The sequence below is a fragment of the Novosphingobium sp. HNCC26DJ243 genome (assembly GCF_057180545.1).
Map to the genome: position 1 here is coordinate 1,074,086 of NZ_JBXUGN010000001.1, position 48,415 is coordinate 1,122,500.

General features: G+C 64.2%; 48 protein-coding genes and 1 tRNA gene (1 of these 49 only partly in view). 27 read left to right on the forward strand and 22 right to left on the reverse strand.

Annotated elements, in window-relative coordinates:
- The first annotated feature begins 254 nt into the window (after positions 1–254).
- Genes AC2A04_RS05165 through AC2A04_RS05175 form a run of 3 tightly spaced genes read left to right on the forward strand, consistent with a single transcriptional unit; the run spans position 255 to position 3,390 of the window.
- Positions 255–2,168, forward strand: a complete 1,914-nt coding sequence (locus AC2A04_RS05165) for a Tad domain-containing protein (RefSeq protein WP_484211235.1) — start codon at positions 255–257, stop codon at positions 2,166–2,168.
- Entirely contained in the window at positions 2,165–2,749 is a 585-nt protein-coding gene (locus tag AC2A04_RS05170; protein ID WP_484211236.1) for a TadE/TadG family type IV pilus assembly protein, read from the forward strand. The genes AC2A04_RS05165 and AC2A04_RS05170 overlap by 4 nt, the downstream gene beginning before the upstream one ends.
- Positions 2,746–3,390 carry a TadE/TadG family type IV pilus assembly protein gene (locus AC2A04_RS05175; RefSeq protein ID WP_484211237.1) on the forward strand — a complete coding sequence of 215 codons (645 nt, stop codon included), beginning with the start codon at positions 2,746–2,748 and terminating at the stop codon, positions 3,388–3,390. The genes AC2A04_RS05170 and AC2A04_RS05175 overlap by 4 nt, the downstream gene beginning before the upstream one ends.
- Before the next feature lie 7 nt (positions 3,391–3,397).
- Here AC2A04_RS05175 and AC2A04_RS05180 read toward each other — a convergent pair whose 3' ends face one another.
- Positions 3,398–6,268, reverse strand: a complete 2,871-nt coding sequence (locus tag AC2A04_RS05180) for a M16 family metallopeptidase (protein WP_484211238.1) — start codon at positions 6,266–6,268, stop codon at positions 3,398–3,400.
- Between the two features lie 48 nt (positions 6,269–6,316).
- Positions 6,317–6,877, reverse strand: a complete 561-nt coding sequence (locus tag AC2A04_RS05185) for an FKBP-type peptidyl-prolyl cis-trans isomerase (protein ID WP_484211239.1) — start codon at positions 6,875–6,877, stop codon at positions 6,317–6,319.
- Positions 6,878–7,013: 136 nt separating this feature from the next.
- Here AC2A04_RS05185 and AC2A04_RS05190 point away from each other — a divergent pair, with 136 nt between their 5' ends.
- The 12 genes from AC2A04_RS05190 (at position 7,014) to AC2A04_RS05245 (ending at position 15,909) form a co-directional block, all read left to right on the forward strand.
- Positions 7,014–7,592, forward strand: a complete 579-nt coding sequence (locus AC2A04_RS05190; protein WP_484211240.1) for a NifU family protein — start codon at positions 7,014–7,016, stop codon at positions 7,590–7,592.
- Positions 7,593–7,610: 18 nt separating this feature from the next.
- Positions 7,611–8,228 (forward strand): tRNA (adenosine(37)-N6)-threonylcarbamoyltransferase complex dimerization subunit type 1 TsaB, encoded by a 618-nt coding sequence (tsaB, locus tag AC2A04_RS05195; protein WP_484211241.1) that lies wholly within the window; start codon positions 7,611–7,613, stop codon positions 8,226–8,228.
- 18 nt (positions 8,229–8,246) lie between these two features.
- Positions 8,247–8,720, forward strand: coding sequence for a GNAT family N-acetyltransferase (locus AC2A04_RS05200; protein WP_484211242.1), 474 nt, complete (start codon positions 8,247–8,249; stop codon positions 8,718–8,720).
- 165 nt (positions 8,721–8,885) lie between these two features.
- Positions 8,886–9,326 carry a Ros/MucR family transcriptional regulator gene (locus AC2A04_RS05205; RefSeq protein ID WP_484211243.1) on the forward strand — a complete coding sequence of 147 codons (441 nt, stop codon included), beginning with the start codon at positions 8,886–8,888 and terminating at the stop codon, positions 9,324–9,326.
- Between the two features lie 114 nt (positions 9,327–9,440).
- A complete protein-coding gene (locus AC2A04_RS05210) occupies positions 9,441–9,863 on the forward strand; it encodes a Fur family transcriptional regulator (protein WP_484211244.1) in 423 nt (140 codons plus the stop codon).
- A complete protein-coding gene (locus tag AC2A04_RS05215; protein WP_484211245.1) occupies positions 9,847–10,620 on the forward strand; it encodes a lysophospholipid acyltransferase family protein in 774 nt (257 codons plus the stop codon). The genes AC2A04_RS05210 and AC2A04_RS05215 overlap by 17 nt, the downstream gene beginning before the upstream one ends.
- Before the next feature lie 33 nt (positions 10,621–10,653).
- The gene (gene miaB / locus AC2A04_RS05220; protein ID WP_484211246.1) at positions 10,654–12,003 is read left to right on the forward strand and encodes a tRNA (N6-isopentenyl adenosine(37)-C2)-methylthiotransferase MiaB; all 1,350 of its coding nucleotides are present in this window, start codon (positions 10,654–10,656) and stop codon (positions 12,001–12,003) included.
- A 92-nt stretch (positions 12,004–12,095) separates the two neighbouring features.
- Positions 12,096–13,133, forward strand: coding sequence for a PhoH family protein (locus tag AC2A04_RS05225; RefSeq protein WP_484211247.1), 1,038 nt, complete (start codon positions 12,096–12,098; stop codon positions 13,131–13,133).
- A complete protein-coding gene (gene ybeY, locus AC2A04_RS05230; RefSeq protein ID WP_484211248.1) occupies positions 13,130–13,633 on the forward strand; it encodes an rRNA maturation RNase YbeY in 504 nt (167 codons plus the stop codon). The genes AC2A04_RS05225 and ybeY overlap by 4 nt, the downstream gene beginning before the upstream one ends.
- Positions 13,634–13,666: 33 nt before the next feature.
- Positions 13,667–14,620: a hemolysin family protein gene (locus AC2A04_RS05235; RefSeq protein ID WP_484211249.1), complete on the forward strand. Its 954-nt coding sequence runs from the start codon at positions 13,667–13,669 to the stop codon at positions 14,618–14,620.
- A gap of 9 nt (positions 14,621–14,629) precedes the next feature.
- A complete protein-coding gene (locus AC2A04_RS05240) occupies positions 14,630–15,511 on the forward strand; it encodes a LysR substrate-binding domain-containing protein (RefSeq protein WP_484211250.1) in 882 nt (293 codons plus the stop codon).
- Positions 15,508–15,909, forward strand: coding sequence for a hypothetical protein (locus AC2A04_RS05245; RefSeq protein WP_484211251.1), 402 nt, complete (start codon positions 15,508–15,510; stop codon positions 15,907–15,909). Before AC2A04_RS05240 ends, AC2A04_RS05245 begins: the two co-directional genes overlap by 4 nt.
- Here the strand turns inward: AC2A04_RS05245 and AC2A04_RS05250 are convergent.
- Both AC2A04_RS05250 and AC2A04_RS05255 read right to left on the reverse strand, forming a co-directional pair.
- Positions 15,906–16,358 (reverse strand): gamma-glutamylcyclotransferase family protein, encoded by a 453-nt coding sequence (locus AC2A04_RS05250; protein WP_484211252.1) that lies wholly within the window; start codon positions 16,356–16,358, stop codon positions 15,906–15,908. The genes AC2A04_RS05245 and AC2A04_RS05250 overlap by 4 nt on opposite strands.
- Before the next feature lie 3 nt (positions 16,359–16,361).
- A complete protein-coding gene (locus AC2A04_RS05255) occupies positions 16,362–17,141 on the reverse strand; it encodes an inositol monophosphatase family protein (RefSeq protein WP_484211253.1) in 780 nt (259 codons plus the stop codon).
- Positions 17,142–17,308: 167 nt separating this feature from the next.
- Between AC2A04_RS05255 and AC2A04_RS05260 the strand changes: the two genes are divergently transcribed.
- Together AC2A04_RS05260 and AC2A04_RS05265 are read left to right on the forward strand one after the other, a co-directional pair.
- Positions 17,309–18,253 (forward strand): helix-turn-helix domain-containing protein, encoded by a 945-nt coding sequence (locus AC2A04_RS05260; protein WP_484211254.1) that lies wholly within the window; start codon positions 17,309–17,311, stop codon positions 18,251–18,253.
- Positions 18,254–18,300: 47 nt separating this feature from the next.
- Positions 18,301–18,666: a hypothetical protein gene (locus AC2A04_RS05265; protein ID WP_484211255.1), complete on the forward strand. Its 366-nt coding sequence runs from the start codon at positions 18,301–18,303 to the stop codon at positions 18,664–18,666.
- A gap of 77 nt (positions 18,667–18,743) precedes the next feature.
- On the opposite strand, the gene AC2A04_RS05270 is transcribed toward AC2A04_RS05265, so the two are convergent.
- Positions 18,744–19,679 (reverse strand): ribose-phosphate pyrophosphokinase, encoded by a 936-nt coding sequence (locus AC2A04_RS05270; protein ID WP_484211256.1) that lies wholly within the window; start codon positions 19,677–19,679, stop codon positions 18,744–18,746.
- 101 nt (positions 19,680–19,780) lie between these two features.
- Here AC2A04_RS05270 and AC2A04_RS05275 point away from each other — a divergent pair, with 101 nt between their 5' ends.
- The 3 genes from AC2A04_RS05275 to gltX all read left to right on the forward strand — a co-directional run bounded on the left by AC2A04_RS05275 (position 19,781) and on the right by gltX (position 23,341).
- Positions 19,781–21,448: an NAD+ synthase gene (locus AC2A04_RS05275; protein WP_484211257.1), complete on the forward strand. Its 1,668-nt coding sequence runs from the start codon at positions 19,781–19,783 to the stop codon at positions 21,446–21,448.
- Positions 21,449–21,525: 77 nt separating this feature from the next.
- Positions 21,526–21,966: a hypothetical protein gene (locus tag AC2A04_RS05280; RefSeq protein ID WP_484211258.1), complete on the forward strand. Its 441-nt coding sequence runs from the start codon at positions 21,526–21,528 to the stop codon at positions 21,964–21,966.
- 46 nt (positions 21,967–22,012) lie between these two features.
- The gene (gene gltX / locus AC2A04_RS05285) at positions 22,013–23,341 is read left to right on the forward strand and encodes a glutamate--tRNA ligase (protein WP_484211259.1); all 1,329 of its coding nucleotides are present in this window, start codon (positions 22,013–22,015) and stop codon (positions 23,339–23,341) included.
- Between the two features lies 1 nt (position 23,342).
- Here gltX and glmS read toward each other — a convergent pair whose 3' ends face one another.
- Entirely contained in the window at positions 23,343–25,166 is a 1,824-nt protein-coding gene (gene glmS, locus AC2A04_RS05290) for a glutamine--fructose-6-phosphate transaminase (isomerizing) (RefSeq protein ID WP_484211260.1), read from the reverse strand.
- 401 nt (positions 25,167–25,567) lie between these two features.
- Between glmS and AC2A04_RS05295 the strand changes: the two genes are divergently transcribed.
- On the forward strand, positions 25,568–25,978 hold the full coding sequence (locus tag AC2A04_RS05295; RefSeq protein WP_484211261.1) for a DUF3597 domain-containing protein: 411 nt from the start codon (positions 25,568–25,570) through the stop codon (positions 25,976–25,978).
- Positions 25,979–26,235: 257 nt separating this feature from the next.
- On the opposite strand, the gene AC2A04_RS05300 is transcribed toward AC2A04_RS05295, so the two are convergent.
- Positions 26,236–26,409, reverse strand: coding sequence for a helix-turn-helix domain-containing protein (locus tag AC2A04_RS05300; RefSeq protein ID WP_484211262.1), 174 nt, complete (start codon positions 26,407–26,409; stop codon positions 26,236–26,238).
- 253 nt (positions 26,410–26,662) lie between these two features.
- Here AC2A04_RS05300 and AC2A04_RS05305 point away from each other — a divergent pair, with 253 nt between their 5' ends.
- On the forward strand, positions 26,663–27,022 hold the full coding sequence (locus tag AC2A04_RS05305) for a YgdI/YgdR family lipoprotein (protein WP_484211263.1): 360 nt from the start codon (positions 26,663–26,665) through the stop codon (positions 27,020–27,022).
- A 146-nt stretch (positions 27,023–27,168) separates the two neighbouring features.
- Here the strand turns inward: AC2A04_RS05305 and glmU are convergent, their stop codons facing one another.
- On the reverse strand, positions 27,169–28,530 hold the full coding sequence (gene glmU / locus AC2A04_RS05310) for a bifunctional UDP-N-acetylglucosamine diphosphorylase/glucosamine-1-phosphate N-acetyltransferase GlmU (protein ID WP_484211264.1): 1,362 nt from the start codon (positions 28,528–28,530) through the stop codon (positions 27,169–27,171).
- Positions 28,531–28,591: 61 nt separating this feature from the next.
- On the opposite strand from glmU, the gene AC2A04_RS05315 reads away from it, so the two are divergent.
- The gene (locus AC2A04_RS05315; RefSeq protein WP_484211265.1) at positions 28,592–29,281 is read left to right on the forward strand and encodes an HAD-IA family hydrolase; all 690 of its coding nucleotides are present in this window, start codon (positions 28,592–28,594) and stop codon (positions 29,279–29,281) included.
- Positions 29,282–29,308: 27 nt separating this feature from the next.
- Here AC2A04_RS05315 and AC2A04_RS05320 read toward each other — a convergent pair whose 3' ends face one another.
- On the reverse strand, positions 29,309–30,352 hold the full coding sequence (locus AC2A04_RS05320; RefSeq protein WP_484211266.1) for a DNA topoisomerase IB: 1,044 nt from the start codon (positions 30,350–30,352) through the stop codon (positions 29,309–29,311).
- A gap of 111 nt (positions 30,353–30,463) precedes the next feature.
- Between AC2A04_RS05320 and yghU the strand changes: the two genes are divergently transcribed.
- Positions 30,464–31,330 carry a glutathione-dependent disulfide-bond oxidoreductase gene (yghU, locus tag AC2A04_RS05325; protein WP_484211267.1) on the forward strand — a complete coding sequence of 289 codons (867 nt, stop codon included), beginning with the start codon at positions 30,464–30,466 and terminating at the stop codon, positions 31,328–31,330.
- An 89-nt stretch (positions 31,331–31,419) separates the two neighbouring features.
- Positions 31,420–31,494: transfer RNA gene (locus tag AC2A04_RS05330), tRNA-Gln, on the forward strand.
- A gap of 7 nt (positions 31,495–31,501) precedes the next feature.
- On the opposite strand, the gene AC2A04_RS05335 is transcribed toward AC2A04_RS05330, so the two are convergent.
- The 12 genes from AC2A04_RS05335 to AC2A04_RS05390 all read right to left on the reverse strand — a co-directional run bounded on the left by AC2A04_RS05335 (position 31,502) and on the right by AC2A04_RS05390 (position 43,874).
- Positions 31,502–31,828, reverse strand: coding sequence for a hypothetical protein (locus AC2A04_RS05335; RefSeq protein ID WP_484211268.1), 327 nt, complete (start codon positions 31,826–31,828; stop codon positions 31,502–31,504).
- A 118-nt stretch (positions 31,829–31,946) separates the two neighbouring features.
- On the reverse strand, positions 31,947–32,792 hold the full coding sequence (locus tag AC2A04_RS05340) for a TorF family putative porin (RefSeq protein ID WP_484211269.1): 846 nt from the start codon (positions 32,790–32,792) through the stop codon (positions 31,947–31,949).
- Between the two features lie 232 nt (positions 32,793–33,024).
- On the reverse strand, positions 33,025–34,566 hold the full coding sequence (locus AC2A04_RS05345; protein ID WP_484211270.1) for a SulP family inorganic anion transporter: 1,542 nt from the start codon (positions 34,564–34,566) through the stop codon (positions 33,025–33,027).
- Positions 34,563–35,258, reverse strand: coding sequence for a carbonic anhydrase (locus AC2A04_RS05350; RefSeq protein ID WP_484211271.1), 696 nt, complete (start codon positions 35,256–35,258; stop codon positions 34,563–34,565). Before AC2A04_RS05350 ends, AC2A04_RS05345 begins: the two co-directional genes overlap by 4 nt.
- Positions 35,259–35,380: 122 nt before the next feature.
- Positions 35,381–36,691 carry an ATP-binding protein gene (locus tag AC2A04_RS05355; RefSeq protein ID WP_484211272.1) on the reverse strand — a complete coding sequence of 437 codons (1,311 nt, stop codon included), beginning with the start codon at positions 36,689–36,691 and terminating at the stop codon, positions 35,381–35,383.
- Positions 36,688–37,410 carry a response regulator transcription factor gene (locus tag AC2A04_RS05360; protein WP_484211273.1) on the reverse strand — a complete coding sequence of 241 codons (723 nt, stop codon included), beginning with the start codon at positions 37,408–37,410 and terminating at the stop codon, positions 36,688–36,690. The genes AC2A04_RS05355 and AC2A04_RS05360 overlap by 4 nt, the downstream gene beginning before the upstream one ends.
- A 72-nt stretch (positions 37,411–37,482) precedes the next feature.
- On the reverse strand, positions 37,483–37,941 hold the full coding sequence (locus AC2A04_RS05365; protein WP_484211274.1) for a hypothetical protein: 459 nt from the start codon (positions 37,939–37,941) through the stop codon (positions 37,483–37,485).
- The gene (locus tag AC2A04_RS05370) at positions 37,941–38,216 is read right to left on the reverse strand and encodes a hypothetical protein (RefSeq protein WP_484211275.1); all 276 of its coding nucleotides are present in this window, start codon (positions 38,214–38,216) and stop codon (positions 37,941–37,943) included. The genes AC2A04_RS05365 and AC2A04_RS05370 overlap by 1 nt, the downstream gene beginning before the upstream one ends.
- A gap of 104 nt (positions 38,217–38,320) precedes the next feature.
- On the reverse strand, positions 38,321–38,656 hold the full coding sequence (locus AC2A04_RS05375; protein ID WP_484211276.1) for a DOPA 4,5-dioxygenase family protein: 336 nt from the start codon (positions 38,654–38,656) through the stop codon (positions 38,321–38,323).
- 32 nt (positions 38,657–38,688) lie between these two features.
- Complete coding sequence (locus tag AC2A04_RS05380; protein WP_484211277.1) at positions 38,689–40,572, reverse strand: AMP-binding protein; 1,884 nt, start codon at positions 40,570–40,572, stop codon at positions 38,689–38,691.
- A gap of 70 nt (positions 40,573–40,642) precedes the next feature.
- Positions 40,643–42,406 carry an MFS transporter gene (locus AC2A04_RS05385; protein ID WP_484211278.1) on the reverse strand — a complete coding sequence of 588 codons (1,764 nt, stop codon included), beginning with the start codon at positions 42,404–42,406 and terminating at the stop codon, positions 40,643–40,645.
- A gap of 31 nt (positions 42,407–42,437) precedes the next feature.
- Entirely contained in the window at positions 42,438–43,874 is a 1,437-nt protein-coding gene (locus tag AC2A04_RS05390; protein WP_484211279.1) for a DcaP family trimeric outer membrane transporter, read from the reverse strand.
- Positions 43,875–44,047: 173 nt separating this feature from the next.
- Here AC2A04_RS05390 and acs point away from each other — a divergent pair, with 173 nt between their 5' ends.
- Together acs and AC2A04_RS05400 are read left to right on the forward strand one after the other, a co-directional pair.
- A complete protein-coding gene (gene acs, locus AC2A04_RS05395) occupies positions 44,048–45,997 on the forward strand; it encodes an acetate--CoA ligase (RefSeq protein ID WP_484211280.1) in 1,950 nt (649 codons plus the stop codon).
- Between the two features lie 143 nt (positions 45,998–46,140).
- Positions 46,141–46,764 (forward strand): response regulator transcription factor, encoded by a 624-nt coding sequence (locus tag AC2A04_RS05400; RefSeq protein WP_484211689.1) that lies wholly within the window; start codon positions 46,141–46,143, stop codon positions 46,762–46,764.
- Here AC2A04_RS05400 and AC2A04_RS05405 read toward each other — a convergent pair.
- Positions 46,747–48,415, reverse strand: partial view of a PAS-domain containing protein gene (locus AC2A04_RS05405; RefSeq protein ID WP_484211281.1) — the 3' portion only. It continues 1,676 nt past the right edge of the window; only the last 1,669 of its 3,345 coding nucleotides appear in the window; the start codon falls outside the window, past its right edge; it ends in the stop codon at positions 46,747–46,749. The genes AC2A04_RS05400 and AC2A04_RS05405 overlap by 18 nt on opposite strands.

A 48,415-nucleotide genomic window follows, 5' to 3' on the forward strand; every position in this document is an offset into this window, starting at 1 on the left:
TAAAGCCCGCGCGCAAGAAATGCAAAGGAAGCCTTGCGATCACCGCAAGCCAGCGAAGCGGTTACCAGCCCGGGCTTGCCATACGTGGTTTCCATTAGCTCCGATAAGCGGTTGCTTGGGTAGCGTCGGCCTAGGTTAACCTCGGCTATCGGCAGTCCAGTGCCCTGCAGGGCGCGGTCCGGCGGTGGCCCCATTAGCCATCTCGGAACGCCTGCCCACTTACGATGCCACACCTTCGTCGCCACTTCAGGTCCATGCTGCGTAGCCGGTCAGGAAACATCCTGCCCCTCGCCGCTCTGGCGATATTTGCCGTTGCGGCGCTCATGGGCGGAGCGATCGACATCAGCCGCGCCTGGCGCGCGCAGACCCGGCTGCAGGCAGCCTGTGATGCAGGCGTGCTCGCCGGCCGCAAGGCGGTTACGACCAAGGGCTTCGATGCCACTGCGAACGCACAGGCCCAGAACTATTTTGCCGCCAACTTCGATGAAGCGCAATTCGGTTCGACCGACACATCGTTCGTAGCGTCCTCCGCTGACAAGGGCAGCACAGTCGATGGACTGGCGACGACCCTGTTGCCGCCGATCATGATGCAAATCTTCGGTTACGGCGCCATGGATCTGACCACGAAGTGCACGGCCTCGATGGGCGTGGGCAACTCCGATGTGATGATGGTCCTCGACACCACCGGCTCGATGAATTCGGCGCTGTCCGGCAGCACGCAGACCCGCATCCAGGCGTTACGCGTGTCGATGAAGAACTTCTACGATACCGTCGAAACCGCCCTTTCCGGAACAAATGGCCGTGTCCGCTACGGTTTCGTGCCTTACAGTTCGTCGGTCAATGTCGGGCACCTGCTCGTCAACCTCGATCCCGACTATCTCGTCGACAGCTGGACCATCCAGTCGCGCAAGGCGGTCTACAAATCGGTCCAGACCCTGACGGGTTATGGCACGCCCACCAGAACCTCCAGCACCGGCACGAGCACGACGTCCTACGGCAGTTACAGCAGCTACGGCTCCTCCCGCTATGGCAACTTGACCGCGTGTAATAGCAACAAGCCAGCCGACACAGCTTGGGCAAACAATGGCACGGCAACGACCACCACCGCCACCACGACCAACAGTTCGGGCCAGAAGGTGACAACGACCACTGTCAGCCAGCCCCAGCGCATGACGGTCTATTCGTGCACCTCATCGGGCGGTTCAGGATACGGCATAGAATGGCGCTACGCTGCGCGGACCTATTATACCTACACGTACGACACTGCCGACCCGGTCTACTCGACCACGACGACTTTCGACAAATGGGAATACCGTCCGGTCACTTACGACACGAGCCGCTTCAAGCTGTTCGAAAGCGTATCGACCAACACCGGCACCAACGGCGCTGCGCAATCATCGACCTGGAAGGGCTGCATCGAGGAACGCGCGACCGTTTCCGAGGACGCCTTCACCTGGTCCTCGATCAACGGTTTTACTCCCACGGGAGCGGAAGACCTGGAAATTGACGCCGCACCCGACGGTTCCGTGGCCTCGAAATGGGCTCCGATGTGGCCCGATGTCGCCTACATCCGCACGGTGACTTATGGCGGCGTAGTCTACATGAACAGCGCGATGCCTTCTGCCACGGGTCAGCTTGCCGGTTCCTATTGCCCGACCGCGGCACGCCTGCTCGCGACGATGGACAAGTCGGCCTACTATGCCTTTGCGGACTCGCTCGTGCCGGAAGGCGCAACTTATCACGACATCGGCATGGTGTGGGGAGCGCGCCTTGCGTCGCCAGATGGAATGTGGTCGAGCAATGTGCGCGAAGCCCCTGACAATGGCGGCGAAGTCTCGCGCCACCTGATCTTCATGACCGACGGCGAGATGGCGCCCAGCTACTCCATCCAGTCGTCCTGGGGCATCGAGTACCATGACCGGCGCGTGACCGACGATGGCTTTACGCACGACACCGAGCGCCACAATTCGCGCTTTCTTGCCTTGTGCGATGCGGTCAAGGCCAAGGGCATACGCATCTGGGTGATCGCCTTTGCCCAGGCGATGACCACGCAGCTCCAGACTTGCGCATCGGATTCCAGTGCTTTCACCGCATCCAACGCCAGCCAGCTCGACGCCGCCTTCCAGTCGATCGCCAAGCAGGTGGGTGAACTGCGGGTGGTGCAATGAAGCGCCGCGCGCTCCTGCCCGATAACGAGGGCGCGACCATCATCGAGTTTGCAATCGTCGTGCCGCTTTTTCTCGTCCTGCTGCTCGGAATCATGGACGTGGGACAGATGGTCTATGGCAAGTCCGTCCTTGCCGGTGCCGTTCGCAAGGCGGCGCGCGAATCCTCACTTGAGACCCGTAACACCTCGGAGGCCGATGCCATGGTCCTCGAGATGATCCGCCCGGTTCTGCCGGGTGTCACCATCTCGACCTCGCGCAAGAGCTACTACGACTTCTCTGACATCGGACGCGCCGAAAAATGGAACGATTCCAACAAGAATGGCCTGTGCGACAGCAACGAAACCTACACCGACGAGAACCGCAACGGCCAATGGGACGAAGACGTCGGCAAGGCGGGCAGCGATGGTGGAGCAAGCGACGTCGTCGTCTACACGGTGAACGCCTCTTTCGAACCGGTGTTCAAGGTCCCTTTTCTGCCCGCGCTATGGTCGGACCGCACGCTCACTTCGACCGCCGTCACCCGTAACCAGCCCTTTGCCACTCAGGCCGGCTATGGCTCCAGCGCCGGGAGTTGCGTATGAACGCGCGCTTTTGCTTCAGTGTCCTGCGCGCCAAGGACGCCGTCTCGACCATCGAGTTTGCGCTGGTGCTGCCAGTGTTCATCATCCTGGGAATGTACGGTGCCGAGATCGCTTGGATGAACGCCTCCGCGCTCGAGGCAAGCCAGGTCGCCATCGCGCTCGCCGACAATGCCTCGCGCCTCGGCCAGACGGACAACAGCGGCGTCACGCCCACCATTACCGGCCCGGATATCGATTCCGTTCTTTCTGGCGCCATTGCGGAGGGCCAGAACATCGGCCTGGGCGGTGACGGGCGGGTCGTCCTGTCCAGCCTCGAGGTTCATCCGGTCACCGGCAAGCAGTACCTTCATTGGCAACAATGCAAGGGTTCGCTTCAGAAGAACTCGTCGCACGGCAAGCCGGACCTGACCGGTAGCGCCTTGTCCGCCATCGCTTCGGGTATGCAGATCGGAGGAGGCAAAATCACCGCACCGGCAAACTCGGCGGTGATGGTTGCCGAAGTCTGGTATCGTCACAAGGGCCTGTTCGGCACCATGTTCATCCAGCCGATCACCATTCACGAGGAGGCAGCGGTCATCGTGCGCGACAACCGCAACCTGACGCCGGGCATCAGTAATGCCAAGTCGGAAACCAGTTGCTGAGAGCCGGTCAACGCTTCTCGGGAACCACCTCGAGCCGCCAACTCTTGTCGGGTCTGAGATAACGCTGTGCCAGTGCCTGCATGCGTTCTGGCGTAGTCTGGCTGTAATCACTCAGGATCGTGCGGATGCCTGCGATCTTGCGCGGATCATTTGCCGCGCCTTCCAGTTGGAACATGTAGAACCCGTTGCCCGTGCTCGCCCGCGTAATCAGCTGTTTGAGCGGCTCGGTTACCCGGCCGATTTCGTCCGCGCTCGGCGGATTGGCAGCAAGGTCGGCGGCGATCGTGTCGGCGGCGGCGAAAAACGTGGCGAAGTCGGTCGGTCGCAACTGCACTGTTGCCGCGATATACCCGCCAGACGGCAGGTCGAGCGGCCAGCTTGATCCCACCTGCGGGGCGTAGCTTGCGCCCACCTTCTCGCGCATCGCGTCGAACAGGCGATTGTTGAAGATCTGGGCAAGGATCTCGAGCTGTCGGCTCTCGCGCACGCCGGCCTGCCCGCCACCCGTGGGCCAGGCGACCACGGCGGCCGCCTGCCCCGGATCGCCACGATGGGTCAGGACCAGCGGCTCGGCATTGTGCGCCGGGATGTTCGGCGAAAGGACCGGGGCCCCACTCGCCGGGCGGGCCGGCAGGGCACCGAAGGTCTTCTCCAGCGAGGCCAGCGCCTGCTCGCGATTGAAATCGCCGAAAAGATCGATCTCGATCGGCCCTTGCGCCAGCAGTGGCTCCCACGCCTTGCGGAAGCCCTCAGGCGTAACCTTGTCGAGTTCGACCGGGTTGGGCGTCGCATAGCGCGGGTCGCCATCGCGCAGCAGCCAGGTAAGGTCGCGCCCGAGCACCGCCATGGGCGAGGAATTGAAGCTTTCATACTGCAGCTTGGATGCAGCCTTCGCACGCAACACCGGGTTCGGCTCCCAGCGCGGCATCGCGAGCTTGGCCGCCATCAGGTAGAGCTGGTCCTCGAGGTCTGCAGGGCGCGTATCGGCCGAAAGGCGGAACGCGGTGTCGTCGATGTCGAAATCAAGGCTCAGCTTGCGGCCCGTCGCCAGCCGGTCAAGGTCGTCGCGACCGAGCGTTCCGATCCCGCTGTCCATCAGCGCCGCTTCGCCGATCGGTCCATAGACCGCATCCTGCGGTGCAATCGCCGAATAGCCCCCGCCGAACCGCGCCTTGACGATGATCCGCCCCGGCTCGGCATCGTTGGGCCAGAGCAGGACCTTGACCCCGTTCGACAGCTCGATCTGCTCGATCCCGAGCAGCCCGATCGGACGGGCACTTGCAACGGTTCCCGGCGCCCCCACCGGCGGCAAGTCGGCAAACTTCAGCGTATTGGCGGCAACCCGGCTTCCCGAGGCCGCCTCCACCTTTTGCGTCAACGCCATGCGCAGCGCAGGCTCATCGGCCTCGCCAGACTTGGGCGTGATCATCATCGGCCGGATGACCGTGCCCTGAAACAGCTTGCGCGTGCTCGCAAGCACCGCAGCGGGCTTGAACAAAGGGACCGACTGCTTGAAAATTCCGTAGACCGTATCCGGGTTCGCCACCGTCTCGCGAATGTCCACGGCATTGACGATGTCGTCCGCTGCTTTCGACCCGGCGATCGTCGTCTGCGTCTCGACACCCACCTTGAACGCGACCTCGAACTCGGCCACCTCGCGGTCGATCTCCTCCTGCGAGGGCGGTGTCGCAAGCGCATCGGCAATGACCGAGCGCACGTCGGTAACGGCGCTTTTCCAGTCCTCGCCCAGCGGGGTCACCGTCACGATGGTGGCGTCGGCCGAGCGTGACAGCTCCTGCTTCATCTCGTCCACCGAGGCGGCAAGATAGCTGCCGCCCCCACGCGCGCGGCCTTCGAGACGCCGGTTGATAAGCGCCAGCGCCAGCCGATCGATCATCAGCCCCTGATTGTAGACAATCGTGTCGTTGACCTTGGTCCAGGGCCGCAGGATCGCCCAGTTCACGATGCGCGGCAGATCGGGTTCGACCAGCACCTTGGCCTCGCCCACCGGATTGTTCGGATCAAGCCCTGCAGGCGCAACAGGCTTTCCGAAATCGGGCTGCGAGGGCTTCTTGCCCTTCACTTGCCAGCCGCCGAACCATTGCTCGATCCGCGCGACAAGCGCTGCCGGATCGGCATCGCCAGCGACAATAACCACCGTGTTGTCGGGCCTGTACCACTTGTCGTGGAAGGCCTTTACCGCCGCTGCATTTGCACCCTCGAGCGTTTCGACCGTACCGATCGGGTTGCGCGAGGCGAGCAGCTGGTTGCGGAAGAACAGGTCGCGCGTCTGGTCGAGCACGCGCGATTGCGGGCTTGTGCGCTCGCGCATTTCGGCCAGCACGATCGGCACTTCGGTTTTCACCCCGTGGTCGGTGAAGATTGGCGAGGTGACCATGCCCGAGAGCAGCTTGAACGTCTCATCCAGCTTCGCGCTCGTTGCATTTGGAATATCGAGTTTGTAGACCGTCTGCGTCGGGCTGGTCTCGGCATTGGTATCGCTGCCGAAAGTCGCGCCCAGTCGCTGCCAGGTCGGGATCGTCTCGCCTTCCTTGAGGTATTTCGATTCACGGAAGGTCAGGTGTTCGATCAGGTGCGCATAGCCACGCTGCGGTTCGGTCTCGTACATCGAACCGGCATCCACCAGCACGCGGATCGAGACCTGTTCGGGTGGCACGCCGTTGTGGCGCACCGCATAGCGCACGCCATTTGACAGCACGCCAAAGGTCCACGCCTTGTCCTGCGGTACGTCCGAACCCTTGTAGAGCCATGGCACCGCCCCCTTTTCAGGAGCGCGGGCGTCGATCGGCGCTGCGCTCAGGAGCAGGAGCGGAAGAAGAAGGCCGAGGCGCCGGGCGCGCTTTTGTGGAAAATGCATCGCCCGACTATAGGTAGCCCTGGCATTAAGGACCAGTGAATAGACCTGTTATTGCTGCGGAGACTGTTCGGGTTGTTGGGCACCTTGTGCCGCACGCATCGCCTCGACTTCGGCAGAGGTCTTGAAGTCCACCAGTTCGACCTGGAACACGAGATCCGAGTTCGCCGGGATCGGCCCTGATGCTTGCGCGCCATAGCCCAGGGCCGAGGGGACGCAGAAGCGCCATGTGCTGCCCTTGGCCATCAGCAACAGGCCTTCGGAGAAGCCCGGAATGACACCCTCGACCGGAAAGGCAGCCTGCATGCCCTGATCGAACACCACGCCGTCAGATGCGAGGTAGCCGATGTAGTTCACGAGCACGAAATCCGCCTTCGCTGGCTTTGCGCCGTCCGCCGGCTTGAGCATCAACGTGCCAAGGCCGCTTGCCGACGTTGCGCTGCACAACCGCTGGCCCGCCCCGACGATGGGATCGAGTGGCAGGGGAATCGCCTGTGCCGAAGGCACCGGCGGCTTGGCCACCTTGGCAGGCGTCGCGGCGCTGGCTGGCACACCGGCGGCAAGAATGAGGAGAGGGGCGATGCGGCAGAGCGCCTTGGGACGGATCGTCATGGCTCATGCATAGGCACTCACGCGCGCCTGCGCCATGCGCCCAAAGTCGGAATAATCGGGAAATCAGGCATCCGGGCGGTGAAATCCCCGGCTTTCCTGCACTTGACCCTGACCATGGCACGCCTACATGCGAATCATGTTCATCGAGACCGAAACCACGCCAAACCCCGCCACGCTCAAGTTTCTCCCGGGAGAACTGGTCATGGCCACCGGCACGCGCGAATTCACCTCGCCAGAAGCGGCGGAAGCTTCGCCGCTGGCACAGGCCCTGTTCGATCTCGGCGACGTGACCGGCGTGTTCTTCGGCCGTGATTTCGTCTCGGTCACCGCTGCTCCCGGCGTCGAATGGTCGAGCCTCAAGCCACAGGTGCTTTCGCTGCTGCTGGACCATTTCGTCTCGCAGGCTCCCTTGTTCGTTCCCGGATCGGCCGGCGCCATCGCCGTCCCCGCCGAAGCCGACGACGATTTCAACGATGATCCGGCCGATGCCGACGTGATCGACCAGATCAAGGATCTGATCGAGACCCGCGTCCGCCCGGCCGTCGCCAACGATGGCGGCGACATCATTTATCGCGGGTTCCGCGAAGGCGTCGTCTACCTGCAGATGCAAGGCGCCTGCTCGGGCTGCCCGTCGTCCACGGCCACGCTCAAGAACGGGATCGAAAGCCTGCTCAAGCATTACGTCCCCGAAGTCAGCGAAGTGCGCGCTGCATGATCCTGCGGGCCTGACATCGTGCGCAGGCTGGTCATCGACAGTGCGACGGAGAACTGCTCGGTTGCCCTGATCGAGGATGGGATTCTCGTCGCCGGTGAATGCCTGACGCTCGGGCGCGGACATGCCGAGCGCCTCGTGCCGATGATTGGCGCGCTGCCTGGAAACGGCAGGGCCGATGCCATTGCCGTTGATGTCGGGCCCGGCAGCTTTACCGGAATTCGCGTGGGCCTTGCCGCTGCCCGCGCTCTCACGGTGGCGTGGGGCGCACGGCTCGAAGGCTACGAAAGCCTGACGCTCGTCGCCGCAATGGCTCTTGCCGACCATCCGAGCGAGTCAGTCGATGTCTGCATGACCGGCGGACACGGCGAATGGTTCTTCCAGACATTTGCTGCCGATGGCACACCGATTGCCCCGCTTGTCTCGCTGGCGCCTCGCGATGCCATCGCGAGGTCAAACGCCCCGCTTGTCGCCGGCAGTCAGGCGCAGGCCATTGCACAGGCGCGTTCAGGCATCCGCGCGCTCGATCTGCGCCCCGATGCGCGATGCGTTGCACTTCTCGCGCCTTCGGCATTTCACCACGATCCTCGCCCCAGTTACGGTCGCGCGCCCGATGCGCGGCTGCCATCGGCGGCCTGATCGGGCCAGACCCGCACGATGATCGCGCCGCCCGACGACATCGACCGGATCATGTCCGTCATGGAATGCGCGTTTCCGCCCGAATATGGCGAGGCGTGGAACCGTCGTCAGGTGAGCGATGCACTGATCGTCGGCAATTGCCGCTATGGATTAATCGCGCCTGACGGCTCTGGACGGTTCGAACACGATACCGAGACCGCCGGATTTTTCATGGGAAGAAATATTCTCGACGAAGAAGAACTACTCCTCTTCGCAATCGCACCAAAGTATCGTTTTCAAGGACTTGGTCATGCCCTACTGAGCCGTTTCATCGAAGAAGCGCGTTCTGGTGGCGTGGCCCGAGTCTTCCTCGAGATGCGCCGCGACAACCCTGCCGGGTTTCTCTATGCCGCGCACGGCTTTCGCGAAATCGGCATGAGGCCCGGCTACTACCGGACTCCCGCGGGCCAGCGCATCGATGCACTGACTCAGGAACTGGTGCTCGGTCATTAACCCTATACTTGGCAGTGCAATACGTATCTGTTCGCGAATTTCCGGGAATTTGTCGGATATGGTTGTGTCCCTGCGCACAAAACTATAAAAGGTGATCTGGATCACCAATTTTGACTTGAAATGCCACTAGGCTCAAGACGAGCACCCATAGGAAGACGGTTCGCAATGACTGAAATGCAAAATGACATGCGTGAAACCCTGATCACGCTCGCCTCCGACATCGTCGCTGCCCACGTCAGCAACAACAGCGTCTCGGTCAGCGACCTTCCGACCCTGATCACCAACGTCTACACCGCGCTTGCCAACCTCGATCAGCCCGCGCCGGTCGTCGAAGTGGCACCGGAACCGGCGGTTTCGATCCGCTCTTCGGTCAAGAACGATCACATCGTCTGCCTGGAAGACGGCAAGAAGCTCAAGATGCTCAAGCGCCACCTCGCCACGCGCTACAACATGACTCCGGATCAGTACCGCGCACGCTGGAATCTTCCGGCTGACTACCCGATGGTCGCGCCGGCCTATGCCGAAAAGCGCCGTGAACTGGCCAAGAAGATCGGCCTCGGTCGCAAGCCCGCTCCCAAGCGTGGCCGCAAGCCTGCCGCTGCCTGATCGCACGTATCCATCGCGGCGCAATCGTATGGCGCCCGGTTGAAGATTTGGCCCGCCGCTCTATAGATCGGCGGGCCGTTCTTTTTGGTCGGCATCCATTCTGACGGAACTCACGTGCACCAGGCCATCGACATCGAAGCCCTCTGCGCCGAGCGCGGCCTGCGCATTACCGATCAGCGCCGCACGATCGCGCGCGTGCTGTCGGAAAGCAGCGACCATCCCGATGTCGAGAAGCTGCACGAGCGTGCTTCGGCCATCGACTCGCGCATCTCGATCGCCACGGTCTACCGCACAGTCCGCCTGTTCGAGGAAGCCGGCATCCTCGATCGCCATGACTTCGGCGATGGCCGTGCCCGCTACGAAGCCACGCCCGAGGCGCATCACGATCACCTCATCGATGTCGAATCGGGCAAGGTCATCGAATTCGTCGATCCCGAACTCGAACAGCTCCAACGCCAGATCGCCGAAAAGCTCGGCTACCGCCTGGTCGATCACCGCATGGAGCTTTACGGCGTCAAGCTTGACCGCGACGGCTGACAGCCTCGGCCGCCCCGGCATTTCCCTGGGTGGACGCCTGCGCATCGGCCTGCGCCTCTCGGCCATGCTGCTCTGGCTCGTCACCTGCGTTCCGCTTTATTATCTCTGGCGCGTGGCACGCCTGCACAATCCGTGGCCCCGCTTCTTTCTCGGCGGCATCGCACGGATCGCCGGCGCACAGGTCCGGATAGAGGGGGCGCCGTCGCGCAAGGGCGCGTTTCTCCTGTCCAATCACGTCAGCTGGCTCGACATTCCGGTGATTTCGGGCGCCAGCGGCAGCGCCTTCGTGGCGCATTCCGGCCTTGCCGATCATGGCGCGCTCAAATGGCTGTGCGACATGAACGACACCGTGTTCGTCGCCCGCCATGAACGCCGCTCGGTTCATAGCCAGGTCGAGGCGGTACGCGCCGCCATCACCGATACCGGCGCGCTGACCGTCTTTCCAGAAGGCACCACCAGCGATGGCACCGGCCTGCTGCCGTTCAAGTCCTCGCTCCTGTCCGCGCTCGATCCGCCGCCACCGGGCATCGCGATCCAGCCGGTCTGGCTCGATTACGGCCCGGATGTCGCAGCGATGGCTTGGGTGGGTGAAGAGCCTGGCCTCGAAAATTTCCTCAAGATCCTCGCCCGCCGCCGCCGGCAGCCGGTGACCGTCCATTTCCTCCCGCCGCTTACGCCCGACGAATCCACCAGCCGCAAGACCATGGCCGCCGCCGCGCGCACCCGCATCCTCGAGGCGATCGCCCGCAAGCGGTAGCCAAGCGACGGTAAATCCAGTATCGGCCCGCCCATGTCCGCGCCCACTTCCCCTCCCAACGATCTGCCAAAGACCTTTCACGTCAAGAGCTTCGGCTGCCAGATGAACGTCTACGACGGCGAGCGCATGGCAGAACTGCTTGCCGCGCAGGGGATGACCGCTGTCGAAGGGGGCAAGGACGCCGACCTCGTCGTGCTCAACACCTGCCACATCCGCGAAAAGGCGACCGAGAAAGTCTATTCCGACATCGGCCGCCTGCGTCGCGATGATGGTTCGGCCCCGCTGATCGCAGTGGCCGGCTGCGTAGCCCAGGCCGAAGGCACCGAGATCATGGCGCGCGCTCCCAGCGTCAAGGTCGTGGTCGGCCCGCAGTCCTACCACCGCCTGCCCGACATGGTGGCGCAGGCCGCCGCCGGTGGCCGCGCGACCGAGACCGACATGCCCGCCGAGGCCAAGTTCGCCGCGCTGCCCAAGCGCCGCAAATCCGCCCCTTCAGCGTTCCTTACCGTGCAGGAAGGGTGCGACAAGTTCTGCACCTATTGCGTGGTGCCCTATACGCGCGGCGCTGAAATATCGCGTCCCTACAATGACCTCGTCGAAGAGGCCCGCCTGCTCGTCGCCGGTGGCGCACGCGAGATCACGCTGCTTGGCCAGAACGTCAATGCCTGGACGGCCATGGACGACAGGGGCCGCCAGATCGGCCTCGACGGGCTGATCCGTACGCTTGCCGCAGACCCCGACCTGCAGCGCATCCGCTATACCACCAGCCATCCCAACGACATGACCGATGGCCTGATCGAGGCGCACGGCGAGATCGACAAGCTGATGCCTTTCCTGCACCTGCCCGTGCAGGCGGGCAGCGATCGCGTGCTCAAGGCGATGAACCGCAGCCACACCGCCGAGAGCTACCTGCGCGTGCTCGAACGTATCCGTGCAGCGCGCCCAGACATCGCGCTTTCGGGCGATTTCATCGTCGGCTTCCCCGGCGAAACCGCGTCCGAATTCGACGAGACCCTGCAACTGGTCAGCGCAGTCGGCTATGCTCAGGCCTTCAGCTTCAAGTACTCCCCCCGCCCCGGAACGCCCGCTGCATCAATGGACGATCAGGTGCCGGTCGAAGTCATGGACGAACGCCTGCAGCGCCTCCAGGCCGCGCTGCAGCGCGATTCGCTTGCCTTCAACAAGGCCAGCGTGGGCAAACGCTGCTCGGTGCTGGTGGAGCGCAAGGGCAAGTTCCCCGGCCAGTGGCTGGGCAAGTCTCCGTGGCTGCAATCGGTCCACTTCACCGGCGATGCGGCGATCGGCGATTTGGTGGAAGTCGAACTCATCGAGGCCGGGCCCAATTCGCTGTCGGGCCGGCTGCTCGAAATGCCTGTGGAATAAACGGCTTCCACAGCCTTTTCACCGCGCGCCGCCTTGCGCACCGCCCATCCGCACCTATTCTCAAGGGTAAGCCCCTTGCCTGAAAGGAGAGCATGGCCCGAAAACTCCCCCGCGCCCATGATGAGGCGCATCATCGCCCGGAACTGCACCGCCCCGATCAACATCGGCGCGCCCGGGTCGAAGTCGAATTCGATGAACAGACCGTGCTCGGCGCGCTGTTCGGCCAGTTCGACACCAATCTCGTGCTGATCGAGAACCGGTTGGGAGTGTACATTTCGGCCCGTGGCAACCGCGTCCTGATCGAAGGGCCCGACGATTCCGTCGCACGCGCCCGCGATGTCCTGCGCGGCATGCATCAGCGCCTGCTGACCGGGCAGGACCTCGATGCAGGTGCGGTCGAATCGCTGATAGCGATGAGCGTCGAGCCTACGCTCGAGGGCATCATCAGCGGAATGCCGGGCGGTGCGCCCCCAATCATGATCCGCACGCGCAAGAAGACGATCGTCCCGCGCAGCCCGACCCAGATCGAATACATGAAGGCGCTGATTTCGAACGATGTGATCTTTGCGCTCGGGCCGGCAGGCACCGGCAAGACCTATGTCGCGGTGGCACAGGCCGTGGCGCAGCTCATCTCGGGCTCGGTGCAGCGCCTGATCCTGTCGCGCCCCGCGGTCGAGGCGGGCGAGCGACTGGGCTTCCTGCCCGGCGACATGAAGGAAAAGGTCGATCCCTACCTGCGCCCGCTTTACGATGCGCTTTACGATTGCATGCCGCCTGAACAGGTCGAGCGGCGCATCGCCAGCGGCGAGATCGAAATCGCGCCGATCGCCTTCATGCGCGGCCGCACGCTGGCCGATGCTTTCGTCATTCTCGACGAAGCGCAGAACACCACGCCAGCGCAGATGAAGATGTTCCTCACCCGCTTCGGCCAGAACAGCCGGATGGTGATCTGCGGCGATCCCAAGCAGGTCGACCTTCCCGGAGGCGTTACCGCCAGCGGCCTCAACGATGCCGTCCAGCGTCTCGAAGGTGTCGAAGGCATCGCCACGGTGCGCTTCAACACCGCCGACGTTGTCCGCCATCCCATCGTCGGTCGCATCGTCGAAGCCTACGAAGGAAAGGATGCGTGAGCGCACCGATCCTCGAGATGGACATCGACCCCGTCTGGGGCGATGCGGTGGACTGGGAGGCGCTGGCCAACCGCGCGGCCGAGGCCACGGCCAGCGTCGCGACCGAGCTGGCGCACGAAAACCTGCTTGTCAGCCTGGTCATGGCCGATGACGAGGAAGTCCATGCGCTCAACAGGCAGTGGCGCGCCAAGGACAAGCCGACCAACGTCCTGTCGTTCCCGATGCTCAGCCGTGAGGAAGTGCTTCACGCAGCAGCAGACGAAAGCACGCCCGGCATGCTGGGCGACATGATCCTCGCACACGGTGTCTGCAGGCGCGAAGCGGCGGAAAAGGGCGTGTCGGTCGAGGTCCACGCAACCCACCTCGTCGTCCACGGCCTGCTCCACCTTGCCGGCTACGATCATGAGCTTGGCGAGGCGCAAGCGGAGGAAATGGAGAATCTGGAGCGGAAGGCGCTTGCGCTGATGGGCATCGCCGACCCATATGCGGTCGAAGACTGACACACCAAGACCGTTACAGGGGAGTTCCAGGTAGTGCCCGAGGGCAATGGCTCCACCGGCGATAGCCGGTCGGGAGACGCAGACAGTAGCAATCCTGCACTATGGCGCGTGCTGTGGCGCGCGATCAGGGCCTTCTTCCGGGGGCCGGACAACGACCAGTCGCTCCGCGCCCAGATCGAGGAAGCGATCGACGAGCACGAGGGCGAACCGCATGCGGCGACCGCCGCCAATGGCGATCTTGTCCCGCTCGAACGCCAGATGCTGCGCAACCTCCTGCACTTCAGTGAACATGACGCCGACGACGTTGCGATCCCGCGCAGCGAGATCGTCGCCGTGCCCGCCTCGGCCACGTTTGAGGAACTGGTGGCCGCCTTTGCCGAACACGGTCACAGCCGCATGCCTGTCTATGGCGAATCGCTCGACGAGATCGTGGGTATGATCCACGTGAAGGACGTCTTCGTCAGCGTTGCCGGAATGACCCTTTCCGGCAAGCTGCCCCCCAAGGACTGGACCACGCTGATGCGCCAGCCCTTGTTCGTGCCGCAGGCACGGGGCGCGCTTGACGTATTGGCCGACATGCGCAGTCGGCGTACGCACCTTGCCGTGGTGATCGACGAGTATTCGGGCACCGATGGCATCATCACCATCGAGGACCTGGTCGAGGAGATCATCGGCGAGATCGAGGATGAGCACGACGACGCGCCCGAAGAACTGATCCGCCGCATCGACCCCGATACCTGGGAAGCCGATGCCCGCGCCGAACTCGACGATGTCGCGGAAACGGTCGATCCCAGACTTGCGGAAGTCGAGGAAGATGTGGATACGCTGGGCGGTCTGGCGGTGGTTCTGGCAGGCGAGGTGCCACCCGTCGGACGCATTCTTGAACATGCCAGTGGCTGGCGACTTGAAGTGACCGGGGGCGACGAACGCCGCCTGACCAGCATCCGGCTTCATGCCCCGCAGGCTGAAGCAGTTGAAGAGGACTAGGACGAGAACATGATCCGCCGCCTGCCCCCGTTGCGTTCGCTCGAGGCGTTCATACGCGTCGTGCGCGCAGGGTCGGCCAAGACGGCGGCGGCCGAACTGGCGCTCAGCCCCTCGGCCTTGTCGCGCCGCCTTGGCGCGCTCGAGGAATTCGTCGGCAAGCCGATGTTCGAACGCAAGCACCAGGCGCTCAAACTGACCGAGGAAGGCCAGCAGCTTTACGATGCGGTCGCCCCGCTGATCGACGAGATGGCTGACAGGATCGATCGCCTGATCGATACCGGCAAGGTCATGCGCCTGCGGCTTGGCGTGCTGCCCCTGTTCGGCAGCCAGCGCCTGTTCCCCCGGCTTGGCGAATTGCGCAAGCTGCATCCGCAACTGCACATCGACATCGATTCGGGCCACGCGGCCGAAACCAAGCTGGGCGATACGATCGATGCGGCCATCGTCCTGTCCGAAGGGCCCGACGCCTCGCTCCATTCCGTACGGCTCGATCATAACCGCGTCCACGCGATCACGTCTGTCGCGCTGGCCGAGGAACTGGGTGACCGGCCCGACATCGCCAAGCTTTCGAAGCAGACATTCCTCGTCCACAACGACCTGCCGATGAGCTTCGAGGCATGGAAGAAGGCGCTGCATCTCGAAAAGCTTGAACCGGCGGCGATCGACCATTTCGATTCTGGCCAGTTGATCCTCGAAGCCGCCGCGCAAGGGCTCGGCATCGCGATCATGCACGATGATCACTATCACCGCAGCCACGATCCGCGCGTGGCGCGCCTCTACGACATCGACGTCGACAGCCCCTATTCCTACTGGTTTGTCTGCCGCCCGCGCGCGCTGCAATCGCGCCCGGTGCGCCTGTTCCACGACTGGATGCTGAAGGCGGGGCTTTGACGCCCACCCGCCGCCGCGTGACGATGGTGACGATCCATTGCCCGGTTGTGCCCGAAACGCTTGCGCGCCTCCTTGGCGGAGACAGCACGGCGCTAGAGCGCGATCCCGCCGCTGCGGCGCTTCTCGCCGTGATCCGCGCCGACAATTCCTTGGGCGATTTTGGCCTTTATCATGGTGTGTGCGAGATCGGGCCAGGCTGGGAAAGCTTCACACCCTCGCCTGATGCCGCGCCCACCCTAGGCCAGGCAGGCGTAACGGCGCTTTCCCCCACGGTCATACTCAAGACCTACGCCTCCACCGGCGCAGATTTCGACGCCGCCCTGGCCGCGCTGGTTACGGCGCACCCTTGGGAAATACCGGTCATCGAATTGTCCGAAGTGGACCTGCTGGTCCGCTAATCCGCGCCAAAGGCCGGCAGACCGTGCCGCGCGATGAACGCGGCGAAGTCACCCCCGGCGATCACGCGCTGTCCCGCATGGACTGGGCGGTTGTAGATATAGGCCGCGGCCATCACGGAGCCACCGCCCGCCACGCCAACGCGCACCTGCCGACGGCGATACTCCGACCGCGCCGGACATCGTAGATCATAGCCTTCGTAAGTATCGAGCAGCCGCAAGTGCTTCGCAGAAAAGCATGGGCCGGCGCGATAAATTCTCCCCCACACAAGTCCCCGCCCCGCGCCCAGTGCCGGATACCAGCCGCCGGACGATCGCACGGCCCATAACCGCCCGCGCACCGTGGCGCGTCTTCCGCCCGTCAGCAGCGGCAGGATCGCGCCCGTCAGCGCGTTCTCATGATCCTGCGTGAGCGTGCCGTAAAAGAAGAACCAGTGCGCGCGCATCCTCATGCATCAATGCGCGCAGGCAAGCGCCTCGACAACGTCGTCCAGCCGCGCCGGATCGCCCATAGCGATGACGTGCCCGTCCGAGCCCGAATGAAGGGGGTCGCCGTTCCAGTCGGCCATGGTCCCGCCCGCACCCTCGACGATCGGCACAAGCGCCGCCCAGTCGTGCAACTGGAGATTCGCCTCGCAGACGACGTCGAGCTGGCCGGTGGCGAGCATCGCATAGTTGTAGCAATCGCCACCCATGACCATGCGCTTGTGATCGGTCTTGGCAGCAAGACCCATGAAATGCGCGCCGTCATGATCGTCGAAGTAGTGCGGTCCGGTCGTCGCCAGCGTAGCCTCGGAAAGTTCGCGGCAGAGGCGCGTGCGCACGGGCTTGCCGTTGAGCGTCGTCGCCATGCCCGCTGCACCGACCCAGCGTTCACCGGTGATAGGCTGGTCGATCACGCCCAGTACCGGAAAACCTTCGACTACCAGCGCAATCAACGTTCCGAAAATCGGACGGCCCGCAAGGAAGCCCGCCGTGCCATCGATCGGATCGAGCACCCAACTGCGCCCCGAACTGCCTGCGGTCGAGCCGAACTCCTCGCCGATGATGCTATCGCGCGGAACCTCGGCCGTCAGGATGCGGCGCATCGCTTCTTCGGCAGCGCGGTCAGCAAGCGTGACCGGAGTCGCATCCCCCTTGCGCTCGGCCGTGACCGTGCGGAAATGGGGGCGGATCGCAGCGGCGGCCGCGTCGGCAAGGCGAAGGGCAAGGGCAATGTCGTTTTCAAGTTTCATGGCATAGCCTGTGCCCGTCGATGGGGCCGACGGTCAACCCGCAACCGCCCGCACAAACGGCATCGACTTCTGACTCCAGTAACTTTAGTTAAGGCGTGACGGTCAGCACACAAGATATGGCGCATCAGCGCTAGGATTGTGGCAATGATTGTTCAGGGGGCGCATTGATGAGTCGCAACAGCAGGCCGGCGGTCGACCGGTCGATAGTTTCGCCCAATGGGGCGACGCGCGATGGCCAGCCCATTTCCTACAGTCGCGCCCCTGCTCCCGATCTCGAACGCTGGGTCGGCCGCTTCTATGTCACCATCGTCGACATGCCGGCCGAACGGCGGCTCGATTGCGGGCTGCTTAGCGATTTTGCCTGTGTTCGCGTGCAGTTGCGGGGCAAGTGGGAAGCGACGACCGCCGATGGCGTCCGCGCCTCCGAACGCGCGGCGATGCTGTTCGGTCCGCATTCGCGGCGCCTGCCGATCAGCGTGACCGGCAGCTTCACCAGCGTCGGCATATTCCTGCGGCCGGGAGCCTGCCATGCGCTGGGCGGTCCCGACATTCACGGCCTGACCGATCGCCTCGCGACGTTCTCCGAGCTTGGCATGCCCGAATCGCGCTGGCTCGGCCTGTTTGATCCCGATGCCAGTCCCGAGGAATGGACGCTCGCGATGGAGGCCGAGATGCGCAGCCTGATTGCCGAGCGTGCGGTGCGCGAGCCCGAGCCCATCTCGGCGCGCTTCGAAGCGGCGGCGTTCACCGACCCGACCGTTTCGGTTGCACAGCTTGCGCAGGACCTTGGCGTCGACCAGCGCCGGCTCGAACGCATCGTGCGGCGCGATTTCGGCATGACGCCCAAGCAGGTCCTGCGCCGCGCCCGTGCGCTCGACATGGCCAGCCACCTGCGCGGCGTGGCCGATCAGGACGAGGCGGAAGCGCTGGCGCTGCGCTACTACGACCAGAGCCACCTCATCCGCGAATTCAGCGCGATGTTCGGCATGAGTCCGAAGCAGTTCGTCGAGCGCCCGCAACCGCTGATGACCCTCGGCCTCGAAACCCGCCAGACGCGGCGGCTCGAGATCATCCAGCGCCTCGCACCCGGCGGGATCAAGCCCTGGGAGTGAGCACAGCAGTTGCGCCGTGGCATGTGCGCGCCTAGAGCCAGATGGCAATGGCAAGGGCTGATCGTCTCGAACGTCTCGACAAGCGGCGCTCCGAACTGGAAGCGGATTACCTCGAAGCTCTGATCGAGGCGCTGCAGGTGACCGCGGCAGGCAAGTGGGGCCTGTTCGATCACAATGCCGACAAGATCATGCGCGCCGCCACCCAGCCGGTGATCGACAACCTGACCGAACTTGCCGACCTCATCGCCGAAGCGCGGGAGACGCTGTTCATGGAGCCCTTCACGCTCCACGACGAATTCATGGCCGCGCGCGGCAAGCCCGGCGCGCACGCGGTGGGCGAGCCCAAGCAGGCGCGCGCATGGCTGGAAAAGCTGAGGCTGGTGGCGAAAACCCCGCCCACCACAGAAGATTAAAGCGGCACGCAATCAATCGGGATCATGCGTCATTGCCCGCAATGACGAAGTGCGGTGCAGATTTTCTGCAACCTGCTCTAATCGAAAAGGCTGGAAACCGAGCTTTCGTCAGCGATGCGGCGCACCGCCTCGCCGATCAGCGGCGCGATCGTGAGGACGCGGATGCGATCGCACGAAGCGGTTGCCTCGGTTGGCATGATCGTATCGGTGATCACCAGTTCCTTGAGCGCAGATCCGGCCACGCGGGCCACCGCACCGCCTGACAGAACGCCGTGAGTGATATAGGCTGAAACGCCCGCCGCGCCGGCATCGAGCAGCGCCTGCGCCGCGTTGCACAGCGTGCCGCCCGAATCGATGATGTCGTCGATCAGGATGCACATGCGCCCCTTCACGTCGCCGATGATGTTCATGACTTCCGACTGGCCGGGACGGTCGCGGCGCTTGTCGACAATCGCGAGCGGTGCGTTGTTGAGCCGCTTGGCCAGTGCACGCGCGCGGACCACGCCGCCGACGTCGGGCGAGACGACCATGAGTTCCTGCGTGCCGTAGCGCGTCTGGATATCCGCTGCCATCACGGGCGCTGCAAAAAGATTGTCGGTCGGAATGTCGAAGAAGCCCTGGATCTGGCCAGCATGCAGATCGACCGCGAGAACGCGGTCGGCACCTGCGGTGGTGATCAGGTTCGAGACCAGCTTGGCCGAGATCGGCGTGCGCGGGCCGGGCTTGCGGTCCTGGCGGGCATAGCCGAAATAGGGAACCACCGCCGTAATTCGCTTGGCCGAGGCGCGGCGCAGCGCGTCGATGCAGATCAGCAGTTCCAGCAGATTGTCATTGGCCGGATAGCTCGTCGACTGGACGACAAAGACGTCCTCGCCGCGCACGTTCTCGTGAATCTCGACGAAAACTTCCTCGTCGGCAAAGCGGCGCACGCTGGCGTCGGTCAGCGGCACTTCGAGATAAGCCGAAATGGCGCGAGCGAGCGGCAGGTTTGAGTTGCCGGCCATGATCTTCATGCGTGCGATTCCCTCGGATTCGATCCCCGCCTGCGCATTAGCCCATGATGACAGGTTTGCAACTCTTGCGGGCCACGGCGTTTGCCGCCTAGGGTTCTGACATGGCAGTTACTCTCCGGATCACCCTCGCCCAGCTCAACCAGTCAGTGGGCGACCTTGCCGCCAATGCCGCCGCGATGATCGCCGCGCGCGAGAAAACGCCTGACAGCGACCTGATCGTCTTTCCCGAACTGCAACTGATCGGCTATCCGCCCGAAGACCTGATCATGAAGCCCGCGCTTGTCGAGCGAGCGGCCGTAGAGCTGGAAAAGCTCGCCGCCGTCACCGCCGATGGCGGCCCCGCCATGCTGGTAGGGTCGGTTTTCGTGCGCGACGGGGCGCTGCACAATGGCGTCGCCCTGCTCGAAGGCGGGCGCATTGCAGCCACCCGCTTCAAGTACGAACTGCCCAATTACGGCACCTTCGATGAAAAGCGCTATTTCATGCCCGGGCCCCTGCCGGAGCCGGTCCTGTTCAAGGGCGCGATGCTGGGCCTGCCGATCTGCGAGGACATCTGGCACCCGGACGTCTGCCGCCACCTCGCCGAACTCGGCGCGGAGATCTTCATCTGCGTCAATGGCAGCCCTTACGAGATCGACAAGGACGTCCTGCGCATCGATGGCGTTGCCAAGCGCCGCGCGATCGATACCGGCATCCCGCTGATCTATCTCAACCGCGTTGGCGGGCAGGACGAGATCGTGTTCGACGGGGCCAGTTTCGTCGTCGGTCCCGAAGGTGCGCTGTGGGTGCAGATGCCCGACTGGGAAGAATCCATCGTCACCACCACGTGGAGCCGCGTCGGATTCGGATCGGGCCATCGCTGGCGCTGCGAGGCAGGAGAGGTTCACGATCTCGCCGAGCATCCCGAGGACATCTACTGCGCGATGGTCATGGCCCTGCGCGACTACGTCAACAAGAACCGCTTTCCCGGAGTCGTCCTCGGGCTTTCCGGCGGCATCGATTCCGCCATCTGCGCGGCCATCGCAGTCGATGCGCTGGGCGCGGACCGGGTGTGGTGCGTGATGATGCCCAGCATCTACACCAGTCAGGAAAGCCTTGAGGACGCCGAAGGATGCGCTCGGATGCTCGGCGTGAAGCTGGATACCGTGCCGATCAATCCGGCGGTGCTCGGCTTTGGCGAGATGCTTGCCCCCGTGTTTACGGGCAGGCAGCCGGATCTTACCGAGGAAAACATCCAGTCGCGCATCCGCGGAGTCACGCTAATGGCGCTGTCGAACAAGTTCGGCCCGATGCTGGTGACTACCGGCAACAAGAGCGAGATGAGCGTCGGTTACGCGACGATCTACGGTGACATGAACGGCGGCTACAACCCGCTCAAGGATGCCTACAAGACCACGGTCTTCGCAGTCTCGAACTGGCGCAACACCAGGCGGCCCAAGATCGGTCTTGGCCCGGAGGGCCCTGTCATGCCCGAGCGGATCATCACCAAGCCACCAAGCGCCGAACTCCGTCCAGACCAGAAGGATTCGGATTCCTTGCCGCCCTACGACATTCTCGACGCGATCCTCACCGGACTGGTCGAGAACGAGAAGAGCGTCGATCAGGTCGTAGCCGATGGTTTCGACCGCGCCACGGTCTCACGGGTTGAGCGGCTTTTGAATGTGGCGGAATACAAGCGCCGGCAAGCCCCTCCAGGCGTCAAACTCGGCGCGCGCAACTATGGCCGCGATCGTCGCTATCCCATCACCCACGGCTTCCGCACCGGCTGACTTATTGCGATCGATTCGCATTGACGTAGAAATGACGGACGCCTAAATTGCGAATCGTTCGCAACAAAGGAATTGTCATGTCGGTACATCAGCCAGGCAGCGATAGCGCCACCCGCTTCTCCGCCGTGATCGCGGGCATGGCGCGCGGCCACGACATTCGCGGCCTTACGCTCAAAGGGCTGCACCTGACGATGGCCATGCGTTTGTGCGCCTTGTTCGAGGCCACCGCCCGCGATCCGGTCCCCGATCTCGCCCGCCGCTATCACAGCATCGAAGCCGCCTGCGCGGTGCATGGCCTCGTCATGACAATCAAGCAGGTCTGGCCCGAACCCTTCATGGTCAACCGGCCCTGCTGCCTTGCGATGACGCCGGACGAGACCACGCTTGCGGCTCTCGCCCGCGCCGCCATGGCCGGCAGGCGCGATATCTTCGGCGACGTGGTCAGCGGGTTCGTCCGCGTCGAGCGCCACGACGCGCTGTATAACGCCGCGGTCCATGCCGTCGCCCTTATCCCCTGACCTTCCGGCCTTCCCCTTGATCGCGGCGCGCGCTAGGGCGAGCGCCATGACCACCGTAACCCGCTTCGCCCCCTCGCCCACCGGCAAGCTTCACGTCGGCAACGTGCGCACGGCGCTGCATAACTGGCTGCTGGCAAAGAAGACCGGCGGCAGGTTCCTGCTGCGCATCGACGATACCGACGCCGAGCGCAGCCGCGAGGAGTATGTCGAGGCAATCCGCGCGGATCTCGCATGGCTGGGGCTGGTCCCGGACGGCAAGGAGCGGCAGTCGGCGCGCTTCGATCTTTATGAGCGCGAATTCGAGCGCCTAGTGGAAGCCGGGCGCGTCTATCGCGCATACGAGACTTCGCAGGAACTGGACCTCAAGAGGAAAGTGCAACTCGGGCGCGGGCTACCGCCGATCTATGATCGTGCAGCACTGAAGCTGAGCGAGGCCGACCACGAGGCCAAGGCCGCCGCCGGAGAGAAGCCGCACTGGCGCTTCCTGCTCGATCACGACCAGCCGATCACCTGGGACGATGGCATCCGCGGCGCCCAGAACTTCGATCCGAGGCAGATGTCCGATCCGGTCGTGCGCCGCGCCGATGGGTCGTGGCTCTACATGCTGCCCTCGGCGATCGACGACATCGCGATGGGCGTGACCGATGTGTTGCGCGGCGAAGACCACGTGTCCAATACCGCCACGCAGATCCAGATGTTCACAGCGCTTGGCGCGCAGCCTCCGCGCTTTTCGCATGAAGCGCTGCTCACCGGAAGCGAGGGCAAGCTGTCCAAGCGCCTCGGCGCGCTGGGCATGGCCGATTTCCGCGAGCAGGGGATCGAGCCTGAGGCCATCGTCGCGCTGCTGGCGCGGCTCGGCACTTCCGATCCGGTCGATGCGACGCTCGATGCCGCAGCGCTGGCGGCAAGCTTTGATCTGTCACGGTTCGGGCGTGCGCCGGCGCGGTTCGATGAGGCCGACCTGCACCGCGTCAACGCGCAGATCGTGCACCGGCTGCCGTTTGCCCGCGTCACCCATCTCCTGCCTGAAGGCATGGGCGAGGCGGCTTGGGAAGCTATCCGGCCCAACCTGGCCCACATCGACGAGGCCAAGGACTGGTGGCAGGTCGTCACCGGGCCGGTATCCGCGCCTGTATTCGATGATGAAACGCGAGCGTTTCTGAATGAGGCGGCGAAGGTTGCGGCAGCCCTCGACTGGAGCGCCGATCCATGGCGTGCGCTGACCGCCGCGCTCAAGGACAGCACCGGGCGCAAGGGCAAGACGCTGTTCCTGCCGCTGCGCCAGGCCCTGACCGGTCAGGACCACGGCCCGGAAATGGCGGCGCTGCTTCCCCTGATTGCGCAGGATGATGCCGTGCGCCGCCTTTCGGCTTGAGCTACTCGACCGTCACAGACTTCGCCAGATTTCGCGGTTGATCAACGTCGGTGCCCTTGGCCACGGCGACGTGATAGGCCAGCAACTGCACCGGCACGGCATAGACCAGCGGCGCGATCAGCGGGTGAACCTTGGGCATTTCTATGGTGGCAAGGCAGCCCTCGCCCACTTCGGCGATGCCTTCTGCGTCGGAAATCAGCACAACCTTCCCGCCACGCGCGCGGACTTCCTGCATGTTCGAAACGGTCTTCTCGAACAGCGGGCCTGAAGGGGCGAGCACGATCACCGGCACCAACTCGTCAATCAGCGCGATCGGCCCGTGCTTCATCTCGCCGCTGGCATAACCCTCGGCGTGGATGTAGCTGATTTCCTTCAGCTTCAGCGCGCCTTCGAGCGCGAGCGGGTAATCCGCCCCGCGCCCGAGATAGAGCACGTCGCGCGCGGGCGCGATCAGGTGGGCCATGCCTGCGATCTCGTCGTCGTGGGCAAGCGCTGCATTGAGCGCCGAGGGCACTTCGACCAGGTGCTCGACGATCTCGGCCTCTTCAGCGCGCGTCAGCCGCCCGCGCTTGACGGCAAGGTGCGCGGCAAGCGCGGCGAGGACCGCGAGCTGGCAGGTAAACGCCTTGGTCGAGGCAACGCCGATCTCGGGACCGGCGTGGGTGGGCAGCAGCAGGTCCGCCTCGCGCGCCATGGTGCTGGTCGGCACGTTGACGACGACGGCGATAGTCTGCCCCGCTGCCTTGCAATGGCGCAGCGCGGCGAGCGTGTCCGCCGTCTCGCCGCTCTGCGAGATGAACAGCGAGAGGCCGCCGGGTTCGAGGACCGGATCGCGGTAGCGGAATTCAGACGCCACATCGATGTCCACCGGCAGGCGGGCGAACTGTTCGAACCAGTACTTGGCGACCATCGCGGCGTAGAAGCTGGTGCCGCAGGCGACGATGGTGACGCGGTTGATGCTCGCCAGATCGAAATCGATCTGCGGCAGCGCCACGGTCTGCTCCACGCGGCGCAGATATGAGCGCAGCGTCTGGGCGACGACGACCGGCTGCTCGAAGATTTCCTTCTGCATGAAGTGCCGGTAATTGCCCTTCTCGATCGCGGCGGCAGTCGCGCCCGAGGCGACGATGGGGCGCGTCACTTCGTTGTCGTCAACATCGAAGATCTTCGCGCCGTCGCGGGTGATGACGACCCAGTCGCCCTCTTCGAGATAAGTGATGCGCTGGGTGAGCGGCGCGAGCGCAAGCGCGTCGGAACCCAGATAGGTCTCGCCCTCGCCATAACCCACGACCAGCGGCGAGCCGAGGCGGGCGCCGATCAGCATGTCGTCATGCGCGCGAAACGCGATGGCGAGTGCGAAGGCGCCGCGCAACTGGGGCAGCACGGCCTTGACCGCGTCCTGAGGAGACAGGCCCGCCTCGACCTGTTCGGACACGAGGTGTGCGACGACTTCGGTGTCGGTCTCGCTCTCGAACTTGCGACCGCGTGCCACAAGCGCATCGCGCAGCGGCTTGAAATTCTCGATGATGCCGTTGTGGACCAGCGCGACCTGCTCGGTGGCATGGGGATGCGCGTTGCTGGTGGTCGGCGCGCCGTGGGTGGCCCAGCGGGTGTGGGCGATGCCGATCAGCCCTTGCGCCGGATTGCGTGCAAGCTCGATAACCAGGTTGCCCAGCTTGCCCTCTGCACGGCGGCGGATCAGCTGCCCGCCATCGACCGTGCAGACGCCCGCGCTGTCATACCCGCGATATTCCATGCGGCGCAGGCCATCGACCAGCCGGTCCGCCACCTGTTCCTTGCCGACAATTCCGATAATTCCGCACATGGGTGTCGCTTGATCCTGAAGAAGCCGTTTCGCCCGCTATGGCACGAAGAGGTTGGCATTGTCTTTCCATGTCGCAGCGCGAGGCGGTTTGTCCAGCGGCGATTCCCGGGCTTGATCCGGACCGGACCCGAGGGGTTTGGCGACAGGGGGTTTACACGGTTTACACTGTCCAGAGGAATGTAACGAGAGGACTGGCTGGGGCTTAGGTCGCCCCTGCCCGCCTGTGAGAAAAGGCGCATGAATGCGGGCGGAATGGAAGGCTCGACCATCGGGACCGACCCTGCCCCAATCGCAGGCCTGTAGGAAAATGGTTTGTCGCCGACGGCATCCGCGCACTTCCCGGAACACAATGCCGCCGCTGCCGGTTGCCTGTCAGGTGAACCCCACCGCAGGAGCGCAAGATGAGCATTTTCAGCAAGATCATGGACGCCATTTCCTGGAAGGGCACGCGCCCGACCCAGACCGGCCAAACCCCCAAGCCAGCACCTGCTCCCACCGCCGGTGCCGCCCCGGCGCCGAGCGCGCCCACCCCCGCAGCCCCCGCGGCGGCACCCGCCGCACCGGTCGACGTGGAAGCCAACCTGACCGCGATGGCGCAGGGCAAGGACCTCAACTGGCGCACCTCGATCGTCGACCTGATGAAGCTGCTCGACATCGATTCCAGCCTCGCCAACCGCAAGGAACTCGCGCAGGAACTGGGCTACACCGGCGCGCTCGACGGTTCGGCGGAAATGAACATCTGGCTGCACAAGGCGACCATGCGCAAGCTGGCCGAAAACGGCGGCAAGGTTCCTGCTGATTTGACGGATTGAGGTTGGGCGCAAGGGGCGGCGGATGCGCTGCCCTGCGTTCCCTCGTTTACACGTCGGTCCGAGCCAAGTCGGTGGCGGCCCCATTGCATGCCACTCATACCACATCGTCACCCTGAACTCGTTTCAGGGCCCATCTCTCCAGTCGCACGGCGGTCCGTGGGGATAAATGGATGCTGAAACAAGTTCAGCAAGACGAAGCGGGGTATTTGCTGCCTCGAAAGGGATAACCACCAATCAAGCCTGGGGTGACGCGAATTTCAGCGCAGGAGTTCGCTTACCAATGAGGGCTTCTTCGCAATCATCGCCAGCAGCACTTGCGCAGGGCCGGTCGGGCGGCGACGTCCGTGTTCCCAGTTGAGCAGCGTGCCCTTGGCAACGCCGATACTGCGCGCGAAGGCGCCTTGCGACAGGCCGGTGCTGGCCCGGATCATGACCACATCGACGGCGGGACTTCGACGTTGGACGACGGCACAAGTCTGATCCGGCTCGTAAGTTGCCGGGCGGATTTGGAGATTTATGCACGCGTCACCGTAATTCTGAGTCTAATATACTGTCCCCCGAACTACTGCCTCAAGTCGGTCTGGTCTTATCGGCCCATGACAACGCTGAATCAGAAAACAGCGCGGCAGGAAACCAGTCAGTTACCGCTTGACGCGAGCAGTGTCGGTAAGGCCTAACTCCGCAATGCGAACTTTATTGGCAGCAATGACAATTATTGCGCTCGCAGGTTGCGCCTCGCCGCAGGTAAGCCCTGACGCCGTTGCCCCCGTCGCAACCTTAGAAGGTCGCATCATCTCTTCCGACGAAATCACCACCTTTTTCGGAGATGTCGCAGAAATAGCGTATTCCTACCGTTTCGAACGACTGGATCATTCACGGGAAACCCTGGTCGCCATAGCTCACGAGCGGTGTCCTGCGGAAAACCAACAAGGACATGGTTACGAACTGCAAGTACAGAGACAGAAAATCATCGTCGGGCTGGGCGCGGGCCAACCAAAATCGCTCGCATCCGACCTAGCCATCATATCTTGCAAGGCTCTTTGACGAGCGTTCATTTTGCACTGAGATTTATGAGTTCCCGATCCAGCTCCAATTGCTTACAAGGTGGTAGTAGGTGAACCGATATTCTCCGATCCAGTTTAGGCTTGGGCTGCAGCTTTTCAGCCACACTCAAGTTTGAATTGGCCCCCTCACCCCTTCTTCTTCTTCATCGCATCGTGAAACCGATCAGCCCAGCCCGGCTTGACCAGTTGCTCCGCCCTCACCATGCGCAACTCACCATCGCCGACGTCGCGTGACACCGCGCTGCCTGCCGCGACAATCGCATCCGCGCCGATCTTGATCGGGGCGATCAGGGCCGAGTTCGAGCCGATGAAGGCGCGTTCGCCGATTATGGTCTTGTGCTTGAAGTAGCCGTCGTAGTTGCAGGTGATCGTGCCTGCGCCGATGTTGGCGCCTGCGCCCACGTCTGCATCACCGAGGTAGGTGAGGTGGTTGGCCTTGGCGCCCTTGTGCAGGACCGCGTTCTTGATCTCGACGAAGTTGCCGACCTTGGCCTTTTCTTCCAGCACCGCGCCGGGGCGCAGGCGGGCGTAGGGGCCGATCTGGACGCCCTCTGCCAGCGTCGCGCCCTCAAGGTGGCTGAAGGCGTGGATCACGACGTTGTCCGCCACGGTCACGCCGGGGCCGAATACGACGTTGGGTTCAATGGTGACGTCGCGCCCGATCTGCGTGTCCCAGGCGAACCAAACGGTTTCAGGCGCGATCAGGCTGGCGCCGTCTGCCATGGCCTGTGCGCGGCGGCGCTGTTGCCAGCGACCTTCGGCTTCGGCGAGTTCTGCGCGGGAGTTGATCCCGGCGACTTCGTCGGCGTCATCCGTCACTACTACCGCACAGGTCCGGCCATCGGCGATGGCGATGTTGACGACGTCGGGCAGGTAATATTCGCCGGCTGCGTTATCGTTGCCGACGCGGGCGAGCAGGCCGAACAGGTCTGCGCCGCGCACGGCCATCAGCCCTGAGTTGCAGATGTTGCAGGCGCGTTCATCAGCGGTCGCGTCCTTGTGTTCGACCATTTTCAGGATGCGGTCACCCTGTGCGATCACGCGCCCATATTGCAGCGGGTTTTCCGGCGCGAAGCCGAGGACGACGGCGGCGGGGCTGTCGGCCTCGTGGAGGCGACGAAGCATCGTCTGCATGGTGGCGGTGCGCACGAAGGGCACGTCGCCATAGAGGATCAGCACATCGCCATCGAAGCCCGCAAGCGCACCTTCGGCCTGCTGGACGGCGTGGGCGGTGCCGTGCTGCGGATCCTGCACGGCGATGGTGGCGCGGGTGCCGAGCGCCTTTTCAAGCTGTTCGCGGCCGTGGCCGGCGACGACGACCTGACGCGCGGGCGCGAGCGCTTCGGCGCTGGCCATGAGGTGCATGAGCATCGGGCGACCGGCTATGGGGTGGAGGACCTTGTGCAGGTCGCTCTTCATGCGGGTGCCTTTTCCGGCGGCGAGGATGATGGTGGCGACGGGAGCGGCGGCAGGTGTTGTTTTGGTCATGCGCGCATCCTTGCCAGACAATTCTTGCGCTTTCCAGAACGGGAGGCCAGTTGGCTCCCCGATGGCAAATTTTCCTTTCGACGCAGATTTTCCTTTCGACATCGTCGGCTTCGACCTTGATGGCACCTTGCTCGATACCAGCCGCGACCTTGGCGTTGCGCTAAATCATGCGATGGCGCTGGCAGGGCGATCTCCCGTGCCGCTGGACGAAGTCGCGCGGCATATCGGCGGCGGGGCGGCCCAGATGCTGCGCTCTGCCCTGACGGAATCGGGCGGGGTGGACGAGGATGCGTTCGACGGCCTGCAGGCGGAGCTGGTGCGATTCTATGGAGAGAACATCGCGCACCATACCGCGCTGTTTCCCGGCGGCGGCGCAATGCTGGATGCGCTCGAGGCGCGCGGAGTGACGCTGGCGATCGCGACGAACAAGAAGGAGCACCTTGCCGTGCGGCTGTTCGAGGAGCTGGGGCTGGCGCACCGCTTCGGCGCCATCATCGGCGGCGATACACTGGGTCCGGGCACCGCCAAGCCCCGCCCCGACATGCTCCACGCGATGGTCGATCGCTGCGGCGGCGGGCGCGCGGCATTCGTGGGCGACACGACGTTCGATGTCGGCGCGGCGCGGGCGGCGGGATTGCCGGTCGTGGCGGTGCGCTTCGGGTTCTGCGATGTGCCGCCCGATGATCTGGGCGCGGATGCGGTGGTAGATCACTTCGACGATCTGGTGGGCACGCTGGAGCGGTTGGGCTAAGGGTTGCGCGCGTCCTTCGCGCGCATTTCAGGCCACGGCCAGCAGTTCCGCAGCCGCCGGAGCGCCTTCGAGCAGATCGATCAACCCGCGTTCCTCGCGCGACAGCCAGCGTGTTGCGCGGGGGAGACGAAGGCTTGCGCGCCACGTCTCCTGATCGTCGACCAGTGCGAGGACCGCAGGGTGGACGTAGCTCTTGCGCGCGATTGCGGGTGTGTTGCCGAGGTGCGCGGATACCTGCTCGAGCAAGGCCTTGAGCGTCAGTTTCTCGCGCGCTTCGGCGAGCAGGCCGAAGGCCAGCGCACTGGCGCGCCAGGTGCGGAAGTGCTTGGCGGTGAAATCGTCGCCCATGGTTTCGCGCAGCCAGTCGTTGACCTCGGCCGAGCCGACCGGGCAGGCGCTGCCATCGTCGTCGACGTACTGGAACAGGTGCTGGCCGGGCAGGTCCTGCATCTTCTTGACGAAGCGGGCGAGGCCCCGGTCGGTGATGCGCATCTCGCGCTCCTTGCCCGACTTGGCGCGGAAGCGAAGGCGCAGGACCTGGCCCTTGACCTCGGCATGACGCATGCGCAGCGTGGTCGCCCCGAAGCTCTTGTTGGCGCGGACATAGGCCTCGTTGCCGATGCGGATGCCGCCGCCATCGAGCAGGCGGACAACGCCCGCGATGCAGCGCTCGCGCGTGAGGCGCGGTGCTGCAAGGTCTTCCTCGACACGCTTGCGCACCAGCGGGAGTAGCCGTCCGAATGCGGCGCAGCGGTCGAACTTCTCGCCCTCGCGCGCGCTGCGGAAATCGGGGTGATAGCGGTATTGCTTGCGCCCTTTGGCGTCGATCCCGGTGGCAAGGATGTGGCCGTTGGGCGCGGGGCAGTACCAGGTGTCGCGGTAGGCGGGCGGCAGGGCGATGGCATTCAGCCGGTCGATCTCGGCGCGGTCCTTGATGCGCGTGCCCTTCGCGTCGAAATAGGCCCAGCCCCTGCCGCTGCGGCGACGGGTAACGCCGGGGAGACTGTCGTCGACGAAGACCAGTCCCGGGAAGACCAGTGCGGACTTGTGCGTTGGGGCTTTGCTTTCCATGTTCGGGCGAACGGGCGATGTCCGTTTGCGGTTCCGGGCCCACTTGCGGTATCGCGCCCGGAACGCCAAGATAGTTTGATACCCTAACAATTCCCGACAAAGGAGCCAGCCATGTCCGAAGAATATGTTCCCCCCAAGGTCTGGACGTGGGACAAGGCCAACGGCGGCGCCTTTGCCAACGTCAACCGTCCGATCGCGGGGCCGACGAGCGAGAGAGAGCTGCCGGTCGGCAAGCACCCGTTCCAGGTCTATTCGCTGGGCACGCCCAACGGCCAGAAGGCGACGATCATGCTGGAGGAACTGCTCCAGCTCGGGCATTCGGACGCCGAATACGACGCTTGGCTGATCAAGATCTTCGAGGGCGATCAATTTTCGAGCGGCTTCGTCGACATCAATCCCAATTCGAAGATCCCGGCGATGGTCGACCGGTCCGGCCCCGAGCCGTTCCGCGTATTCGAATCAGGCGCGATCCTGATGCACCTGGCCGAAAAGTTCGGCGTCTTCTTGCCGACCTCGGGCGCGGCGCGGGCCGAATGTCTTTCGTGGCTGTTCTGGCAGGTGGGCAGCGCACCGTTCATCGGCGGTGGCTTCGGGCACTTCTACAACTACGCACCAATCAAGATCGAATACGCCATCGACCGCTATTCGATGGAAACCAAGCGCCTGTTCGACGTCGCCAACCGCCAGTTGGCCAAGACGCGTTTTCTGGCCGGCGACGACTACACGATCGCCGACATCGCGACTTATACCTGGTTCGGCAATCTCTATCGCGGCGAGGCCTATGGCGAGGCGGCGACGTTCCTGTCGATGCACGAATACGAGCACGTGGGCCGCTGGGTCGGCGAGATTGACGCACGCCCCGGCGTCCTGCGCGGGCGTCTGGTGAACTCGCAGAAACGCATCGCCGAGCGCCACGACGCGAGCGATTTCGACGCGCTGCCGCCCGAGAAGCTGCAGGGCATTGTGAAGGGATTCTGACCTTCACCGGCGGGCTCGCGCCGTGCCTGAAAGTATGGCCGAGCCCCCCTTTTCATCCGCGCCGCCTGCGCTATAAGCGCGCCTCCTGATGGGGCGTCGCCAAGTGGTAAGGCACCGGTTTTTGGTACCGGCATTCGCAGGTTCGAATCCTGCCGCCCCAGCCAGGACTTTTCATATCCCGACATCGCCACACCTTGCGGCTCGCAGTTTCCGGCGCGCCATGGCCGTAGCCATCGCGCTGGTGGTGATGAGCGGGCCGATCCAGTCGGCCCATTGATCGCCTTTGGGCCAGACGCGGAGGTCAAAGGGGGCCCACCAGGGCATGTTGGCGCGCAGGCCGTGGCCGAACTGTTCAATCCAGCGATATTCGGCCTGGGCAATCTCGCGGCCGAGGAAGTAACCGGAGGCCAGTGCCGCGCCTGCCCACCAATTGCGCGTCAACAGGCCGATGGCGGCCTGTATGGCAAGGGCCACGAGCGCGTGTTCGATCAGGTTCATGCATCATCCCATGCCCGGCTGGACGAGCAGGGTAATCCCGGCAGGAAGCTGCGCAACGAAAAAGCCCCCTCTCCCCGGAGGAAGAGAGGGCAGTCGTCATGCGTGCAGGAAAGTCAGATCAGAAAGCGACCGTGGCCGAGACGACGACGCGCGAGCTGGCGATCGATGAACCGTCCTTGGTCGAGGAGAAGTTGGGCGCGAGGTAGGCGCCTTCGGCATCGCTGATGTTGGTATCGACGTAGCTGACGCCGAGCGTAACCGGCCCGACGACATAGTCCGCACCGACCATCCAGTCGACGTATTCACCGGTCGGCGAAACCGAGGTGCCCTGAGGGCCAAGGCCTTCGTTGCCGCCCTTGGTGTAACCCAGATGAGCCTTGAGCGTCAGCGGGGTCTCGGGAATGCCGGCGGCGACGTCGGTCCAGAGATAGAGGTTGTCGGCCTTGGCGCCGGGGTTGTCATAGACGCCGGTCACGGCCGACGCGCCCGAATTGTACCACTGGCCAAGCGCTTCCTGCTTGGGCGCGTAGGCGACGCCGACCAGCACGCTGGCAGGGCCTGCGGTACCCGAGACCTTGACGTAGGGTTCGGCGAAGTCGGTCTTGTCGAGGCCACCCGGATACATGTACCAGGTGAGGCCAACGTCGACGGTCAGGCCGCTGATCTCGGTCTTGTAGCCACCGTAGATGTCGAGTTCCATGTTCGAGCCGAGGAACGTGCCCCAGCCTGCAAGGTTCGAACCCCAGGTGCCGACATAAAGCCCGCTCTCGTGGGTCACGGTGGCACCGGCCTGAACGGCCATTTCCTTGTCGGTCATCGAGATGCCGCGGAAGCGATAGTCGGAGACGAGCGCTGCGCTGCCCGAGACGGTGATCGGGCCGGACTCTTCTTCCTGCGCGAAGGCGGGGGTCGCGGCGGTGGCGATGGCGATTGCAGCCACGGCTGCGGCCAAACGGATCTTCATACGGAACGCTCCCTGTAAAGGTTATCACGTTCCACCTACGTCCGCCGTGCAGGGCCTCTCGATGGAGCACTGTCAGGACGGAGCCTGTTATCTACCGCCTAATTTTGTCCAGGGTTTTGCCCTTTGGTTACGAAGTGTGTCTGATACTGCATTGCAAAAAAAGCTGCCGGGCAGGCCGAAGTTAGGGGGTCGGGGCCTGCCCGGCGAGGTGCCGGAGTGCTATCAGTTCTCGTCAGGCCGCATGCGCAAGGGTCCTGAGAACGGTGCCAGGGCCGGTCACCTTGACCGCATCTCCGCGCAGACGACGGCGGACAAGCCATTCGTTGAGCATTTCTGCGGTCGTATGATCGATCACGTGAACGCGATCGAGATCGACGTGAACGGCACGCGAAGGGGGTATCTGCTCCAGAGCGGTGGTCAGGCGGTTCAGGCCGATGAAAGTGGCTGCGCCTTCAAGCTCGAGCCTTACCGAATCGCCAGCCGGCCTTTCGCCCACGCGGAAGCGCAAATTTCGCAGGTGCGGGAGAACTTCGAGTGCCGACAGCGCCAGACCCGCCAGCACGCCGGTCAGGAGGTCGGTGGTGACAACCAGCGCGAATGTGGTCGCCCAGATCGCCGCTGGGAAGACGCCGTGCACGCGAAACAGGTGCTTGACCTGCTTGAGGCTGACCAGCTTCCAACCGGTCACGACAAGCACGCCGCCCAGCGCCGCCATCGGCACTTCACGCAGGAGCCAGGGGAGGAGAGCGACGAAGCCGAGAATCCAGCCGCCATGCATCACGGCCGACCATCGCGTCATGGCACCTGCCTGCACGTTGGCCGAGGAGCGTACGATCACGCCGGTCATCGGCAAGGCGTTGAACACGCCGCACAGGAGGTTGCCCAAGCCCTGAGCGCGCAATTCCTTGTTGTAGTCGGTCCGCATGCCATCGTGCATGCGATCGACGGCAGCGGCCGAGAGCAGCGTCTCGGCACTGGCGATGAACGCAATGGCGACCGCCGAGAGCAGCAGAGACGGATTGCCCAGCACGCCGAACGCGCCGCCATCGGGGAGTGCGAAGGCTGCAGCGATCGAATCGGGGACCGTGATGCGCGCAACTTCAAGACTTGCGAAGGATGCGACCAGCGTTGCCGCCAGCACCCCGAGCAGTGCGCCCGGCAACAGCCCCAGCCGTGCCGGCTTGACCTTTTCCCAGAGGATCATGGTGCCGATGGTCAGCAAGCCGAGCATGAGCGCGAGTTCGGTCGAGCGCAGATCGAACGGCGTCAGACCGAGAACGCGCGCAGGCATCATCGCGAGATTCTCGACGCCACTGGACATGGGCTTGGCATCGAACAGGATGTGGAACTGGCCGATGACGATCAGCGCGCCGATACCGGCCAGCATGCCATGAACGACAGCGGGCGAGATTGCCCGGAAAACGCCGCCCAGCTTCGCCACGCCCGCAACGAACTGCAGCGCGCCCGCAAGCACAAGGACAGGACCGAGCGCGGAGAGGCCGTTGTCGCGCACGAATTCGAACACGATGACGGCAAGGCCAGCGGCTGGGCCGCTCACCTGCAGCGGCGAACCGGCAAGCAGGCCGACGACTAGGCCGCCGATGATGCCGGTTACCAGGCCCTTTTCAGGTGGAACGCCCGAAGCGATGGCGATGCCCATGCACAATGGCATGGCCACGAGAAAGACGACGATCGAGGCGGTGAAGTCCCGCGCGAAGAAGCGGAAGGGGCCCGCTTCCGCTCCTCTTTCGGCTGAAGCCGGGCGGGCCGTCATTCGGCTGCCTCGGCGAAGTGCGGTTCGGTTGCGGCGCGGGTCTGCGCAGGCAGCGCGACCGGCAGCGGGCGATCTTCACGCAGGGGCACGAACTGGCCGGTGTCACCATCGAGGCCGAGCACCATGCCGGCGCTGATATCGACGAACCAGCCGTGCAGCGCCATTTCCCCGCGCGCGATGGCGGCCGCCACCGAAGGGTGGGTACGCAGGTGCGCGATCTGGGCAATGATGTTCTGCAGGCTGACCGCGCGCACGCGCTCGTCACCATCAAGGTGCGGCGAGCAGCTGGAAATGACATGCTCTGCAGCCGCACCGTGGCGCAGCCAGGCGACGACATTGGGCATGCCCTTGGGTTCTTCGGGCGCCGAGAGCGCCTTCATCGCGCCACAGTCGGAGTGGCCGCAGACGATGATGTCGCGCACGCCCAGCGCGACGACGGCATATTCGACGGTCGAGGACACGCCGCCATTCATTGTCGCATAGGACGGGACCATGTTGCCGGCGTTGCGGCAGACAAAGAGTTCGCCGGGCTCTGCCTGCATGATCTGTTCGGGCACGATGCGCGAATCTGCACAGGAAATCATCAGTGCCTTGGGCGACTGGCCCTGGGTTGAAAGCTTGCCGAACAGCTCGCGGCTGTCGGGGAAAGTCGTCTTTTCGAAGCTGAAGACGCGGCCGAGAAGTTCGTTCATAGGTGTCATCCTTTCCATGGAGGAAGTGGCTGACCGCGGCGTTTGTGCCGCGATTGCGAACGAAAATAGGATGGCTGGCTTTCCCGTCGTGGGCGGGCATGTAACGAAATATGTCTTTTGTTTCAGACCATCGCTACAGGAAGTCGGACCGTCACGCACAGGCCACCGCTCTCGCAATTTCGCAAGTGCAGCGTGCCGTTGTCGAGCGCGATGGCGCGGGCGACGATCGGCAGGCCAAGCCCCATGCCCGGTGTGTCGCGGCTGCGCGCGCTATCGAGCCGGACGAAAGGCTGGAGAACGTCCTCCATCCGGTCCGGCGGAATGCCGGGGCCATCGTCCTCGAAGGCAAGCTCGGCAAAATCGCCGTCGCGCCGCACGGTGACGCGGACATTGCCGGCATAATGCAGGGCGTTTTCGATCAGATTGGCAAAAGCCCTTCGGATCGAAACCGGCCGGGCCATGATCTCGAGGCTTTCCAGACCGTCGAACCTGGCGTCCTGGCCATCGTCGGCAGCGGAGTCGACCAGCGTCTGGACCATGACTGCAACGTCGATACGCTCGGGCGGCAGGCGCGTACCGCCGGTCTCGACGAAGGCCTGCAGCGATTCGAGCATGTGGCGCATCTCGCCCAGGTCATCGGTCATGTCGCCGACCGTTTCCTGGTCGAGACCGGTGCGCTCGAGCCGCAATTGCATGCGCGAGAGGGGCGTGCGCAAATCATGGCCGATGGCGAGCATCGACTGCATGCGGTCGGTCATCGACTGGTGAATGCGCTGCTGCATCAGGTTGAAGGCGCGGATCAGTTCGCGCACTTCGCCGGTGCCCTGCTCGGCCACAGGCACCGGAGGGCCGGCGCCGACCTTGCGCGTGGCGCGGACCAGCGTTCCCAAAGGCGCGAGCGTGGCGCGGAACAGCACCCAGGCGAGCATGACGAGGACGAGCGTGGGCAGCAGGAGCGTGACGATGCGCCCTGCATTCAACGTCCACGCGTCGCTGGCATAAGTCTGGAACTGGAGAACGCTGCGATCGGTAAGGAGAACCGAGCCGACGATGTTGCCCGACGAGCCGAGCGCCTTGAGGTGCAGTTGCAGATCGGCGTGATCGAGCTCGGCGGCAACATCGAGGATCTGTTCGCGCATGCCGCCAAGCGCGACGCTACCGGTCGGGCGCCCGCCCTTTTCGTGCCATTCCAGGGCGAAGCGCGGCGTGCTGAGATCGCGCGCGACGCGCGCACGCTCTGCCACGGGCGTGCGCTCGATCGCGCGGCTGGCGATGACCAGATGTTCGGCGACCCGGGCGGCGTCGTCCTCGCGCAGAGCAAAGCGGCTGGCGCGATCGAACAGCAGGGTGTTGGCGGCAAAGTCCACCCCGGCGACCAGCAAAAGGATCGCCAGAAGCCGCTCGGGCAGGCCAAACCGGCGAAACAGCGTCAAGCGCGCTCCACTTCCGCCTTGAACATGTAGCCGACGCCGCGAACCGTGACGATCGGGGCGTTGCCGCCCGCTGCCGACAGCTTGCGCCGCAGGCGGCTGACGAGGACGTCGACGCTGCGGTCGGAGCTGTCCCCCAGCCGGGTGCGGGACAGCTCGATCAGGCGTTCGCGACCCAGCACGCGCTGGGGCTGGCCGATGAAGGTGGCGAGCAGGTCGAACTCCGCGCCGGTCAGATCGACCATTGCGCCGCTGGGCGAATGCAGCTCGCGCCGCGCCATCGAGACGCTCCAGCCATCGAAGCGGATGTCGCCGCTGCGCGATCCGGTATCGCCCGCACTGTCGGTTCCCGCCAGCGTGTTGCGGCGCAAGACCGCACCGATGCGCGCGACCAGCTCGCGCGTGCTGAACGGCTTGGCGAGGTAGTCGTCGGCACCAAGCTCGAGGCCCAGGACCCGGTCCTCCTCGCTGCCGCGCGCGCTCACGAAGATGATCGGCACGTCGCTCTGACGGCGCAGGCGGCGGAAAAGTTCGATGCCGGAAGTGCCGGGCAGCATGATGTCGAGCACGACGAGATCGGCAGGTTCGCTTTCAAGCGCGACCCACATTTCGGCGCCGGTTGCGGCAGTGCGGACGATGTAGCCGTTTTCGCGCAGCGCACGTGCGGTCAGCGTCCGCAGCGGGCCATCGTCTTCCACCAGTACGATCGAGGGAGATTGCATGCGTTTCCGGTATGGTTGCGGCGGCCGGGACGGAAGATAGGGTTCCCCGCACCGGCTGCCAAGGAGAGAAGATCAGGAGCGTCCGTCGGACTTCGCGCGATGGGCCTCGACAAGGCTGGCAACATGGTCCGGCGCCAGCTTTCCACTGACCGCATTGCCATGCGCATCCTCAAAGCGGACGCGAACCTTGTTACGACCATGCTGCGACCATGTTGCAGCAAGATCGCGCATGGCGGCATCGCTGAGGTGCAAGGTCACGCGGGCGTGGAGGTTGCAGGTGCCGCCGATGCTGTCTGGGCCCGGGCAATCCTCTTCCCATCGCGCAGCGGACCTGACCGGGACGACATGGCTGCGTCCGGCAACTTCCATCGTTGCCGTGCGGAAATCGAGATGCGCGCCTTCGTAGACGACTTCATGCTCGATCTGCCAGGCGTGGCTTGCTTCGGCTGCGATTGCTGCGGGAATTGCGACGATTGCCAATGCCGCCCCGGCGCAGAGGGACGACAGCACGACGGGGCGACTGGCCCGCATCAGGCTTCGTCCGCCTGGCGTGCCGCTTCGGCGCGCTGCTCGGCAGCCTTGCGCGACTTCTGATTGAAGCAGGCGATGCTCTTGGTGGGATCGGGATGGCAGACGATGCGCGCGGCAGCAGCCTGCTTTGGTGCGGAATCACGTGCGGATTTGTGCGGAAGGCACTTGTTCGGACGGCCGGGCGCGGCAGCGCACGTCACGCCCCACGGGGCATCGCTGATGACAGGAGCGGGTGCAGCGCCAAGCGCAGCGGAAAAGAGGGTAGCAAGCAGCATGAACGGGCTCCGGTACGGTTGATCGGTTCCCGGTAACTGGTCACCCCAGTTTGCGCGTCATGGGCGCTGTCGTGACAAAATGTTGCTGCATTGCAGAAAAATGGTCAACCGCGTGCAAACTGACTGAGGTCAAGCGTTTCGCTGGTGCCGAGCCACAGCACATGGGCAGTGTGATCGGCCAGATCATTACCGCTGTTGCCGTGCGCAAATACGGTGAAGCGGCCCCTGTGCGCCATCATCCATTCGAGCGCCTCGCCGATGCGCGCGGCGGGCACCGTCATCTGGCACGAGCCGCGCGGATGGGGTCCGACCGGGCGGGCGTGGACACGGCCCATCGCGATGCCGAGCGCATCCCTCATCGCCGTACAAAGCGCGCCGGCTTCCTCGGCCTCGTCAGGGTCGAAATAGAAATGCGCGTGGTAGTCGGTGAAGCGGGGCATGGCCCCTGCCCTGCCCCACCTGCCCGATGCGATCAAGCGGTCTCGTGCTGGCGCACCAGCGCGGCAAGCGCCTCGGGCACGCAAGGGTCTTCGATCGTGGGCGGCGTCGTCCATTCCTCGCCGTTGACGATCTTGCGCAACAGATTGCGCAGGATCTTGCCCGACCGCGTCTTGGGAAGGCCCGTGGCAACAAAGGCGGTCTTGAGCGCGGCAACCGCGCCAAGTTCGGTGCGGACGGCAGCGACCACCCGTTTTGCGAGCGTGTCATCCTGTTCAAAGCCTGCACGCGGAATCACGAACGCGAGCGGAACCATGCCCTTGATCGCATCGTCCGCGCCGATGACCGCGCATTCGGCAACACCATCGACGCTGGCGACGATCTGCTCCATCTGTCCCGTCGAGAGCCGGTGCCCGGCGACGTTGATGATATCGTCAGTACGGCCCATGATATGGACGAAGCCGTCCTCGTCGATGAATCCGGCGTCGCCCGTTTCATAGAATCCGTGAAAGGTCGCGAAGTTCTTCGCGTAACCTGACTGGTTGTTCCACAGGGTGCGGAAAGCTCCGGGGGCGAGCGGCTCGCGGATGACGACCGCGCCGCTGTGGCCGGGAGGTACCGGTTGCCCGCCCTCGTCGAGAATGGCGAATGCATAGCCCGGCACGGGAAAGCCCGCGCTGCCACGCTTGCGGCGCAAATCGCCCAGCGCAAAGCATGAGGCGATGGCGGGCCAGCCGAGTTCGGTTTGCCACCAGTGATCGATTACGGGGAGACCGGACTTTTCCTCGAGCCAGCCGATCGTGTCCGGATCGGCGCGTTCGCCAGCGAGAAAGACCGCCTGACAGCTTCCGGTACCGATCGCCTTGAGGAAAGCGGCGTCCGGGTCTTCCTTGCGGATCGCGCGGATCGCGGTAGGCGCGGTGAAGAAGGTCTTCACGTCATGGCGCGCAATTGTCCGCCAGAAGGTGCCGGGGTCGGGCGTGCCGACGGGTTTGCCTTCGAACAGGACGGTTGTCGCACCGACGAGCAGCGGGGCATAGACGATGTAGCTGTGACCGACGACCCAGCCGACATCGGATGCAGCCCAGAAGGTGTCGCCCTGCCCGATGCCGTAAATATTCTGCATCGACCATGCGAGAGCGACCGCATGGCCACCGTTTTCACGCACGACGCCCTTTGGCGTACCGGTCGTTCCCGAAGTGTAGAGAATGTAGAGCGGATCGGATGACGCGACGGCCACGGGTGCGGGCACAGGATCGCCCGAGGTTGCCATGCGCAGCGTGTCCCAGTCGAGATCGCGCGGCTCTACAAGGCTGCCGCGCAGGCGATCACGTTGAAACATCACGACGCGCTCTACCTGGTGATGGGCGAGCTTGAGAGCTTCATCGACCATCGGCTTGTAGGCGATGGTGCGCGCGCCCTCGATCCCGCACGACGCGGTGAGCAGCACCTTGGGACCGGCATCGTCGATGCGCTTGGCCAGTTCGAGCGGAGCGAAACCGCCGAAGACCACAGAATGAACCGCGCCGAGCCTTGCGCAAGCGAGCATGGCAAAGACCGTTTCGGGGATCATCGGCATGTAGATGATCACGCGGTCGCCTTTGACCACGCCCAGTGCCGCCAGCATGGCAGCGACGCGGCCGGTCTTGGCCAGAATTTCTGCGTAGGAATAGCGGCGGATCGTGTCGGTGACGGGGCTATCGTAGATCAGCGCGGGCGCATCACCCAAGCCGGACGCGACGTGACGGTCGAGGCAGTTTGCGCAGGTGTTGAGCGTGCCGCCGGGAAACCAGCCGATGGCCTGGTCATAGCTTCCGGCAGGCTCGCTCGCCCAATCTATGGCTTTGGCCGCCGTGCTCCAGAACTGCTCGGGATTGTCGCTGCTTTCGCGCCAGGCGCGTTCGTAGGCTTCGCTCATGCCCTCACCCGTGTTCGTTGAATCGGTGGAGCGGGTATCGGCGCAAACCGATACCCGCTCCAGTGCGACCTTAGTCGTCGATGCTGCGCTTGTAGGTTTCCGGCAGGAAGATCAGGCCGATGACGCACGTGGCGGCAGCGACAATCACCGGGTACCAGAAGCCGTGGTAGATATCCCCGTTGGCCGCCACCATGGCGAAACCGATCGCGGGGAGAAGCCCGCCGAGCCAGCCGTTGCCGATGTGATAGGGCAGGCTCATCGAGGTGTAGCGGATGCGGCTGGGGAACAGTTCGACCAGCATCGCCGCGATCGGACCGTAGACCATGGTCACCAGCAGGACGAGATAGAACAGGATCGCAACGACCAGCGGCTTGTTGATCTCGTCCGGGTTGGCCTTGGCCGGATAGCCGACCTTGGACAGTTCGCCGGTGACCGCGTCCTTGGCCTCGACCGCGGGTTTGCCGCCTTCGGCTGGTTTGGCGGCAACGGCGGGGGCACCGGCAACCTGGGCAGTGAAGGCGGCAATGGCGGCTTTCTTCTCGTCGCCCGAAACCTTGCCGGGATCGGGAGCGACGATCGTCTTTTCACCGATCTGAATCGAGGCGATCGTGCCGGCAGGAGCGGCGACGTTCTCGTAGTTCACGGCAGCCTTGGCGAGCGCGTTCTTGACGATGTCGCAGCTGGTGGTGTCGAATTTGTTGGCGCCCACCGGATCGAACTGCGACGAGCATTCCGCCGGGTTGGCCATGACCTTGACCGGAGCGTTGGCCTGGGCATGGGCGAGCGCCGGATTGGCGGCCTCGGTCAGCATCTTGAACGTCGGGAACATCGTGAGGGCCGCAAGCGCGCAGCCGGTCAGGATGATCTTCTTGCGGCCGATCTTGTCTGAGAGCCAGCCGAAGAACAGGAAGAACGGGGTGGCGCAAGCCAGCGCGATGATGATCAGGGTATTGGCGGTAAGGCCATCGACCTTGAGCATCTTTTCAAGGAAATACATCGCGTAGAGCTGGCCGGTGTACCAGACGACGGCCTGGCCCGCGATGGCGCCGAAGAACGCGATCAGGACGATCTTGAGGTTCTTCCATTCACCGAATGCTTCGGTGAGCGGGCGCCTGGACGAAGTGCCTTCATCCTTCATCTTCTGAAACACGGGCGATTCATGAAGCTTGAGGCGGAGCCACAGGCCGACGCAGAGGAACAGGCCCGAGAGCAGGTAGGGCACGCGCCAGCCCCAGTCCTTGAACGCCTCCTCGCCCACGCCGGTGACGGGCGAGCGCACGAGGATCACGATGAGCAAGGCCATGGCAAGGCCTGCCGTGGCGGTGATCTGGATCCAGCTTGTGTAGAGGCCGCGCTTTCCTTCAGGAGCATGCTCGGCAACGTAGGTCGCCGCGCCGCCGTATTCCCCACCAAGCGCGAGGCCCTGGAACATGCGCAGCACCACGAGCATGATCGGCGCAGCCACGCCGACAGTTTCGTAGGTGGGCAGGCAGCCGACGAGGAATGTCGAGAGGCCCATGACCAGCAGGGTGACGATGAAAGTGTAGCGGCGGCCGACCATGTCGCCGATCCGGCCGAACACGAGCGCACCGAACGGGCGCACGATAAAGCCTGCGGCAAACACCAGCAGCGCCATGATGAACGATGTAGTGGGGTTGAGGCCGGTCAGGAACTTGGCCGCGATGATCGCGGTCAGCAGGCCGTAGAGATAGAAGTCGTACCACTCGAACACGGTGCCGAGCGACGACGCGGTGATGATGAGTTTTTCACTGTGCGTTGCCCTGTGATGTTTTGGCAAGGCCGTGAAATCATCCGCGATTCCCAGTTGAGACATGTATCCTCTCCCCCTTTGTTGATGGGATGTATCAGAAACCGTACTTGGCGGCGAACTCGACGCGATCGAGCGCGCCGCTTGCACCGTTGACGAGTGTGCGTTCGCCGTGCCGGACCTCGACGCCGAGATCGACATTCTTGACCGGCGACCAGAACAGGTTGCCCGCTACGCTCCATGCTTCCTTGTTGTAGGTGCCGACCATGGCGGCGGTCAGCGCATCGGCATAATCGACGCGCTGGTAGCTGCCCATGATCGTGGCGCGCAGGCCCGGTGCGATGGCGACGCGTCCGGCCAGCATGGCCGAAGCGACAGCCACGTTCTCGAGCTTGCCGGTGCCGGGCACGAACACCGCGTCCGGCGCGAAGTTCACGCCGATGTAGCGGCTCGCGCCCTGACCATATGTCGCCATGAAGCGAAGGTCGCTGATCTTCGCGTCGTCGAGGTAAAGCTTGCCCGCAGCACTCACGCCCCAGCCAAAGCGGCTGTCACCCACGCCGTTGGTTTCGACGCGCAATTCGCGGGCAAGGCCGGCCAGCGAGAATTCGCCCGCCTTGCCGCTCCAGGCGAGGCGTGCGGCGAAGTCGGGGATGCGGTCGTCGCCGTTCTCGACAAGTGCGGGGGCACCGGCGGTGGCGGTGGCGGTCTCCGGGTTCTCTGCCGAAACGTGCAGCGTCATCCCCTCGCCCACTTTGGCCGAGTAGCGGATGACCGGCTGACGAACGAAAACGGTGCCCTCGGTCGTGCCGACGTAATCGGTGCTCTCCGGCAGGGCGCCGGTATACTGGAACGTCGACCAGTCCTGGCCGAAGGTCCATTTGTCGAGCTGGACGTAGGCGCGGCGCAGCGCGAGGTTGTAGCCGTTGGTGGTGCGCTGGGTCCCTTGCGTGCCGGGGGCCGTCTCGAAATCGGTCTCGACGTACCCTTTGAGGCTGTGCCCCGCGATCGAGGTGTCGAGATTGAGCCAAAAGCGCGACTGGCGAGCGCTGAAGTCCTGCTCGCGGGCGGAGTGCGCGCCGCCCACGGGGATCTGCTGAGGCAACCAGAAATCGCGCCCGAAGGCGTTGTTGGCAACCTCGCCATCGCTGAAGCGGCTGCTGGTGGCGACCAGCTTAATCCAGCCGCCGAGCTTGACGGTGGTCGAGCCCACCTTGAAGCCTTCAGGCTGCGGCCTGGCTTCGAGAGCAGCGACCTTTGCCGTGGCAGCGTCTGCTTTTGCCTCGGCGCTCTGTGCCGCCTGGACAGCCAGTGCGACCTGAGCATTGTCGGCGCGCGTGACCGTCGCCTTCGCCTGCGCGAGATCAGCCTTCAGGGCTTCCATCTCGGTTTCCAGCCGGATCAGGCGCGCTTCGAGCTCGGCCTCCCGCCTGGTCGGTGCCGCAGCATGTGCCGCGACCGGAAGCGTAAGGGCGGTGGCTGCGAGCAGGAGCGCAGGCGACCGCCCACCTAGGCGCCATCGAGTGTGAACCATTATCCCTCTCCCGGTGCCTGCATTTTGCGGCACCCTGACGGGACATTCGCTTGACCGGCCTTGGCCAACCAGAGAGAGGATGGTCTTACATCTACGACTATTGTCTAAAAGCGGTGTCGTGCCGTGGTGCGGTAAGCCGCCCGGCGAGAGCAGAATCAAGAGGAGGGCCTGAAATGGGCGAGGCAGTCTATCCGGTGCCTGCGGCTTGGGCGCAGAATGCGCTGGTCGATGAGGCGCGTTACAACGAGATGTATCGCCAGTCGGTCGAAGATCCTGAAGCGTTCTGGGCCGAGCATGGCAAGCGCCTCGACTGGATCAAGCCCTTCACCAAGGTGAAGAACACCTCGTTGCACGAAACCGATTTCGGCATCCGCTGGTTCGAAGACGGTACTCTGAACCTTTCCGCCAATTGCCTCGACCGCCATCTGGCAACGCGCGGCGATGCTATCGCGATCCTGTGGGAGCCCGATGGCCTGGGCGAGGCGCACCGCGAGATCACCTACCGCCAGCTCCACGAGGACGTCTGCCGCTTTGCCAACCTGCTCAAAGCCAAGGGCGTGCAGAAGGGCGAACGCGTCACGATCTATCTGCCGATGGTGCCCGAGGCCGCGGTCGCGATGCTCGCCTGTGCGCGCGTCGGGGCGATCCATTCGATCGTGTTTGCAGGCTTCAGCCCCGATGCGCTCGCGGGCCGCATCATCGACTGCGACAGCCGCATCGTGCTGACCTCGGACGAGGGCCTGCGCGGCGGGCGCAAGGTGCCGCTCAAGGCCAACGTCGACGAGGCGCTCAAGCAGTGCCCCGCGGTCGACACCGTGATCATGCTGCGCCGGACCGGAGCGGACGTGAACTTCGTCGAGGGGCGCGATGTCGACTGGACAAGCGCCGTGGCCGACCAGCCCACGCAGTGCGTACCTGAGGAAATGAACGCGGAGGACCCGCTGTTCCTCCTCTACACATCAGGCTCCACCGGCAAGCCCAAGGGCGTGCTGCACACCACCGGCGGCTATTCGGTCTGGGCGTCGATGACCCACCAGTACGTGTTCGATTATCGCCCCGGCCAGATCTACTGGTGCGCGGCCGACATCGGTTGGGTCACCGGGCATTCCTATGTCGTCTACGGCCCGCTGATGAACGGCGCGACCACGGTGATGTTCGAGGGCGTGCCCAACTTTCCCGATCCGAGCCGGTTCTGGCAGGTGGTCGACAAGTTCAAGGTCGAAATCTTCTACGGCGCGCCGACTGCCCTTCGTGCCCTGATGCGCGAGGGCGACGACTGGGTGAAGCAGACGAGCCGCGCCTCGCTGCGCCTGCTGGGCTCGGTCGGCGAACCGATCAATCCCGAAGCCTGGGAATGGTATCACAAGGTTGTGGGTGATGGCCGTTGCCCGATCGTCGACACCTGGTGGCAGACCGAGACCGGCGGCGCGATGATCACGCCGCTGCCCGGCGCAACGCCGTTGAAGCCCGGCTCCGCCTCGCGCCCGTTCTTCGGCGTGAAGCCCGCGCTGGTCGACAACGACGGCGTGCATCTCGATGGCGCAACCGACGGGTGCCTTGTCATCACTGACTCCTGGCCTGGCCAGATGCGCACTGTCTGGGGCGATCACGAGCGCTTTTTCCAGACCTATTTCAGCACGTTCAAGGGCCTCTATTTCACCGGCGATGGCTGCCGGCGGGACGAAGACGGCTACTACTGGATCACCGGGCGCATCGACGATGTGATCAACGTCTCGGGCCACCGCATGGGCACGGCCGAGATCGAGAGCGCGCTGGTGGCCCACGCCAAGGTGGCCGAAGCCGCCGTGGTGGGCATGCCGCACGACATCAAGGGCCAGGGAATCTATGCTTTCGTCACCTGCAATGCCGAAGTCGAGCCCGACGATGCGCTGCGCAAGGAACTGATCGCGTGGGTCCGCCACGAGATCGGCCCGATCGCCACGCCCGACGTGATCCAGTTCGCTCCCGGCCTGCCCAAGACCCGCTCGGGCAAGATCATGCGCCGCATCCTGCGCAAGATCGGCGAGAACGACTTTTCGAACCTTGGTGACACCTCGACGCTGGCCGATCCATCGGTGGTCGACAACCTCATCGCCAACCGGCCGCAACTGGTCGGCGCCTGAAGACCTGACCGAGGGCATCCGCAAGGTCTGAAACCAGCGGATGCCCTCGCTCCCTCCCCCCACCGATCGCCCGTGCGATAGACGTTGCCAGTTGCCCGTTGGCAGCTAGGATGCGCGCAAGGGTGCAGGGGAAGGAAATCGCCTTGGGCGGCACGGTACTGATTGCGGACGATCATCCGCTGTTCCGGCAGGCGCTGGCGCTTGCACTGGCCAGCGTCGCTCCGGATGCGCAGGTGATCGAGGCCGGAACACTGGCAGCAGCGGCCAAAGCCGCATCCGAGACCACCGGCCTTCGCCTGATCATGCTTGATCTCAAGATGCCGGGCGCTGTCGGCTATTCGGGCATCGCCCTGCTCCATGCAGAATGCCCCGAGGTTCCCATTCTCGTCGTGTCGAGCGCGGAAGGCGCGCTCGTCGCAGAAGAGGCTCGCGCCTTTGGGGCGGTCGGCTTCCTGCGCAAGGATGCAGACCTGTCACGCATCGAGGATGCCATCCGCAGCGCACTGGGCGGTGCGAAATCCACCGTGTCGTCGCACGAGCCGGTCGATCGCGTCCGCCGCGAAGTCGCCGGCCTGACCCCGACCCAGCTCAAGGTCCTGCTCGCAGTGCTCGAGGGCAAGCTCAACAAGCAGATCGCCTACGACCTTGGCATGAGCGAGGCGACCGTGAAGGCGCACATGACAGCGATCATGCGCAAGCTCGATGTGCAGAACCGCACGCAGGCAGCGCTTGTCGCACGATCGCTGGGGCTAGATCTCGCGAGCTGAAGCCTGCGCAAGCCACGCCGCGATCTCGGCCGGGTCGGCCGGCTTCACGAACAGCGCAATGGACCGCGCCAGAACCTGGTTGCGCAAATCAGTCCCGTTTTCGGCAGTGATGAGCGCTGCGGCAATCTGCGGATTGATCCGCCGTGCCCGGTCGATCAGATCCAGGCCGTTCTCGCCGCCATCGAGATGGTAATCGGCCAGCAGGACGTCCGATCCCGCGATACGGGCCATGGCATCGAACCCGCCGGATACGCCGACCGCGCGATGCCCCAGACCTTCGACCAGTGCCAGCGTGGCATCGACGATATCGGGTTCGTTATCGACAACCAGAACTTGCAGCAATCTGCCGTTGCGCCGATCCGGCACCGATGGCTCCGGCATGTCTTCCGCCTTGGTGATGGACGGACCCTGCGCAGCGGGCAACCACACGCTGAAGCGGCTTCCCCTTCCTTCGTGAGACGCCACCTCTATGCGCGCGCCGAGCAGTCGCACGATACGCTCGACAATGGCCAGTCCGAGGCCGAGACCTTCTGCTTCCACCGCGCCGAGGCGGGTGAATTCGGCAAAAATGTCGCCCTGCCGATCGTGCGGAATTCCTACCCCGCTGTCGACCACGTCAATGCGGATTTCGCTGCCCCGGCGTCTGACGCCGACAACTACGCCACCTGAAACCGTATAGCGCACGGCATTGGCGACGAGATTCTGGATCACGGAACGCAGCAGTCCGGCATCGGTGCTGACGAAGCCTGCTGTGGTCGCCGCACGCAGCGTCAGGCCCTTTTCCTCGGCACTCGGGCGCAGGTTTTCGGCAATGTCGACAAGCAACGGATCAAGGTCGACCAGTGCGATGTCGGGCTGCACGCCACCTGCATCGAGCTTGGAAATATCGAGCAGCGCGCGCAGCAGATCCTCGGCCGCAACAATCGAACGATCGACACGGCCCGCGAGGATCTTCGCGCTCCCTTCCAGGTTGCGATCCAGAGCAGAGGCAAACAGGCGGGCCGCGTGCAGCGGCTGAAGCAGATCATGACTGGCCGCTGCAAGGAACCGCGTCTTCTCGCGCGTCGACGCCGCAAGCCTTGCATTGGCTTCGCTGAGCTCCCGCGTCCGGTCCTCCACCCGTTGCTCGAGCGCGCCTAGCGTCTGCTCCAGCTCCCGCCGTACTGCAACGTCATCGGTAATGTCGGTAAAGGCAGTCAGATAGCCGCCCCCGGGCATGGGGCCCCCGACCGCCTTGATGACGTGACCGTCCCCCCTTACCCGTTCGCTGGCGTAGGGGCGGCCCGCCCGCAGATGCTTCAGGCGCTTTTCGACCTCACGGTCTGCCGGCCCATCAAACCCTCCGCGCTCGATGTTGAACCGGATAAGGTCCGCGATCGGCACCCCGACCCGAACCAGACCGTGCGGATAATCGAACAGGTCGATGTAACGCGCATTCCAGGCCACGATGTTCAGATCGGAATCGATGACGCTGATGCCTGATTGAAGGTTCTCGAACGTCGCCGCCAGAAGCTGCCGCGAGAAGCTGAGCGATTGCCCGCCTTCGTCGAGCAGCCGCGTGACCTGTTCAAGGCTCATCCTGCCGCCAGCCAGTGCAGATGCCACAAGTGCACGCGCCGATCCGGTACCGACCACGCCCGCAATAAGGTCC

Excerpts from the sequence above, each read along its gene's own strand:
- AC2A04_RS05165 (WP_484211235.1), top strand. The coding sequence starts at position 255 with ATGCTGCGTAGCCGGTCAGGAAACATCCTGCCCCTCGCCGCTCTGGCG.
- AC2A04_RS05170 (WP_484211236.1), top strand. The coding sequence starts at position 2,165 with ATGAAGCGCCGCGCGCTCCTGCCCGATAACGAGGGCGCGACCATCATC.
- AC2A04_RS05175 (WP_484211237.1), top strand. The coding sequence starts at position 2,746 with ATGAACGCGCGCTTTTGCTTCAGTGTCCTGCGCGCCAAGGACGCCGTC.
- AC2A04_RS05180 (WP_484211238.1), bottom strand. The coding sequence starts at position 6,268 with ATGCATTTTCCACAAAAGCGCGCCCGGCGCCTCGGCCTTCTTCTTCCG.
- AC2A04_RS05185 (WP_484211239.1), bottom strand. The coding sequence starts at position 6,877 with ATGACGATCCGTCCCAAGGCGCTCTGCCGCATCGCCCCTCTCCTCATT.
- AC2A04_RS05190 (WP_484211240.1), top strand. The coding sequence starts at position 7,014 with ATGTTCATCGAGACCGAAACCACGCCAAACCCCGCCACGCTCAAGTTT.
- AC2A04_RS05200 (WP_484211242.1), top strand. The coding sequence starts at position 8,247 with ATGATCGCGCCGCCCGACGACATCGACCGGATCATGTCCGTCATGGAA.
- AC2A04_RS05205 (WP_484211243.1), top strand. The coding sequence starts at position 8,886 with ATGACTGAAATGCAAAATGACATGCGTGAAACCCTGATCACGCTCGCC.
- miaB (WP_484211246.1), top strand. The coding sequence starts at position 10,654 with ATGTCCGCGCCCACTTCCCCTCCCAACGATCTGCCAAAGACCTTTCAC.
- AC2A04_RS05225 (WP_484211247.1), top strand. The coding sequence starts at position 12,096 with ATGGCCCGAAAACTCCCCCGCGCCCATGATGAGGCGCATCATCGCCCG.
- AC2A04_RS05240 (WP_484211250.1), top strand. The coding sequence starts at position 14,630 with ATGATCCGCCGCCTGCCCCCGTTGCGTTCGCTCGAGGCGTTCATACGC.
- AC2A04_RS05250 (WP_484211252.1), bottom strand. The coding sequence starts at position 16,358 with ATGAGGATGCGCGCGCACTGGTTCTTCTTTTACGGCACGCTCACGCAG.
- AC2A04_RS05255 (WP_484211253.1), bottom strand. The coding sequence starts at position 17,141 with ATGAAACTTGAAAACGACATTGCCCTTGCCCTTCGCCTTGCCGACGCG.
- AC2A04_RS05260 (WP_484211254.1), top strand. The coding sequence starts at position 17,309 with ATGAGTCGCAACAGCAGGCCGGCGGTCGACCGGTCGATAGTTTCGCCC.
- AC2A04_RS05265 (WP_484211255.1), top strand. The coding sequence starts at position 18,301 with ATGGCAAGGGCTGATCGTCTCGAACGTCTCGACAAGCGGCGCTCCGAA.
- AC2A04_RS05270 (WP_484211256.1), bottom strand. The coding sequence starts at position 19,679 with ATGAAGATCATGGCCGGCAACTCAAACCTGCCGCTCGCTCGCGCCATT.
- AC2A04_RS05275 (WP_484211257.1), top strand. The coding sequence starts at position 19,781 with ATGGCAGTTACTCTCCGGATCACCCTCGCCCAGCTCAACCAGTCAGTG.
- AC2A04_RS05280 (WP_484211258.1), top strand. The coding sequence starts at position 21,526 with ATGTCGGTACATCAGCCAGGCAGCGATAGCGCCACCCGCTTCTCCGCC.
- gltX (WP_484211259.1), top strand. The coding sequence starts at position 22,013 with ATGACCACCGTAACCCGCTTCGCCCCCTCGCCCACCGGCAAGCTTCAC.
- glmS (WP_484211260.1), bottom strand. The coding sequence starts at position 25,166 with ATGTGCGGAATTATCGGAATTGTCGGCAAGGAACAGGTGGCGGACCGG.
- AC2A04_RS05295 (WP_484211261.1), top strand. The coding sequence starts at position 25,568 with ATGAGCATTTTCAGCAAGATCATGGACGCCATTTCCTGGAAGGGCACG.
- AC2A04_RS05300 (WP_484211262.1), bottom strand. The coding sequence starts at position 26,409 with ATGATCCGGGCCAGCACCGGCCTGTCGCAAGGCGCCTTCGCGCGCAGT.
- AC2A04_RS05305 (WP_484211263.1), top strand. The coding sequence starts at position 26,663 with ATGCGAACTTTATTGGCAGCAATGACAATTATTGCGCTCGCAGGTTGC.
- glmU (WP_484211264.1), bottom strand. The coding sequence starts at position 28,530 with ATGACCAAAACAACACCTGCCGCCGCTCCCGTCGCCACCATCATCCTC.
- AC2A04_RS05315 (WP_484211265.1), top strand. The coding sequence starts at position 28,592 with ATGGCAAATTTTCCTTTCGACGCAGATTTTCCTTTCGACATCGTCGGC.
- AC2A04_RS05320 (WP_484211266.1), bottom strand. The coding sequence starts at position 30,352 with ATGGAAAGCAAAGCCCCAACGCACAAGTCCGCACTGGTCTTCCCGGGA.
- yghU (WP_484211267.1), top strand. The coding sequence starts at position 30,464 with ATGTCCGAAGAATATGTTCCCCCCAAGGTCTGGACGTGGGACAAGGCC.
- AC2A04_RS05335 (WP_484211268.1), bottom strand. The coding sequence starts at position 31,828 with ATGAACCTGATCGAACACGCGCTCGTGGCCCTTGCCATACAGGCCGCC.
- AC2A04_RS05340 (WP_484211269.1), bottom strand. The coding sequence starts at position 32,792 with ATGAAGATCCGTTTGGCCGCAGCCGTGGCTGCAATCGCCATCGCCACC.
- AC2A04_RS05345 (WP_484211270.1), bottom strand. The coding sequence starts at position 34,566 with ATGACGGCCCGCCCGGCTTCAGCCGAAAGAGGAGCGGAAGCGGGCCCC.
- AC2A04_RS05350 (WP_484211271.1), bottom strand. The coding sequence starts at position 35,258 with ATGAACGAACTTCTCGGCCGCGTCTTCAGCTTCGAAAAGACGACTTTC.
- AC2A04_RS05360 (WP_484211273.1), bottom strand. The coding sequence starts at position 37,410 with ATGCAATCTCCCTCGATCGTACTGGTGGAAGACGATGGCCCGCTGCGG.
- AC2A04_RS05365 (WP_484211274.1), bottom strand. The coding sequence starts at position 37,941 with ATGCGGGCCAGTCGCCCCGTCGTGCTGTCGTCCCTCTGCGCCGGGGCG.
- AC2A04_RS05370 (WP_484211275.1), bottom strand. The coding sequence starts at position 38,216 with ATGCTGCTTGCTACCCTCTTTTCCGCTGCGCTTGGCGCTGCACCCGCT.
- AC2A04_RS05375 (WP_484211276.1), bottom strand. The coding sequence starts at position 38,656 with ATGCCCCGCTTCACCGACTACCACGCGCATTTCTATTTCGACCCTGAC.
- AC2A04_RS05380 (WP_484211277.1), bottom strand. The coding sequence starts at position 40,572 with ATGAGCGAAGCCTACGAACGCGCCTGGCGCGAAAGCAGCGACAATCCC.
- AC2A04_RS05385 (WP_484211278.1), bottom strand. The coding sequence starts at position 42,406 with ATGTCTCAACTGGGAATCGCGGATGATTTCACGGCCTTGCCAAAACAT.
- AC2A04_RS05390 (WP_484211279.1), bottom strand. The coding sequence starts at position 43,874 with ATGGTTCACACTCGATGGCGCCTAGGTGGGCGGTCGCCTGCGCTCCTG.
- acs (WP_484211280.1), top strand. The coding sequence starts at position 44,048 with ATGGGCGAGGCAGTCTATCCGGTGCCTGCGGCTTGGGCGCAGAATGCG.